General features: G+C 60.0%; 50 protein-coding genes, 2 tRNA genes and 1 pseudogene (1 of these 53 cut by a window edge). 30 read left to right on the top strand and 23 right to left on the bottom strand.

The window, feature by feature from the left end:
• A protein-coding gene (locus AB5Y67_RS15285) for a hypothetical protein (RefSeq protein ID WP_368207926.1) crosses the window boundary here: on the top strand, positions 1–879 show its 3' portion. The gene continues 1,221 nt to the left of window position 1, outside the view; the window shows 879 of its 2,100 coding nt (coding positions 1,222–2,100); the start codon falls outside the window, past its left edge; its stop codon occupies positions 877–879.
• 77 nt (positions 880–956) lie between these two features.
• Here the strand turns inward: AB5Y67_RS15285 and AB5Y67_RS15280 are convergent, their stop codons facing one another.
• From AB5Y67_RS15280 to AB5Y67_RS15250, 7 genes are all read right to left on the bottom strand, one after another.
• A complete protein-coding gene (locus AB5Y67_RS15280; RefSeq protein WP_139406085.1) occupies positions 957–2,165 on the bottom strand; it encodes a NupC/NupG family nucleoside CNT transporter in 1,209 nt (402 codons plus the stop codon).
• 358 nt (positions 2,166–2,523) lie between these two features.
• Positions 2,524–2,949, bottom strand: coding sequence for a glutaredoxin-dependent arsenate reductase (gene arsC, locus AB5Y67_RS15275; RefSeq protein WP_080741219.1), 426 nt, complete (start codon positions 2,947–2,949; stop codon positions 2,524–2,526).
• 61 nt (positions 2,950–3,010) lie between these two features.
• Complete coding sequence (gene arsB, locus AB5Y67_RS15270; RefSeq protein WP_064341225.1) at positions 3,011–4,075, bottom strand: ACR3 family arsenite efflux transporter; 1,065 nt, start codon at positions 4,073–4,075, stop codon at positions 3,011–3,013.
• Between the two features lie 109 nt (positions 4,076–4,184).
• Positions 4,185–5,948: an arsenical pump-driving ATPase gene (arsA, locus tag AB5Y67_RS15265; protein WP_368207924.1), complete on the bottom strand. Its 1,764-nt coding sequence runs from the start codon at positions 5,946–5,948 to the stop codon at positions 4,185–4,187.
• A gap of 27 nt (positions 5,949–5,975) precedes the next feature.
• On the bottom strand, positions 5,976–6,344 hold the full coding sequence (arsD, locus tag AB5Y67_RS15260) for an arsenite efflux transporter metallochaperone ArsD (protein ID WP_159163159.1): 369 nt from the start codon (positions 6,342–6,344) through the stop codon (positions 5,976–5,978).
• A gap of 4 nt (positions 6,345–6,348) precedes the next feature.
• Entirely contained in the window at positions 6,349–6,717 is a 369-nt protein-coding gene (locus AB5Y67_RS15255; RefSeq protein ID WP_005338181.1) for a helix-turn-helix transcriptional regulator, read from the bottom strand.
• A gap of 257 nt (positions 6,718–6,974) precedes the next feature.
• Positions 6,975–7,373, bottom strand: coding sequence for an META domain-containing protein (locus AB5Y67_RS15250; RefSeq protein WP_368207922.1), 399 nt, complete (start codon positions 7,371–7,373; stop codon positions 6,975–6,977).
• Positions 7,374–7,530: 157 nt separating this feature from the next.
• Between AB5Y67_RS15250 and AB5Y67_RS15245 the strand changes: the two genes are divergently transcribed.
• Complete coding sequence (locus AB5Y67_RS15245; RefSeq protein ID WP_064338427.1) at positions 7,531–8,010, top strand: hypothetical protein; 480 nt, start codon at positions 7,531–7,533, stop codon at positions 8,008–8,010.
• A 3-nt stretch (positions 8,011–8,013) separates the two neighbouring features.
• Here AB5Y67_RS15245 and AB5Y67_RS15240 read toward each other — a convergent pair whose 3' ends face one another.
• Positions 8,014–8,493 carry a putative 4-hydroxy-4-methyl-2-oxoglutarate aldolase gene (locus AB5Y67_RS15240; protein WP_368207920.1) on the bottom strand — a complete coding sequence of 160 codons (480 nt, stop codon included), beginning with the start codon at positions 8,491–8,493 and terminating at the stop codon, positions 8,014–8,016.
• Positions 8,494–8,535: 42 nt separating this feature from the next.
• Complete coding sequence (locus AB5Y67_RS15235; RefSeq protein ID WP_368207918.1) at positions 8,536–8,943, bottom strand: DUF3293 domain-containing protein; 408 nt, start codon at positions 8,941–8,943, stop codon at positions 8,536–8,538.
• Between the two features lie 396 nt (positions 8,944–9,339).
• On the opposite strand from AB5Y67_RS15235, the gene arcA reads away from it, so the two are divergent.
• Complete coding sequence (arcA, locus tag AB5Y67_RS15230) at positions 9,340–10,059, top strand: two-component system response regulator ArcA (RefSeq protein ID WP_005338193.1); 720 nt, start codon at positions 9,340–9,342, stop codon at positions 10,057–10,059.
• A 161-nt stretch (positions 10,060–10,220) separates the two neighbouring features.
• Here arcA and AB5Y67_RS15225 read toward each other — a convergent pair.
• Positions 10,221–10,295, bottom strand: a tRNA-Gly gene (locus tag AB5Y67_RS15225).
• A 15-nt stretch (positions 10,296–10,310) separates the two neighbouring features.
• A tRNA-Gly gene (locus AB5Y67_RS15220) sits at positions 10,311–10,384 on the bottom strand.
• Positions 10,385–10,585: 201 nt separating this feature from the next.
• On the opposite strand from AB5Y67_RS15220, the gene cydD reads away from it, so the two are divergent.
• The 4 genes from cydD to AB5Y67_RS15200 all read left to right on the top strand — a co-directional run bounded on the left by cydD (position 10,586) and on the right by AB5Y67_RS15200 (position 15,009).
• Positions 10,586–12,355: a cysteine/glutathione ABC transporter permease/ATP-binding protein CydD gene (cydD, locus tag AB5Y67_RS15215; protein ID WP_199416648.1), complete on the top strand. Its 1,770-nt coding sequence runs from the start codon at positions 10,586–10,588 to the stop codon at positions 12,353–12,355.
• The gene (gene cydC, locus AB5Y67_RS15210) at positions 12,348–14,078 is read left to right on the top strand and encodes a cysteine/glutathione ABC transporter ATP-binding protein/permease CydC (RefSeq protein WP_199416649.1); all 1,731 of its coding nucleotides are present in this window, start codon (positions 12,348–12,350) and stop codon (positions 14,076–14,078) included. Before cydD ends, cydC begins: the two co-directional genes overlap by 8 nt.
• 163 nt (positions 14,079–14,241) lie before the next feature.
• Positions 14,242–14,613, top strand: a complete 372-nt coding sequence (rcsF, locus tag AB5Y67_RS15205) for an Rcs stress response system protein RcsF (RefSeq protein WP_013723982.1) — start codon at positions 14,242–14,244, stop codon at positions 14,611–14,613.
• 9 nt (positions 14,614–14,622) lie between these two features.
• Positions 14,623–15,009, top strand: a complete 387-nt coding sequence (locus AB5Y67_RS15200) for a DUF488 domain-containing protein (protein ID WP_058057756.1) — start codon at positions 14,623–14,625, stop codon at positions 15,007–15,009.
• A gap of 159 nt (positions 15,010–15,168) precedes the next feature.
• On the opposite strand, the gene AB5Y67_RS15195 is transcribed toward AB5Y67_RS15200, so the two are convergent.
• Positions 15,169–16,167, bottom strand: coding sequence for an NAD-dependent epimerase/dehydratase family protein (locus tag AB5Y67_RS15195; RefSeq protein ID WP_199416650.1), 999 nt, complete (start codon positions 16,165–16,167; stop codon positions 15,169–15,171).
• Positions 16,168–16,379: 212 nt separating this feature from the next.
• Here AB5Y67_RS15195 and tsaA point away from each other — a divergent pair, with 212 nt between their 5' ends.
• Together tsaA and AB5Y67_RS15185 are read left to right on the top strand one after the other, a co-directional pair.
• Positions 16,380–17,084 carry a tRNA (N6-threonylcarbamoyladenosine(37)-N6)-methyltransferase TrmO gene (gene tsaA, locus AB5Y67_RS15190; protein ID WP_019445624.1) on the top strand — a complete coding sequence of 235 codons (705 nt, stop codon included), beginning with the start codon at positions 16,380–16,382 and terminating at the stop codon, positions 17,082–17,084.
• Positions 17,085–17,372: 288 nt separating this feature from the next.
• Positions 17,373–17,921, top strand: a complete 549-nt coding sequence (locus tag AB5Y67_RS15185) for a cytochrome b (RefSeq protein WP_019445623.1) — start codon at positions 17,373–17,375, stop codon at positions 17,919–17,921.
• Between the two features lie 76 nt (positions 17,922–17,997).
• Here AB5Y67_RS15185 and AB5Y67_RS15180 read toward each other — a convergent pair.
• Positions 17,998–18,679 (bottom strand): annotated as a pseudogene (locus tag AB5Y67_RS15180) (polymer-forming cytoskeletal protein).
• 200 nt (positions 18,680–18,879) lie between these two features.
• On the opposite strand from AB5Y67_RS15180, the gene AB5Y67_RS15175 reads away from it, so the two are divergent.
• The 6 genes from AB5Y67_RS15175 to AB5Y67_RS15150 all read left to right on the top strand — a co-directional run bounded on the left by AB5Y67_RS15175 (position 18,880) and on the right by AB5Y67_RS15150 (position 22,981).
• On the top strand, positions 18,880–19,554 hold the full coding sequence (locus AB5Y67_RS15175) for a response regulator transcription factor (protein WP_041201856.1): 675 nt from the start codon (positions 18,880–18,882) through the stop codon (positions 19,552–19,554).
• A complete protein-coding gene (locus AB5Y67_RS15170) occupies positions 19,554–20,939 on the top strand; it encodes an ATP-binding protein (protein ID WP_005338217.1) in 1,386 nt (461 codons plus the stop codon). The genes AB5Y67_RS15175 and AB5Y67_RS15170 overlap by 1 nt, the downstream gene beginning before the upstream one ends.
• A gap of 34 nt (positions 20,940–20,973) precedes the next feature.
• Positions 20,974–21,654, top strand: coding sequence for a hypothetical protein (locus AB5Y67_RS15165; protein WP_199416965.1), 681 nt, complete (start codon positions 20,974–20,976; stop codon positions 21,652–21,654).
• A 109-nt stretch (positions 21,655–21,763) separates the two neighbouring features.
• Positions 21,764–22,045 (top strand): putative quinol monooxygenase, encoded by a 282-nt coding sequence (locus AB5Y67_RS15160; RefSeq protein WP_199428240.1) that lies wholly within the window; start codon positions 21,764–21,766, stop codon positions 22,043–22,045.
• Positions 22,046–22,191: 146 nt separating this feature from the next.
• Complete coding sequence (locus AB5Y67_RS15155; protein WP_199428241.1) at positions 22,192–22,620, top strand: N-acetyltransferase; 429 nt, start codon at positions 22,192–22,194, stop codon at positions 22,618–22,620.
• Between the two features lie 112 nt (positions 22,621–22,732).
• Positions 22,733–22,981, top strand: coding sequence for a DUF3297 family protein (locus AB5Y67_RS15150; RefSeq protein ID WP_005338226.1), 249 nt, complete (start codon positions 22,733–22,735; stop codon positions 22,979–22,981).
• Between the two features lie 128 nt (positions 22,982–23,109).
• Here the strand turns inward: AB5Y67_RS15150 and AB5Y67_RS15145 are convergent, their stop codons facing one another.
• Complete coding sequence (locus AB5Y67_RS15145) at positions 23,110–24,387, bottom strand: FAD-binding oxidoreductase (protein WP_064336976.1); 1,278 nt, start codon at positions 24,385–24,387, stop codon at positions 23,110–23,112.
• 45 nt (positions 24,388–24,432) lie between these two features.
• On the bottom strand, positions 24,433–25,035 hold the full coding sequence (puuR, locus tag AB5Y67_RS15140) for an HTH-type transcriptional regulator PuuR (RefSeq protein ID WP_199416671.1): 603 nt from the start codon (positions 25,033–25,035) through the stop codon (positions 24,433–24,435).
• A gap of 416 nt (positions 25,036–25,451) precedes the next feature.
• Here puuR and AB5Y67_RS15135 point away from each other — a divergent pair, with 416 nt between their 5' ends.
• From AB5Y67_RS15135 to AB5Y67_RS15115, 5 genes are all read left to right on the top strand, one after another.
• Positions 25,452–26,915, top strand: coding sequence for an NAD-dependent succinate-semialdehyde dehydrogenase (locus AB5Y67_RS15135; protein WP_199416670.1), 1,464 nt, complete (start codon positions 25,452–25,454; stop codon positions 26,913–26,915).
• Positions 26,916–27,039: 124 nt separating this feature from the next.
• Positions 27,040–28,329 carry a 4-aminobutyrate--2-oxoglutarate transaminase gene (gene gabT / locus AB5Y67_RS15130; protein WP_199416669.1) on the top strand — a complete coding sequence of 430 codons (1,290 nt, stop codon included), beginning with the start codon at positions 27,040–27,042 and terminating at the stop codon, positions 28,327–28,329.
• A gap of 366 nt (positions 28,330–28,695) precedes the next feature.
• Positions 28,696–30,045 (top strand): APC family permease, encoded by a 1,350-nt coding sequence (locus AB5Y67_RS15125; protein ID WP_005359067.1) that lies wholly within the window; start codon positions 28,696–28,698, stop codon positions 30,043–30,045.
• 538 nt (positions 30,046–30,583) lie between these two features.
• On the top strand, positions 30,584–30,850 hold the full coding sequence (locus tag AB5Y67_RS15120; RefSeq protein ID WP_021230505.1) for a hypothetical protein: 267 nt from the start codon (positions 30,584–30,586) through the stop codon (positions 30,848–30,850).
• On the top strand, positions 30,850–32,196 hold the full coding sequence (locus tag AB5Y67_RS15115; RefSeq protein ID WP_021230506.1) for an APC family permease: 1,347 nt from the start codon (positions 30,850–30,852) through the stop codon (positions 32,194–32,196). The genes AB5Y67_RS15120 and AB5Y67_RS15115 overlap by 1 nt, the downstream gene beginning before the upstream one ends.
• Positions 32,197–32,290: 94 nt before the next feature.
• Here the strand turns inward: AB5Y67_RS15115 and AB5Y67_RS15110 are convergent, their stop codons facing one another.
• The gene (locus tag AB5Y67_RS15110; protein ID WP_234915187.1) at positions 32,291–32,665 is read right to left on the bottom strand and encodes a hypothetical protein; all 375 of its coding nucleotides are present in this window, start codon (positions 32,663–32,665) and stop codon (positions 32,291–32,293) included.
• Positions 32,666–32,914: 249 nt separating this feature from the next.
• Between AB5Y67_RS15110 and AB5Y67_RS15105 the strand changes: the two genes are divergently transcribed.
• Both AB5Y67_RS15105 and AB5Y67_RS15100 read left to right on the top strand, forming a co-directional pair.
• On the top strand, positions 32,915–34,063 hold the full coding sequence (locus AB5Y67_RS15105; RefSeq protein WP_005338243.1) for a sodium:phosphate symporter: 1,149 nt from the start codon (positions 32,915–32,917) through the stop codon (positions 34,061–34,063).
• 174 nt (positions 34,064–34,237) lie between these two features.
• A complete protein-coding gene (locus tag AB5Y67_RS15100) occupies positions 34,238–34,708 on the top strand; it encodes an FKBP-type peptidyl-prolyl cis-trans isomerase (RefSeq protein WP_005347462.1) in 471 nt (156 codons plus the stop codon).
• Positions 34,709–34,773: 65 nt separating this feature from the next.
• On the opposite strand, the gene ggt is transcribed toward AB5Y67_RS15100, so the two are convergent.
• On the bottom strand, positions 34,774–36,555 hold the full coding sequence (gene ggt / locus AB5Y67_RS15095; RefSeq protein WP_199416668.1) for a gamma-glutamyltransferase: 1,782 nt from the start codon (positions 36,553–36,555) through the stop codon (positions 34,774–34,776).
• Between the two features lie 191 nt (positions 36,556–36,746).
• Complete coding sequence (gene rdgC, locus AB5Y67_RS15090) at positions 36,747–37,658, bottom strand: recombination-associated protein RdgC (RefSeq protein WP_005347467.1); 912 nt, start codon at positions 37,656–37,658, stop codon at positions 36,747–36,749.
• Between the two features lie 177 nt (positions 37,659–37,835).
• Here rdgC and AB5Y67_RS15085 point away from each other — a divergent pair, with 177 nt between their 5' ends.
• The 3 genes from AB5Y67_RS15085 to AB5Y67_RS15075 all read left to right on the top strand — a co-directional run bounded on the left by AB5Y67_RS15085 (position 37,836) and on the right by AB5Y67_RS15075 (position 43,343).
• Complete coding sequence (locus AB5Y67_RS15085) at positions 37,836–38,264, top strand: GNAT family N-acetyltransferase (protein ID WP_005338252.1); 429 nt, start codon at positions 37,836–37,838, stop codon at positions 38,262–38,264.
• Between the two features lie 103 nt (positions 38,265–38,367).
• Entirely contained in the window at positions 38,368–39,594 is a 1,227-nt protein-coding gene (locus AB5Y67_RS15080; protein WP_199416667.1) for an exonuclease SbcCD subunit D C-terminal domain-containing protein, read from the top strand.
• The gene (locus tag AB5Y67_RS15075) at positions 39,591–43,343 is read left to right on the top strand and encodes an AAA family ATPase (RefSeq protein ID WP_199428243.1); all 3,753 of its coding nucleotides are present in this window, start codon (positions 39,591–39,593) and stop codon (positions 43,341–43,343) included. Before AB5Y67_RS15080 ends, AB5Y67_RS15075 begins: the two co-directional genes overlap by 4 nt.
• Before the next feature lie 89 nt (positions 43,344–43,432).
• Here AB5Y67_RS15075 and AB5Y67_RS15070 read toward each other — a convergent pair whose 3' ends face one another.
• Together AB5Y67_RS15070 and AB5Y67_RS15065 are read right to left on the bottom strand one after the other, a co-directional pair.
• A complete protein-coding gene (locus AB5Y67_RS15070) occupies positions 43,433–44,197 on the bottom strand; it encodes a class III extradiol ring-cleavage dioxygenase (RefSeq protein WP_040065863.1) in 765 nt (254 codons plus the stop codon).
• A 167-nt stretch (positions 44,198–44,364) separates the two neighbouring features.
• A complete protein-coding gene (locus AB5Y67_RS15065; RefSeq protein ID WP_199416665.1) occupies positions 44,365–44,607 on the bottom strand; it encodes a hypothetical protein in 243 nt (80 codons plus the stop codon).
• Positions 44,608–44,915: 308 nt separating this feature from the next.
• Between AB5Y67_RS15065 and pykF the strand changes: the two genes are divergently transcribed.
• From pykF to AB5Y67_RS15040, 5 genes are all read left to right on the top strand, one after another.
• Positions 44,916–46,328, top strand: a complete 1,413-nt coding sequence (gene pykF, locus AB5Y67_RS15060; RefSeq protein ID WP_031227651.1) for a pyruvate kinase PykF — start codon at positions 44,916–44,918, stop codon at positions 46,326–46,328.
• Positions 46,329–46,478: 150 nt separating this feature from the next.
• Positions 46,479–49,808: a mechanosensitive channel MscK gene (gene mscK, locus AB5Y67_RS15055; RefSeq protein ID WP_199416000.1), complete on the top strand. Its 3,330-nt coding sequence runs from the start codon at positions 46,479–46,481 to the stop codon at positions 49,806–49,808.
• A gap of 408 nt (positions 49,809–50,216) precedes the next feature.
• On the top strand, positions 50,217–50,621 hold the full coding sequence (locus AB5Y67_RS15050) for a hypothetical protein (RefSeq protein WP_150390449.1): 405 nt from the start codon (positions 50,217–50,219) through the stop codon (positions 50,619–50,621).
• Between the two features lie 54 nt (positions 50,622–50,675).
• Positions 50,676–52,706: a M13 family metallopeptidase gene (locus AB5Y67_RS15045; protein WP_323923967.1), complete on the top strand. Its 2,031-nt coding sequence runs from the start codon at positions 50,676–50,678 to the stop codon at positions 52,704–52,706.
• Positions 52,707–53,045: 339 nt separating this feature from the next.
• Positions 53,046–53,978 carry a GGDEF domain-containing protein gene (locus tag AB5Y67_RS15040; protein WP_179903427.1) on the top strand — a complete coding sequence of 311 codons (933 nt, stop codon included), beginning with the start codon at positions 53,046–53,048 and terminating at the stop codon, positions 53,976–53,978.
• A 99-nt stretch (positions 53,979–54,077) separates the two neighbouring features.
• Here AB5Y67_RS15040 and crr read toward each other — a convergent pair whose 3' ends face one another.
• Genes crr through AB5Y67_RS15025 form a run of 3 tightly spaced genes read right to left on the bottom strand, consistent with a single transcriptional unit; the run spans position 54,078 to position 56,661 of the window.
• Positions 54,078–54,587 carry a PTS glucose transporter subunit IIA gene (gene crr, locus AB5Y67_RS15035; protein ID WP_005338264.1) on the bottom strand — a complete coding sequence of 170 codons (510 nt, stop codon included), beginning with the start codon at positions 54,585–54,587 and terminating at the stop codon, positions 54,078–54,080.
• A 42-nt stretch (positions 54,588–54,629) separates the two neighbouring features.
• On the bottom strand, positions 54,630–56,357 hold the full coding sequence (gene ptsI, locus AB5Y67_RS15030; RefSeq protein ID WP_019446785.1) for a phosphoenolpyruvate-protein phosphotransferase PtsI: 1,728 nt from the start codon (positions 56,355–56,357) through the stop codon (positions 54,630–54,632).
• A 46-nt stretch (positions 56,358–56,403) separates the two neighbouring features.
• Complete coding sequence (locus AB5Y67_RS15025) at positions 56,404–56,661, bottom strand: HPr family phosphocarrier protein (RefSeq protein ID WP_005338266.1); 258 nt, start codon at positions 56,659–56,661, stop codon at positions 56,404–56,406.
• Positions 56,662–57,071 lie beyond the last annotated feature (410 nt).

The raw sequence follows: 57,071 nt of genomic DNA, 5'->3' as shown, positions 1-57,071 counted from the left end.
AGCGAGACCATTCGGCTCGATGCCAACGACCTTTTTATGAGTCTGGCGGGGCCGGTGGCGGTGGCGTATGCCGAGTCCATCTCGCCCCCCGGCGGCCTGTTTGACAAGGAGGACGGGCTCAATGTGGACGATCTCTTCACCCGTTCCATCGAGCTGCCCCACTTCAACAAGATGACCCAGGCCATCGAGGGGATCAGTCTGCTGCCCATCGAGGCAGGCAACTATCGGGAGTATCTGGACGACTATGTGAAAAGTGGCCATGACCCAGCCCACCTCAACGAGCTGCACTTCTTCAAGAACTGCTCATCGGTGGTGTCGATCATCTCCCTGCCCAAGGAGTACAAGCTCTCCTATATGGATCTCAACCGGCTCAAGTCTCACCTCAACGGGCTCTTCCCCAATACCACCCTCAAGCGCTATGCGCTGGTCATCGGGGCGTCGGCCAACATCTCCCTCACCACCCTGATCGTCAAGAGCCCCTGCCTGAGCGATGACTTCCTGACCCTGATCGTGGCCTTTATCAAGCGCTGCTTTGCCAAGGATCACTATCGCTTCGATGAGCATCTGGACAAGGCGGTGATCGAGATGATCTGCAATGAGGAGTGGAACGATGCGCTGCTCGACAGCATGCTCAACGAGTTCGAGAACCCGGCCAAGATCCTCGATACCAACTGGTACGCCATCAAGCCCATGTATGAGAAGAAATATCGGGAGCTTATCCGCGAGAAGGAGAAGTTCGTCTCCATCAACGATATTCGCCTCAGCCGCGAATCGGTGAAAAAGGCGCTGCTCTATCTGCGGGAGATCTATCGCCACCGGGTCAGCAAGACCCGGATCCTCTCCCTCAACCCAAGGTTGGGGGAAGCGAACTCTCGCTAGCACCCTGCCCATAAAGCAAAGCGCCCGCCCCAGATGGGGCGGGCGCTTTTTTACTGGCGCAGCCTGGCTTTATCTCATCAGAGGGAGACAAAGATCCCGGCCAGGGTGGCGCTCATCAGGTTGGCGAGGGTCGCCGCCAGCACCGCCTTGAAGCCCATATTGGCCACATCGTGACGACGCTCCGGCGCCATGGTGCCGATGGAGCCGAGCTGCACCGCAATGGAGCCCAGATTGGCAAAACCGCACAGAGCGAAGGTGATGATGATCTGGGTATGGGCACTCAGGTCAGCCTTGATATTGGCAAAGTCCAGATAGGCGACAAACTCGTTCATGATCACCTTCTGACCAATCAGGGATCCTGCCGCCATCATCTCGCTGGCGGGCACGCCAATCAGCCAGGCCACCGGGGCAAACAGATAGCCCAGCAGCTGCTGCAGGGAGAGATCGGCCCAGCCGAACCACTCGCCTATGGTTGTGAGACCGGCGTTGATCATGGTGATGACGCTGACAAAGGCGAGCAGGATAGTGCCGATGGCCACGGCGATCTTCATGCCGCCCATGGCGCCGCCCGCCAGCGCATCGATGGCGTTGCTGTAGTCGCTCTTGTCGAGGGTGATCTCGGTCTGATCGCTCACCTGCTGCTGCTCCGGCACCAGCAGTTTGGCCATCAGCAGGCCACCCGGCGCAGCCATAAAGGAGGCGGCAATCAGATATTTCAGATCCACACCCAGACCGGCGTAACCGCCCAGCACCGAGCCCGCTACCGAGGCCATGCCGCAGGTCATCACCGCGAAGAGTTCGGAGCGGGTCATACCGGCGAGGAAGGGGCGAATCAGCAGCGGCGACTCACCTTGCGACAGGAAGATATTGCCGGTGGCCACCAGCGACTCGGCGCGGCTGGTGCCGAGCAGGCGATGAATAGCGCCGCCCAGTACCCGGATCACCCACTGCATGATGCCGAAGTGGTAGAGCACGGCGATCAGCGCGCTGATAAAGATCACCAGCGGCAGCACCCGCACGGCGAAGATAAAGCCGTTGCTGGCCAGATCGCCAAACACGAAACGGATGCCGCTGTCGGCAAAGCCGAGCAGGGCGGAGACGCCATTGCTCATGGCACCGAGCATGATTTGTCCGGGGGGGAAATAGAGCACCAGCGCAGCAAAACCGGTTTGCAGGGCGAGTGCACCCAGCACGGTTCGCCAGCGGATGGCTCGGCGGTTTTCACTGGCCAGCCAGGCGATAAACATCAAGGCCAGCATACCGACCAGACTCAATAACAGTGTCATCTTGCACCTATGAAGAGAGGAGTTTCATATGGCAAGTCTGCAGACAGGCGTCGCGGGCGATCCGGCGAGAGAAATGCCGACCCACGCGACACGCAGACCACAAACCTACAGGTTAGTGGCGGGTCCCATCCTGGGGTCATTCACGTTCCGGGTGACAGCATGTATCGGGTGACGCCAGCGCCGTCGCAGGGGGAGATGCGGCCGGGTGGCAGGTCGGGCGGCGATGGTACAGTGATCATCGTCACAGAAAAAGCGGTAAAACGATTGGCCGGAGTAACTTTTTCAACTTGTTCACACAACGAAACAGGGCCAGCGTGAAGCTGGCCCTGTTTCAATCCGTACTTGAGTACTCAGATGATTACTTGAGGCGCTTGCCGCTCGCATCCACCACCTGCTCGCCATCTTCCTTGGCGAAGGCCCCTTTTTGCTGATCGGGCAATATATCGAGCACCACTTCCGACGGACGGCACAACTTGGTGCCAAGCGGCGTGACGACAATGGGACGGTTGATGAGGATGGGGTGAGCCAGCATGGCATCGATCAGTTCATCATCACTGAAACGATCTTCCGCCAGACCGAGCGCCTCGTAGGGTGGCACGTTCTTGCGCAGCAGATCGCGCACCGGCATGTCCATGGCGGCGATCAGCGCCACCAGCTGGTCACGGGAGGGGGGCGTCTCCAGATAGTGGATGACTGTGGGTTCCACGCCGCTGTTGCGGATCAGCTCCAGGGTGTTGCGGGAGGTACCACATTCCGGGTTGTGATAGATGGTGATTGCACTCATTTGCGTGTCTCTCATTAATCAAGTGAATAGAAAATGGATAGCATCAGTTCGCGGCCATCAGTTAACGGCCCAGCCCCGCTTCGTACCAGGGTTTGCTGGCGTTAACCACCCGCACCACCAGCAGCATGACCGGCACCTCGATTAGTACCCCGACCACGGTGGCGAGCGCCGCGCCGGAGTGAAAGCCAAACAGGCTGATGGCGGCGGCCACCGCCAGCTCGAAGAAGTTGGAGGCGCCGATCAGGGCGGAAGGACAGGCGACCGAGTGCTTCTCCCCCACCTTGCGGTTGAGCCAGTAAGCCAAGCCAGAGTTGAACAGCACCTGGATCAGGATCGGCACCGCCAACAGGGCGATAACCAGCGGCTGCTCGATGATGGCGTTGCCCTGAAAGGCGAACAGCAGCACCAGAGTGAGCAACAGGGCCGCCACCGACCAGGGCTGGATGCGGGTCATGACGCCGTCAAAATGGGCCTCACCCTTTTTCAGCAAAGCCTTGCGCAGCAGTTGGGCGATGATGACCGGAATGACGATATAGAGCACCACTGAAGTGAGCAGGGTATCCCACGGCACTATGATGCTGGAGACCCCGAGCAGCAACGCCACCAGCGGCGCGAAAGCAAACACCATGATGAGGTCGTTCACCGCCACCTGCGACAGGGTGAAGTAGGGATCGCCGTTGGTGAGACGACTCCAGACAAACACCATGGCGGTGCAGGGGGCCGCCGCCAGCAGGATCAGCCCCGCCACATAGCTGTCGAGCTGATCCGCCGGCAGCCAGTCGGCAAACAGCACGCGAATAAAGAGCCAGCCGAGGAAGGCCATGGAGAAGGGCTTGACCAGCCAGTTGATAAAGAGGGTGACGCCAATCCCCTTGAGGTGGCCCTTCACCTGATGCAAGGCGCCAAAGTCGATCTTGAGCAGCATGGGGATGATCATCACCCAGATCAGCAGCCCCACCGGCAGGTTGACCTTGGCCACCTCCATGGCGCCGATCGCCTTGAAAAGATCCGGCAAACCCTGCCCCAGACCAATCCCCACCAGAATGCAGAGGGCGACCCAGGCGGTCAGATAACGTTCAAAAAAGCCGATGGCAGGCACGGCCTTGGCATCACATGTTGCAGACATCACAGCTCCCGATGCGGCGCAATTTCGCATCTTCTATTGGTTCAAAACACGGGTTTATAACAAGTAACGGCATATTCAAGCCGCCCCGGCAGCAGGCCGGGGCGACGACTCAATGATGCTGGCAGAGGCGGCGCAGGGCATCGGGCCCCACCGGCTCCTCGGCGAGCAGCGGCACCACGGCGTAGCGGCTGGCGTGTTGCTGCTCGACCGCCTCGATATGGGGCAACTGGCGCTCGGCCCGCAGTTGCAGCAGCGGTGAGCTGACCGCAGCTTGCTGCAAGCTGTGGTTGATGAGCCAGCCCCAGGGCTCGATACCGGCCCGGCGCAGATCGGTCTGCAGATTCGCCGCCTCCTGCACTGGCGTCGGCTCGGGCAGCGTCACAATCAGCACCTTGGTCTGTTTGGGGTCCTGCAACTGCATCATGGGGGTGGTGAAGTGCAGCCCCTTGTTTCCCATCTGGCGAGCGATTTCCCTGTGGTAGGCGCCGGTGGCGTCAAGCAGCAGCAGGGTGTGGCCGGTGGGGGCGGTGTCCATCACCACGAAGCGCTTGCCCGCCTCGCGAATAATGCGCGAGAAGGCCTGAAACACGGCGATCTCCTCGGTACAGGGGGAGCGCAAGTCCTCCTCCAGCAACGCCCGCCCCTGCTCGTCCAGCGCCGCCCCCTTGGTGGCCAGCACCTGGGCACGGTAACGCTCGGTCTCGGCGTGGGGATCGATGCGGCTCACCTCCAGATGGGGCAAACTCCCTGCCAGCGTCTCGTTCAGGTGCGCGGCGGGATCCGAGGTGGTAAGGTGCACCGGCAAACCGCGGCTCGCCAGCTCCACCGCCACGGCGGCAGCCAGAGTGGTTTTGCCCACCCCGCCCTTGCCCATCAGCATGATGAGGCCGTGACCATCGGCGGCCAGCTCGTCCACCAACGAACTCAACTCGGGCTGGGCTGGCTTGACAGTGGACTGTACTGCCGGAGATTGGGCGGCGCTTCCCTCTGATTGCAGCAGCTGGCGCAAACTGTCGACCCCCACCAGATTGGTGGCCAGCAGCGGGATATGATCCTGCGCCAGCTCCTTTATTCCCTGCGGCATCTGGGCGAGAGCCCGTTGCTCGCGCAGCCAGAGCGCCATTGCCAGCGCATCTCCGGCAATGGCGCCTTCGGGGAAGAGGCCATTGATCACCAGTTGCTGATTCAGCAAGCCGATGGCGGCCAGCTCCTCGTGGGTGCGAGCCACTTCCCGCAGAGTGGATTGCTGGGCCCGCGCCACTAGCACCAGCCGAGTGCGAGTGGCATCAGCCAGGGCGGCGACCGCCTCGCCATACTGGCTGCGCTGCTTCTCCAGCCCCGCCAGCGGGCCAAGGCAGGAGGCATCCCCCTTGCCCTGCTCCAGAAATTCGCTCCAGGCGCCCGGCAGTTGCAGCAGCCGGATGGTGTGGCCGGTTGGGGCCGTATCAAAGACGATGTGGTCATACTCGGCCAGCAGCGTTTGGTCGGTCAGCAGCGCGGTGAACTCGTCAAAGGCGGCAATCTCGGTGGTGCAGGCGCCGGAGAGCTGCTCCTCGATGCTACGCACCACGCTCTCGGGCAACTTGCCGCGCACTGGCCCGACAATCCGTTCCCGATAAGCTTTGGCCGCCGCGGGGGGATCTATCTCCAGCGCCGACAAACCGGGCACAGCGGCGATGGTGGTGACGCGATTGCCGATCTCGGTGGCAAACACCTGCCCCACGTTGGAGGCAGGATCTGTGCTCACCAGCAGCACCCGCTTGCCAATATCACAGAGAGCCACCGCACTGGCGCAGGCCAGCGAGGTCTTGCCCACCCCGCCCTTGCCGGTGAAAAAGAGAAACGGTGGTGGATTGGTCAGAAAATGGTACATAGCCTCTCCCGAATGGTGCATCACGACTCAGCAGCAACCACTGCCGGAGCAGCAGCCGCCCTTGACGATCCCCTTGATGGCCGCTTGCGGCGCAGGCAGCCCGGCATAACGGGCCAGCTCACTGCGGCTCGGATAACGGCCGGTCAACACAACCTGCCCCTCCACCAGCACCAGCGGCAACCCCTCCTCCCCGGCGTGGGTCAGAAAAGCGCTGACGGCAGGTGTCTCGGCAAATTGCATCGGCTGCTGGGCCAGATTGAAACGCTCGATGGCTACTCCCTGCTCCTTGGCCCAGGCAAGGTCGGCTGCGAAGGTGACCAGTGCCTGATCAATCTCGGTACCGCAGACACCGCTGGAGCAGCAGAGGGCGGGATCAAAAATCTGAATGGAGGACATGGCATTACTCCTTGTTGCAGCAGGGCTGCGCAGGCAGAACATGGGGGGAACAGGCTGACTCGGCACGCATCACGCCGCACGCCTCGGGATGACCGGCACAGCACTCCTCGGTGAGGTAGGCGATCACATCCAGCATCAGGGGAATATTGGCGCGGTAGCGCAGAAAGCGCCCCTCCTGCTCCACCGACAGCAGACCGGTGTTGAGCATCGCCTTGAGGTGAAACGAGAGGGTATTGGGGGCAATATCGAGCTCGCTGGCCAGTTCACCGGCGACCCGCCCCTCCAGCCCGGCCTTCACCAGCAGCCGCCATACATCGAGCCGGATGCCGGATGCCAGCGATTCAAAGACCTTGGTGGCCATCTCTTTGTTCATCTTCACTCCCCTTGGTGTGACCTTTCATTTCAACTATACAAGAATAATTGAAATGATCAAGATGCGTACCGAAGCGAAGATACGAGATTCTGGCATCAAACCGGGCAGACTGGAGAATCGACGAGTGAACAACAGTAGCGGACGACCACACAGGGTTCATCGCAGATAAACAGACGCCCTCCAGAGGGAGGGCGTATCAGAGCGTTTGACCCGCAAGCGCAGTCAAAGCTGTCTGGGCAATCAGACGAACGCGTGCCTTATTTGGCAGCAGGCACAGCGTTAAAGGTGAGCAGGGCTGCCTTGTTGGCATCGCTCAGAGTCAGCTGGTTGCCGTTGATGGAGTAGGTTGCCACCTTCTCCAGCTTTTGCAGGAACTCGGTCTCTTTGTTCATGGCGTCGCCGATGCACATCATGCGAGTGGAGCCCATGGCGCCCAGCGTCAAGACATCGTCACCCTGCTTGGTGATACCGCCAAAATAGCGGTTGCAGCCGCCCTTGCCCGCCACCTTGCCGTCGACCACTTGCAGGGTGAAGGTATCGCCGGTGGCACCTTGCAGCTGCCAGCTGGATGCTTGCAGTTGAGCCATGCTGGAACCCGTTGCCATTGCGCAGCCTCCCAGTGCCAGCGCGGCCAGCAGAGTCAGTTTCTTGTTCATGGATTCACCTCTTAATGATTAGAGCCATCAATACGGCAGCCTGTTTATCATGGCTGGCGCCCATGCCAAAGGATTTTATTGTGATCTCCCTTCACTTTACTACCAGCTGGCATGTGCCATGCTTAGGCTCAGTTCCGGACCCAGGGAGGGGAAACGAATGGTCAAATCGCTCATCATCACACTGCTTGCAACCTGCGCCAGCATGGCCGCACAGGCCGCCGACTGGGCAGTGGTTCAGCCGCAATCCAACCCGTCTCTCTATGTCAAAAGTTACTCGGGTGTGCTGCTCAATGGCCATAGCCATCACAGCGACAGTTTTGATCTCTGGCTGGTCAATAGCGGTTATCAATATCCGGTGGTGGATGATGTGACCCTCTTTATGGAAGCGGGCCCGGCGGTGGCGGATCAGAATCGCACATCCGGTTTCAATATGAGTTCGGGGGTACGCTACCAGCTCTCTCCGGCATTCAATATCGGCAGCCAGATCAAGCATCTCGATCTCAACAAGGCCAGCACCCTGCTGGAGCTCAACTCCAGCCTGCTGCTGACCCCCAGACTCTCCCTCACCGCCAACTACGGCGTCAGCGCCATCACTGCCGATCAGGCACTGAGTCTGGGCGTTGGCTTCAACTTCTAATGATCACAACAGCGGCGTGGCGCTCACCACCACGCCGTTGCGATCCGCATAGACGTAATCCCCTTCGTGGATGGTCACACCGGCAAAGCTGACCACGGCCCCCAGCTCTCCCAATCCCCGCTTCTCGGTCTTGACCGGACAGGTCGCCAGCGCCTTGACCCCGAGCGCCAGTGTCGCCAGGGTGCCCACATCCCGCGCCGCGCCGTGGATCAGGATCCCCTCCCACCCCTGCTCCACCGCCTTGATCGCCAGTTGATCGCCAAGCAGCGCACGGCGCAGCGAGCCGCCGCCGTCGATCACCATCACCTTGCCGTGACCGGGGCGGCTCACCAGATCCCGCACCAGACTGTTGTCTTCATAACAGGAGAGCGTTACGGCGCGACCATAAAAGAGGGCCTTGCCGCCAAAATCCTGAAACACCGGGTCGGCCACTTGCAGCAAGTCGCCATGTTGATCGCAGAGGTCGGGCAGGAGATCCAGCATGATTTGATTCCTTTCAGATACATGAAGGTGTTCATTCTTTCATCAGGCAAGGTTTCTGGCAATCCAGAAGGATTCAATATTGCCCAGACAAACTGCTGGTTTATCCATCAATACCGGCACCAGCCAGAGCTGGCCATCCTCCACCCAGTAGATGGCGTTCTGGCCAAAACGCGCAGCCAGCTGACGGGCTTGTGGCAGGGATAGCGCCACCGCCAGCGATGACTCCTGCCAGCGTTCGTCCGGGTCAGCCCCCCAAAATGGCCCCACCACGGGCACCTGCAAATCCACGGTCAGATGGCGCCACAGCGCCCGTTCCCGCCGTATATTGCATCGTTCTGTGACCCACTGGCTGGCCGGATTCCAGGCTGTGATGATGGCAAAAGCAGACCAATCTGGTGGCTCAAATGGCGCGATAAAGCAGATTTTCTTGTAGTTTTCCCACAAATTCATGTCAATCACATGTTACATTCCATTACATTTTGTAGGGGCGAAAACCCGGTTCAGGCCAAGTATGATGCTGCTGTACCAGGGTTTGACCTATATCAAATCAGAGTTAAAAAGTTGCTATCTGACGGCAAAGAGTGTTGTTATGCTCCTGTTAACTGATAAAATGCGGCCACTTTCGTAATGGACGACCTTTCCAGGCTCTGCTCGACCAGACTTGTCGGGAACCTATAAGTGGCACAGGGATACTTGCCGGTACTGATGCCTAATTCGCGATATTCCGACCTGACTCTCATACCCAGGATGACGTAATAAATTTTCAGGATCAGTCAGGAAATCGGTTTGAAACGCCAAAGAGTGTTAAATTTAAGATAATTAACTGATAAGAATCTGGGAATACTCATGCAAACACCACACATTCTGATCGTCGAAGACGAGCTGGTCACACGCAATACCCTGAAAAGCATTTTTGAAGCCGAAGGCTACATCGTGCTCGAAGCCAACAACGGCGACGAGATGCATCAGGCCCTCACTTCCCACACCATCAATCTGGTGATCATGGACATCAACCTGCCGGGCAAGAATGGCCTGCTGCTGGCCCGTGAGCTGCGTGAGAACGACAACATCGCCCTGATGTTCCTGACCGGTCGTGACAACGAAGTGGACAAGATCCTGGGTCTGGAGATCGGCGCCGATGATTACATCACCAAGCCGTTCAACCCGCGCGAGCTGACCATCCGTGCCCGCAACCTGCTGAGCCGCACCATGAACGTGGCTGCCGGTGGCGAAGAGAAAAAGCTGGTTGAACGTTATCTGTTCAACGGCTGGGCGCTGGATATCAACAGCCGCGCACTGGTCAGCCCCACTGGCGACATGTTCAAGCTGCCGCGCTCCGAGTTCCGCGCCATGCTGCACTTCTGCGAAAACCCGGGCCAGATCCAGACCCGTGCCGAACTGCTGAAGAAGATGACCGGCCGTGAGCTCAAGCCCCACGACCGTACCGTTGACGTGACCATCCGTCGCATTCGCAAGCACTTCGAAAGCGTCAACGATACTCCGGAGATCATCGCCACCATCCACGGCGAAGGCTACCGTTTCTGTGGTGAGCTGGAGCAGGAATAAGCTCCCGCTACGCTGTTGATCTGAAAAGGCGCCTCGGGCGCCTTTTCTGTCTCTGCGGTTTGCCTTAAAGCTGAGAAACCGTGAGCGTGACGTCGAACGGCGCACAGGATAGATGAAAAACAAAAAGCCCACTCGCAGGAGTGGGCTTTTTGTTTTGAAGCTGGAGCGGGCAGCGGGAATCGAACCCGCATCATCAGCTTGGAAGGCTGAGGTAATAGCCATTATACGATGCCCGCCTGGCATCTGAAATTTGGAGCGGGTGATGGGAATCGAACCCACGTATGCAGCTTGGGAAGCTACCGTTCTACCATTGAACTACACCCGCGTCAGGGCTCTTACTATATGCATTTTGCCGCCGAGCGCAATGGCGCCTTTGCCACTTTTTTCAATAAATCAATCTGTTCGGACAAGGATTGAACAGACGGTTGCTTTTTCAATCAAACATTTTCAACACAGATAATTTACAAGGTTGCCAAGGCCAAACGGCAAGGATAGTCTTGCGCCACTCGACGCGAGGATGGTGGTAATGGATAAAAAAACGCAAAAACGTCTCTATGGCTGGTTGCGCAAGCAATCGAGTCACGGTCGCCGCTGGATCACGATATCCATCGCTTTTGGCCTTGGCCAGGGCATTCTGATGGTGGCGCAAGCCTGGCTGCTGGCGACCCTGTTGCACGGCTTTATCATCGAAGGCTCAACGCCTGAGCAATCCATCACGCTCTTTATTACCCTGCTGCTGGTGACGCTTGGCAAAGCGGCGCTGGCCTACGGCCGCGAAGTGGCCAGCTTTAAGGCGGGCAGTGCGGTGCGCCAGACCATCCGCCAGCTGGTACTCACGCGCTTGAGTCGTCTCGGCCCTGCTTATATTCAGCGCCGTCCGGCCGGTAGCTGGGCCAGCCTGTTGCTGGAACAGATTGAAAACATGCAGGATTTCTTCTCCCGCTATCTGCCGCAGATGGCCATCGCCGTCTTTATTCCGGTGGTCATTCTGGTGGCCGTGTTCCCGGTCAACTGGGCGGCAGGTCTGATCCTGCTGGGCACAGCGCCCCTCATTCCCATCTTTATGATCCTGGTGGGTGTGGGCGCCGCCGATGCCAACCGCCGCAACTTCCAGGCGCTGGCCCGTCTCTCCGGCCACTTCCTCGATCGCCTGAAAGGGCTGCGCACGCTGCAGCTGTTTATGCGCACCCAAGCGGAAGGTGACGCCATTCGCGATGCCTCGGAAGATTTTCGCGAGCGCACCATGGAAGTGCTGCGCCTGGCGTTTTTGAGCACCGCCGTGCTGGAGTTCTTCGCCGCCATCTCGGTAGCGCTGGTTGCCGTCTACTTCGGCTTCTCTTATATCGACCATCTGAACTTTGGTAGCTATGGGGTCAAGGTCACCCTCTTTACCGGCCTGTTCGTGCTGTTTCTCGCCCCCGAGTTCTACGCCCCGCTGCGAGAACTCGGCGCCCACTACCACGCCAAGGCGCAGGCTATCGGCGCTGCCGAGCAGCTGCTTGAATTCCTCGAAGCCGAGGTGAGCGAGCCGGCCGCAGGCAATGCACCGTTCCATGCCGACAGCCCGGTCAAGGTAGAAGCCAAAGGCCTTGAAGTGCTGAGCGCCGAGGGCAAGGTGCTGGTCGGCCCTATCGATTTCACCCTGGAAGCCGGTTCGCGCACCGCCCTCATCGGCGTCAGCGGCGCAGGCAAGAGCTCGCTGGTCAACGCCCTGCTCGGCTTTGCTCCCTATCGTGGCGAGCTCAAGGTCAACGGGCAGGAGCTTGCCACCCTCGACATGAGCCAGTGGCGCCTGCAGCTGGGCTGGCTCTCGCAAAACCCGCAGCTGTTCCACGCCTCCTTGCGCGACAACCTGCTGCTGGCCAAGCCAACGGCCAGCGATGCCGAGCTGGAAGATGCCCTGAAACGGGCGCAGGCGTGGGAATTTGCCATGGAGAAGGGGCTCGACTATCCGGTCGGCGATCAGGCCGGCGGCCTCTCGGTCGGCCAGGCTCAGCGTCTCGCCCTGGCGCGCACCCTGCTCAAATCGACCCAGCTGATGGTGCTCGACGAACCGACCGCCAGTCTGGATCGCCACTCCGAACGCGCCATCATGACCACCCTCGAGCAGGTGATGGCTGGCCAGACCCTGCTGATGATCACCCACCGCCTCGACCAGCTCACCAAGATGGACAATATCCTGGTGCTGGCCCGCGGCCAGCTGGTGGAGCAAGGCAACTTCCAGCAACTTAGTTCTGGGCAGGGGCCTTTTGCCCGCCTGCTCTCCCAACGTTCCGGAGGTTCTCTCGATGAGTGATCTGTTGCCGTTTCTGCGCCTCTATCGCCAACACTGGCTCAGCCTCACCATTGGTTTGCTGCTGGCACTGGTGACCCTGGCCGCCGGCATGGGACTACTCTCCCTCTCCGGCTGGTTCCTCTCCGCCGCCGCCGTGGCGGGGATGACAGTTGCGACGACCCATGCCTTTAACTACATGACCCCTGCAGGCGGGGTGCGCTTCTTCTCCATCGTCCGTACCGCCGGTCGCTGGGGTGAGCGGGTCGTGAGCCACGACGCCACCTTCCGGGTACTGACCCGACTGCGGGTCTGGTTCTGGCAGAAACTCTCGCCGCTATCCACCGGTACCCTGGCCGGTTTCCGTCAGGCGGATCTGCTCAACCGACTGGTGGCAGACATCGATGCGATGGATCACGTCTATCTGCGGCTGATCACCCCCATAGGCGCGGCCCTGCTCAGCACCGCCGGACTGGTCTTATTCCTGTCGTTTTTCGACAGCCGTCTCGCCCTCACCCTGGGTGCCATTCTGCTGTTTGGCATGATTGCCCTGCCGCTGGTGTTCTACTTCCTCGGCCGTCGCCCCGGTCAGGCGCTGATTGCCGAAAAATCGACCCTGCGCACTCGGATGGTGGACTATCTGGATGGTCAGGCCGAGCTGCAGATGTTTGCCGCCGCCCCCAAGGCGCTGGTTGAGCTGCAACAAGCCGAACAGGCACTGCTCGTCGCGCAGACCCGGATGGCCAAGGTGAGCGGGCTGGCCAACTTCTCGGTGCAACTGCTGAGCGGCTGGACCCTGACTCTGATGCTCTGGCTGGCCGGTCATGGGGTAGCGGGTGCTGCGCCCGACCCCATCACAGCACTGATGGTCTTTGCCACCCTGGCAAGCTTTGAGGCACTGATGCCGCTGGCGGGGGCTTTCCAGCACCTCTCCACCAGCCTTACCTCGGCACGCCGCCTGAACGAGATCCTGCAAGAGGCCAAAGCCCCCGTGTGGGGCGACGAGCAGACCCATGCCACCGCTGGCGCGCTGCAGATCAATGACCTCTATTTTGGCTACCCCGGCAACCTCCAGCCGGTGCTGCGTGGCTGCACCCTGCAACTGCACGCCGGTGAGAAGCTGGCGCTGCTGGGCCAGACCGGCTGCGGCAAATCGACCCTGATGGGACTGCTGACCCGTGAGTGGAGCCCGCAGGCAGGCAAGATCCTGCTGGGTGGCAAGCCGCTCACCGACTACAGCGAAGGGGCGCTGCGCGCCTCCATCTCGGTGGTGAGCCAGCGGGTGCATCTGTTTGCCGATACCTTGCGGGGCAACCTCAAACTGGCCGCCCCGACCGCCTCTGACGAGCAGCTGATTGCGGTGCTGACCCAGGTCGGACTGGCCAATCTGCTGGAAGATGAGGCGGGTCTGGATGCCTGGCTCGGTGACGGCGGCCGCCCCCTCTCCGGTGGCGAGCGTCGCCGTATCGGCATCGCCCGCGCCCTGCTGCACGATGCGCCGCTCTGGCTGCTGGACGAGCCGACCGAAGGGCTAGACAGCCAGACCGAGCGGGAGATCATGGATCTGCTGTTCAAGCTCGGGGCAGATCGCACCTTGCTGCTCATCTCCCACCGTCTGCTGGGGATGGAGCAGATGGACCGGATTGCCCTGATGGAAGAGGGACAGATCCGCCTCTGCGCCCCTCACGACGAGCTGCTGGCGGATGATTACTACCGCAGCCTCTATCAGCGACTGGCTCCGGTTTGATATCAGGCTGATGGGGGTCACACCCTGACAAACGGGCGCAAAACGGGGCTGGTCGCCGCAGGCGGCTGGCCCCTATAATGTCCCCCTCATTATTCAACAAGATGCCGACATGGAGCGCCTGCGCATTTCTACTGTCCTCATCACCGACACAAGATACGAGACGATGAAACGCCTGATCCTGATGATGCCCCTGATTGCCTCCGGCTGTGCCAACTACGCCTTCAACAGCAATCTGGATAAAGAGAACTTCGACGAATACTTCAAACCCGGTAGCGTGCGCATCTATGAACAGGATGAGCTGGCTGACCTCAACTACCTCTACCTCGGCACCATCGAGGGTGAATCCTGCCAGGCCGATGCCAACCAGCCGGTGCCCAACGCCGGTGAAGCACGCACCCTGGCCCGCCGCCGCGCCGCCGACATGGGCGGCAACGGCGTCACCATCGACAAGTGCGCCGAGTTCAGCGACACCCCGGGCTGCCTGAAACAGGTGATCTGCTACGGGCAGGCGCTGAAAGTGGCCGAAGAGAAGTAACTCGCTGTCATGGCCCTCGCTATCGTTCGCCTTGGCAGCCCGCGCCTGCCCGATGAGGGGCTGCGGATCGGCACGGTGCGCCGCCCGCCCCGCGGCGTCCCCAAGAGCGAATTTGCCAGCCAGCATTGGTACGATGTCTGGTTTCCCAACTTGGCCCCCAGCAGCGAGACCATGAAGCTGGGGCAGGCAGCCGAGACACCCGCCCAGTGGGCAGCGTTTGGCAAACAGTACAAGGCCGAGATGGCGCAACCTGCCGCCAGGCACGATCTGGCGCTGCTGGCCGCCCTCTCTCATACCACCAACCTCTCGGTCGGTTGCTACTGCGAGCAGGAGTCCCGCTGCCATCGCGCTATCTTGAAAGAGCTGCTGGTAGCCGCAGGCGCCGCCATCCGCTAACTCGGCGAGCGACAACGATGGGATGGGGAATCGCGCCAGCCGATCTTCAGTAGCCATCAGGTATGAATAGACAGAGAGGGCATCCCGCGGGATGCCCTCTCTCGTTGTATTCACACCTGCCGCGCCACGCTCGGCAGCAGCGGCTCGATGCCCCCTCTCCTATTGCAGACTGGGCTCCAGCAACTGCTGCCGCAGCGAAGTCTCCTCGGCCTGAGTCATGGCATTCGCCGCCACCCCGGCGGCAGGCTCGATGGCCAGCCAGTGGGCAAGGTCGGCGGCGGTCTCCTCCAGCGGCCGAAAGTTCAATCCCTTAACGATGGCCGCCTCGGCGCTTATAGAGCCGTAACCGGCAAATTCCGCCTGCGCGCAGGGTAGCAGGGTGGGATAGCTCTGCCAGGGCTCGATACCGGCCGCCATCAGGGTGGGCCAGGGCAGCCACTCGGGCTGGATGGGGCGAGTGGGCTGCAACCGGGCGCTCAGCCGCTCCAGCCAGTCACTCAAGGTAATACCGGGTTTGAGCAGGTTGAATGTGCCCCCCAACTGCTGCTCGGCCGCGCGCAACACAAACTCGGCGCAGTCGCGCACATCGAGATACTGCAAGCGATCCTCACCACTGCCCGGCAGCAACCAAGGCCCGCCCTGCTGCACCCGCTTAATCCACCAGCCCATGCGCCCGGTAGGATCATGGGGGCCGCACAACACGCCCGGGCGCAGGATGCAGAGCCGCCCGTCCCAGCGGGCGCGATACTCCTGCTCGCACAACACCTTGAGGGGGCCATAGTCAGTGGGCATTTCCCCTTCGGGGATAGCATGAAGCGGCGCCGACTCATTCATCCCGGGCATTGAGAAATCGCGATAGACGCTGATGGTGGAGATAAAGATCAGCCGCGCGCAGCGCCCGAGCAAAGCTGCCGAGAGGCTCGCCGCCTGCTCGGGGCGATAGCAGCAGGTATCGATGACGAGATCCCACAGCAACCCGGCCCCTTGCAGGGCGCTCAGGCTCTTGTCCCTGTCGCCGGTGAGCTGCACCAGATCGCGCCAGTCCGGATGCTGGTGCAGGCCGCGGTTGAACAGGGTCACTTCATGGCCCCAATCCAGCGCCAGCGCGGTGAGGTGGCGCCCCAAAAAGCCGGTGCCACCGATAATCAGCAGTTTCATCCCTCTCCCTCCCCTTCAGCGCGAGTGCGCATATTTCATCCTGACACGCCAGTTGCCTCCACCCTACGCAACTTGGTGCGCGGGCACAGCCCCCGACTGGCCGGGATGGGACAGGGATCACGGCAGCGCCGCAGAAAAGGGCGTATCGAGGCCAAGCCTGCGTTTTGGGGCTGTCTGTGCTAAATTGCCGAGGTTTTCAGTCAGGATCCGCCATGAAGTTCGAAATCGACACCCTCGGGATCATCCGCTCTCCCTACAAGGAGAAGTTCGCCATCCCCCGCCAGCCCGGACTGGTCAAATCGGCCCGCGCCCGCCTCGAGCTGCTCCCCCCTTACGATCAGCCGGATGTGCTGCGCGGCATCGAGCAGTTCTCCCATCTGTGGCTCAGCTTCGTCTTTCATCAGACCATGGCGCAGGGCTGGCACCCGACGGTGCGCCCGCCGCGCCTTGGCGGCAACGAGCGGGTCGGCGTCTTTGCCACTCGCTCCACCTTCCGCCCCAATCCGCTAGGGCTCTCGGTGGTCGAGCTGCACGGGATCGGCCGTGAGCGGGGCAAGCTGTGGCTGGAGCTGGGGGCGGTGGATCTGCTCGATGGCACCCCCATCGTCGATATCAAGCCTTATATTCCCTATGCCGACAGCCTGCCGGATGCCCGTGGTGGTTTTGCCCCCGACGCCCCCACCCCGCCGCTGGCGGTGAGCTTCAGTGCCGAGGCCGAGCAGCAGTTGCAACCCTGGCTCAAGGCCCATCCCGAGCTGCGCCAGCTGGTGAGCGAAGTGCTGGCACAAGATCCGCGCCCCGCCTACAAGAAGGGCAAGCCCGATGAGAAGGAGTACGGGGTGCGGCTGTTTGACTGCAACGTCCGTTTTCGCATCAGCGAGCCGGATTGCGTGGTGCTGGCCATCGAGCCCGCCTGAACCTTGGCGGGCTGACATCACTGATGCTATTTCACGCCTTCTTCACGTCACAAGGGGCTTAATGAGCCTGTAAATTGTGTGGCATTGATCAGACTATCCACCCGGTTGCCAGTGATACCATGCAGACAGCAGAGGGCATCTCCTCTCTGACTGATGCCAGCGGCAGGCTATCGATGTATGGCAAGCATGGTAGCTCTGCTGTTGCCACCAAAGGATCTGGCCTGGCCCCGACACGTTTGAGTGCGGGGATGCCACACGGATGTGACAGCACTTCGAAGGAACAAACCTATGCTGATGAACAGTGAACAACGTTATGGCACCCTGAATATCGGGCTGCACTGGCTGACCCTGTGGGCCATGATCGCCGTCTACGCCCTGATCGAATTTCGCGATATTTTCCCCAAAGGGGACCCGGGTCGGGATCTGATGAAGGAGTGGCACTTTATGCTGGGGCTGCTCATCTTCGCCCTGGTGTTTGTCAGACTGGCACTGCGCTGGATGAGCCCGACGCCCCGTATCGTGCCCGAGCTCTCCCCGCTCATGCACAAGCTGGCAAAACTGGCCCACCTCGCCCTCTACGGTTTTCTTATTCTGACCCCGCTGTTTGGCTGGCTGCTGCTGAGCGCCGCGGGCAAGCCCATCCCCTTCTTCGGGCTTGAGCTGCCTGCCCTGCTCTCCCCAAGTCCGGATCTCAAGGGACTGATCAAGGAGGTGCACGAGACCCTGGGCAATATCGGGTACGCCCTGATCGGCCTGCACACGGTGGCGGCCCTCTATCACCACCATATTCTCAAAGACAACACCCTCACCAATATGCTGCCGCCGCGCCGCAGCTAACGGGTAACGGGGAAATGCAGAGGGGGCCATCGTAGCCCCCTCTCTGTCTTCCTGAACAGCACGCTGGCAAAGAGCATCACGCCTGCTTGGCCAGCTCCTCGGTCGGCTTGCCTTTCGGCTCGTGCGGCAGCTTTTTCACATTGCTCTTGCTCTCCGGCTGCTTGCTCCCGGACGCACTGTTTTCAGACAAGGCTTGCAACACAGGATCGGCCTTGCCGGCCACGGAGGGCTGGGACTGGCCAACAAAGTTGCCGCCTTTGCAGATGGAGAGACTGCCCCCCCTTGAAGATCCCCTGCATCTTGCCGCTCTCCAGGATCTCCACCTCGGCGGAGGTACAGGTGCCTTCCAGCAGACCATTGATGATCACGTGGGGCGCACTTACCTCCCCCTCAACGCTCCCCCCCTGCATGATGCGCAGCACACCACCGATGAGCTGGATGGTGCCATTGACCTGACCGCGCACCTCCAGATCCCCCTCCACCTGCAACTCGCCCTTGAAGCGGGCACCGGCTGCAATCACAGTGGCCCCGGCCGACCCAGTAGCCGCACCACCTTTGTTTCTTCCAAACATCCGTACTCTCTCCACCAACCACACAAGCAGAACCAGCGGCATCGGCGCCACTGGCCACAGAAAACAGGGCGACCCCTGTACGTAGAGCAGCAAGGCTGCCCCCCAGCAGAGCCAGACAATATAGAGGAGGTCGCTGCGCTCACGCTGTTGCAGTCGCGCCAGCAGCCTCCCGGCCATCTCTCTCATCACATCAAACCTTTCGCAACATGGCTGCCGACCAGCATGCCATCGACAACCCGAGACCATGGTTAAACGACCAGTTGGCGCGAACTCTGAAGTCCCGCTGATTCAGTCCCGATACAGCAGGGATGCATTAGGATTCGAATTGACTCGAAGCGACATACACTTTCTAATTGACAGCCTGGATCCCTATGACCGCTCACATCATGAAAATTCTGTTGGTCGAAGACGACAAGCTGCTCAATCACCACCTCTCCTCTCTGCTGACCGAAGCCGACAATCAGGTCTACAGCACCGACCAGGCCGGGATTGCACTGCACTACGCCGCCGACTATCCCATTGATGTGGCCATCATCGACCTCGGTCTGCCCGATATGGACGGCCTGCAACTGATCCGGCAACTGCGCGAACGGCAGATCCCCTTCCCCATCATTGTGCTGACCGCCCGTGGCAACTGGCAGGACAAGGTCGAAGGACTGGAAGCAGGAGCTGATGACTATCTGGTCAAACCGTTCCAGAAAGATGAGCTACTGGCCCGACTCAATGCGCTGGTGCGCCGTAGCGCCGGTTTTATCTCGCCCAGGGTGAAGGCTGGTGATTACGAGCTGGATCTCTCCCGCAAGGAGCTGACCATCGCCGGAGAAGTGGCGGTGCTCACCAGCTTTGAATACCTCATTCTGGAGTACCTGATGCGCAATGCCCGTCAGGTGGTCTCCAAGCAGCAACTGCTCGACCAGCTCTACGGCGACGGCGAAGGGGACCCCAACACCATCGAGGTGATGGTGAGCCGCCTGCGCAAGAAGCTGGATCCGGAAGGGACGATTCAACCCATCTCCACCATCCGGCGTCAGGGTTATATCTTCAACCTCTCCTGTAACTGATGCAGTTTCATCTGCCGCGCCCCATCAAGATGATCCGCAGCTCACTGCACATCAAACTGCTGCTCAGCTCGCTGCTGGTCATCGCGCTGATCATGGGGTTTGCCGTCTACGCCCTCTATCTTGGCCACGTCGAGGAGCAGACCCAGAAGGCCAGCGCCCGGATGCAGGAGAACCTGGCCAAGCTGTTTTCCTCCACCGAGCCGGATGACAAGGGGTCAAACGTCGAGCTGGGGCGGATATCCCGTGGTGCGGGGGATCGCAACCTCGATACCCTGATCTGCCGCGCCGATGGCGATCTGGTCTGGTCGAGCCTCCATATGCCGGAGGTGATCAAGGCCAAACAGACCATCTGCGGCGATCTGATGAAATATCTGGGGGGGATGGATCTCGACTACTTCTTCAAGAAGCACACCATCAAGAACGGCGAGAGCTACTTCGTCTACAGCCTGCGGTTTATCCGCAATCCCGGCAGCGGCACCACCGCCTACTACGTGGTGATGATCGACTCGGCCAAACGCTACCACGAAGAGTCCCGCACCTACCTCTACCAGACCGCCAAACAGGCACTGCTCGCCTATATGCTGCTGGCCGGGCTGCTGCTGCTCACCACCTTCTGGAGCCTCAGCTCCCTGCGCACCATCGCCCGTCAGATCGACGATATTCGGGCCGGCAAGCGCGATGACCTCTCGAGCGATTTTGAGCGGGAGCTGGCCCCGCTGACCGACTCCATCAACCAGCTGCTGGAAAACGAACGCCAGCAGACCCAGCGCTACCAGCACGCCCTCAACGATCTCGCCCACAGCCTGAAAACCCGGCTGGCGCTGATCCAGATCACCACCCGCGAAGTGAAGCTGGGGCGGGAGATCCACGACAACATCAACGAGCAGATCCTCACCATGGATCAGATGATCCAGTATCAGCTCAGACGGGCCGTGACCGGCCGCCAGCGCCTTGCCAGCAAGGGCACCGAACCGGTACCGCTGATTGAAAAACTGCTGGCCAGCCTGACCAAGGTTTATCGCCACAAGAAGCTGCAAACCCACTTCAAGTTCGATGATGACGCCCTCTTCCACGGCGAACAGGGTGACCTGATGGAGCTGATGGGTAACCTGCTCGACAATGCCTGCAAGTTTGCCATCAGCGAAGTGAAGGTGACGGTGCGCCGCCATCTCGAGCGGCTGCGTATCGAAGTGGAAGATGATGGCCCGGGAATCGATCCGGCCAAATCGGAGCAGATCTTCCAGCGCGGCGTGCGGGCAGACAGTTCACCCGGTCAGGGCATAGGTCTGGCGGTGGTGACCGAAATCGTCCACAGCTACGGCGGCCAGATCCGGGTCGATGAATCCCCCCTCGGCGGTGCCCGCTTTACCCTGGATCTGCCTTGAACATTTTGATTGAAACTTAATATTGAGGTTATACATGAAGCATTTTTTGGCATTAGTTGCGATCTTCATTTTAAATGGATGTGCCACTCCAGATTACAATTATCGCGCCGAATTATCAGAAATAAGTGAACCTGCACTAAATAGTATAAACACAGCCTACGTCGGTGATACCCTACTTAAACAAGGTCGATATTCCGAGCATGATGCAATTTATTTATCGAACATGACTGAAGTATCTTGGTCCTATGACCTTCATCCAGGATATTATCTTAAACAGGGTGAAGACGATAACTCTGAAACATATTCACCTAGTAATAAACCTGATGGTGGTCATGTAGTAAAAGCGGCTCTAGCCGATGACTGGCTGGCTGTTATGGTATATAAAAACAAACCTACCATATGTGTAATTACTGTGTTTAATGCTTCAGTTTGCAATGACAATGCGAATTTTCAACGCACTAAAAAGCCAATCTTAACATCAAATTCATTTCAGCAAACCCTGATCTACAGTGGCAAAGTCGGCAATAAAATCAACATAGGATATAGAGAGCTATCTAATAATGTAGCAAGACCTGCATTTAACAATGATGTTGAATATGACTTAGATGCTTCCAACATCATCGGTTATAAAGGTTCAAAAATCGAAGTGATCGAAGCAAATAATGAAATGATAAAATATAAAGTTCTTAAAAACTTCAACGAAGCACAATTTTAATCGACTTAAAATTAGTTCAGCAAAAAAACTGGAAAGTTTTTTTGCTGAACTACCATAATAACGTCTATTCACATAAATAAATGATTAACGTTCATAGTTAGGATGACTAATGAATAAAGTAATATTAAAAGGATTTATTATCGTGCTCTACAACGATTTAACTGCGGTCAAAAATGAGCTTGATAACCATATCCAGTTAACCCGATCTGAAACCGGCTGTCTGATTTTTAAGGTGAACCAAGATCCTCTCAATCCCTGCCGATTCGATGTCTATGAAGAGTTTGTTGATGAGGCGGCTTTTCAAGCGCACCAAGCCAGAGTCAAATCCTCCCGCTGGGGTGAAATTACCGTCAATGTCGAGCGACACTATACGGTAACAGGGATTGCATAAATCACAGCCTTGCCATTTTGGCCAAGGTGGCGAACCGGGAGTGGCGCAGAAATCTCCCCCCTCTCGCTACCGCGAATACCCGATTACGCTGCGCTTATCGAGCCTACGTAATTGCGTTATTTCCACACTTTGTAATTGAGGCCACGATGATCCGCCCATTATCTGCCACCGATCTGGATGCCGCCGTCGAGCTCTGGTTTCAGGCATCGGTGCAGGCCCACGACTTTATTCCCACCGCCTTTTGGCATGAGCAACGGGCAGCGATGCGCGATATTGACTTGCCCGCCAGCAAGAGCTGGGGCTATGAGGAGGATGGACAGCTACTGGGCTTTATCTCCTGGTATCAGGGGTCTGTCGCCGCCCTGTTTATCTCCCCAGATCACCAAGCACACGGACTGGGTCGCCAACTGCTCGAACACCTCAAAGCCCAATATGACCGGCTCGAGCTGACGGTCTACGCCGAAAATGAGCAGGCGCGGCGCTTCTATTCACGCAACGGTTTCAAAGAGGGTGAGCAGCAGTTGTGCGAGCATAGCGGCCACCCCGAGCTGGTGATGCATTGGCAACGAGGATAAGCGGGTCGCCCATAGCGATGGTGAGCACGCTTTGCCTGTTTTGTGGCCGCCTTGAATGCCATAGCGGCATTCTCTACAATGACCCACTTTTTATTCATTTCGGGTTATATCGATGAGCGATACCAGCACCAAACCGGCTCTGCCGGATCACCTCTCCTGCAATCCCCGCAGCCCTCACTATGTGGCCGCCTGCTTCGAGCACCCGATCGGTATTCGCCTGAATGGCAAAGAGCGCACCGATGTCGAGGAGTACTGCATCAGCGAAGGTTGGGTGAAGATCCCCTCCCCCAAGGCGCTGGATCGCCGTGGTCAGCCCATCCTGATCAAGCTCAAGGGCACCGTTGAAGCCTTCTACAGCTAATCAGCTCGCTGCTGCTTGATAAACAATAAGGCCACCCTCGCGGTGGCCTTGTTGTTTCCGGTATTGGTGTTGACGTCAGCGCTATCTAAGCGGCACCCACCAACCCACATTTCTCTCTGGGCAGCCCTTTATACCCCCAAGCGGTCGCGCAGGGTGTACCAGGCGGCGCCCGCGGCGGTGAAGGGGATGCGGAACAGGCGGCCACCCGGGAAGGGGTAGTGCGGCAGTTTGGCAAAGGCATCGAAGCGCTCCGCCTGACCGCTCAGCACCTCCGAGAGCAGCTTGCCCGCCAGATGAGTGCAAGTAACACCGTGGCCGCTGTAGCCCTGCATGTAGTAGATGTTGGGCCCGATGCGACCAAACTGCGGCAGCCGCGACAGGGTGAGCAGGAAGTTGCCGGTCCAGGTGTACTCCACCTTGACGTCAGCCAGTTGCGGGAAGGTTTTGAGCATCTTGGGGATGATCAGCCGCTCGATATCCGCCGGATCCCGCGCCCCATAGACCACACCGCCGCCATAGAGCAGCCGGTGATCGCCGGAGGTACGGTAGTAGTCGAGCAGATAGTTGCAATCCTCCAGACAGTAGTTTTGCGGCAAGAGTGAACGGGCCCGCTCCTCGCCCAGCACTTCGGTGGCGATCACCTGGGTGCCACAGGGCATGCTCTTGCTGGCCAGTTCCGGCACCAGATTGCCGAGGTAGGCATTGCCCGCCACCACAACAAAGCGCGCCTTCACCGCCCCCTTGGCGGTCTTGACCAGTGCGGGCTGACCCGGGGTGATGCTGGTGACGGCGGATTGTTCGAAGATCTGCCCACCCTGGATGCGGATGGCTTCAGCCTCCCCCAACGCCAGGTTGAGGGGGTGGATATGACCGCCGCTCTTGTCGAGCAGGGCGCCGACATAGCGATCGCTCGCCACCACCTCGCGCACCCCCTTGGCATCGAGCAGCTCCAGCTGGTCGTTACCCCACTTCTGCCAGCGGGCGTATTGGGATTTAAGCTCGTGCAGCTGCTTCTCGGTCTCGGCGGCAAAGACCCCCCCCTCCTGCAGATCGCACTGGATGTTGTAGCGCTTGATCCGCTCGCGGATGATCTGCCCCCCCTCAAACAACATGGAACCGAGCAGCCTGGCCTGATCCGGCGGGCAGTTCGCTTCTATGGTGTCGATGTCGCGGCTGTAGGAGTTGACGATCTGGCCGCCGTTGCGGCCGCTGGCGCCAAAGCCGACCCGGGCGGCTTCCAGCACCACCACCTTGTAGCCCTTCTCTACCAGATGCAGCGCGCTGGAGAGGCCGGTATAACCCGCACCGATGACGCAGACATCGCACTCCAGCTGCTCGGTCAATGTCGGATAGGGCGCGTGTTTATTGGCGCTGGCTGCGTAGTAACTGTTTACATGTTCGGTCATGATCCCTGTTTCCTTACCGGTTCGGTTGCCAAACTACTGTCAGGATTAAAAGCTCGCCGGGGTGTGGGCGCTGACGATGCGACAGATCTGCCCCGACGGATTGCTGAAGCTGTGGGGCTCGCCGGTGTCGATCACATAGCTGTCGCCCGCCTCCAGCTGATAACTCTGGCCCGCCACCGTCAGGATCACCGACCCCTCCAGCACGGTGCCGACCTCCTCCCCCTGATGGGTCACCTGACCGCCGGTGTCGGTGCCGGGGGGATAGGTCTCCAGCATAAAGCCGAGCTGGCGGCGGTTGTTGCCGTTGTGCACCAGCTTGAGGGAGACCCCCTGACTGCCCAGCTCGATCAGTTGATCCGCCTTGATCACCACCTCCGGAGTGCGGCTCTCCTCCTCGGCGAAGAAGCGCGACAGCGGCAGGCCGTAGATGGTGAGCAGCTTTTGCAGGGAGGCGACCGAGGGGCTCACTTTGTCCTGCTCGATCATGCAGATGGCGCCATGAGTCAGGCCGCTCAACTCGGCCGCCCGCCGCTGGGAGAGCCCCAGCTGATGGCGCACCGCCGCCAGCCGTTCCCCCATGGTGCGCGCCCCAGCGTCAGCCGCACCCAACGGTCGAGCCACGCTCTCCCGGCTCTGCGGCCCGCTCACCGCAAGCCTCCTCTTGCTGCGCTATCTCTGCATCCTTGCATCATCAGCCTCTCCTGCTTGCGCGTGATCGCATCGGATCAGGCGCAGCCTGTTTACCCTGCTGGTTAAAATAGTCGACCAGCTTTCCCTTGCCGTTCACTATGTTACACAGCGAAACCGTTCATTATTTTGCACACCTGATTTACCATCTCCCGGTCGTCTGCCCACTTGTAGCCTGCAAGCGAACCGGAGAAAGCGTGCTACACAGCCCATTTTCTAGCATGGCGCCCCCCAGCAATTCAAATATATTTAACACTTGAAAAACATTTCAGCTCAAATTATGGTCTTCCTGTGCTTATTATTTTATACGGCAGCGGCGCAGGAAGGGTCGGCTCACTCCGGCAACCAGCTGCTCTGACCCACACTCGAGGCTTCTCATGTCAGGAACAACATCCCACTCCAGCTTGATCACATCCCGCGCCTATATAGATGGACAGTGGTGCGAGGCCGCCAGCGGCCGCACCTTCGAGGTCACCAACCCCGCCAGCGGTGCCGTCATTACCCAGGTGCCCGACATGGATGCCGAGGATACCCGCCGCGCCATCGCGGCCGCCCACGCGGCGCAACCCGCCTGGGCTGCGCTGACCGCCAAGGAGCGCAGCAACAAGCTCTACGCCTGGTTTGCCGCCATCACAGCCCACAGCGACGAGCTTGCTCGCATCATGACCTGCGAGCAGGGCAAGCCGCTGGCGGAAGCAAAGGGCGAGGTGGCTTACGGCGCCAGCTTTATCCAGTGGTTCGCGGAAGAGGGCAAGCGCGCCTATGGCCGCACCATCCCGGGCTTTAGCAGCGATCGCCGGTTGGCCACCATCAAGCAGCCGGTGGGCGTGGTCGCCGCCATCACTCCGTGGAATTTCCCGATAGCCATGATCACCCGCAAAGCGGGCCCGGCACTGGCCGCTGGTTGCACCATCGTCATCAAGCCTGCTGCCGAAACCCCGCTCTGCGCGTTGGCACTGGCCGCCCTGGCCGAGCAGGCAGGCATCCCCGCCGGTGTCATCAATATCGTCACCAGCCATCAGGCGAGCGCGGTGGGCAACGAGCTGTGCAGCAATCCGGTGGTGCGCAAACTCTCCTTCACCGGCTCCACCCGCATCGGCAAGCTGCTGATGCGCCAGTGCGCCGATACCATGAAGAAGCTGTCGCTGGAGCTGGGTGGCAACGCCCCCTTTATCGTCTTTGATGACGCCGACCTCGATGCCGCTGTGGCCGGGGCGCTCGCCTCTAAATACCGCAACGCCGGGCAGACCTGTGTCTGCGCCAACCGCATTCTGGTGCAGGCCAGTGTCTATGACGCCTTCGCCGAGAAGCTGACCGCCGCCGTTGCCGCCTTCAAGGTGGGAGATGGCATGGCGGAGGGCACCCAGATCGGCCCGCTCATCAACCCCGCCGCCGCCAGCAAGGTGGCCGAGCTGGTGCAGCAATCGGTCTCCGCCGGTGCCGAAGTGCTGCTGGGGGGCGAAGCTCACCCCGCCGGCCCCCTCTTCTACCAACCCACCATTTTGGGCAAGGTGGATAAAACCAACCCCATCCTGCAGGAGGAGATCTTCGGCCCGGTCGCCCCGCTGGTGTGCTTCGAGACAGAAGCCGAGGCCATCGCCATTGCCAACGACACCCCTTATGGCCTGGCCGCCTACTTCTATGGCCGTGACATCGCCCGGGTGTGGCGGGTGGCCGAGCAGCTGGAGTACGGCATGGTCGGCATCAACGAGGGGATCATCTCAACCGAGCTGGCCCCCTTCGGCGGCATCAAGGAGTCGGGGTTGGGCCGGGAAGGGGCTGCCGAGGGGCTGGAGGAGTATCTGGAGACCAAATACCTCTGCTTTGGCGCCATTCGCTAGGGCAGCAACAGAGAGACAAGGCGCCGCCGATCTGGCCCGATGGGCTGATCGGCGGTGATGGGCGCCAAAACGCCTGCCACATTTTCAGGGAATATCGGGGGCTGCGGCCCCTCAGGGAGGAAAGATGAGTCAGTCAGAATCAAACAAGGCGTGGCAAGCGCGCCGCGAAGCATCAGTGGTCAATGGCGTTGGCACCCTGCTGCCGGTCTTTATCGACCGGGCGCAAAACGCCGAGCTGTGGGATGTGGAGGGCAACCGCTACATCGACTTTGCCTCCGGCATCGCCGTGCTCAATACCGGCCACAACCACCCCAAAGTGGTGGCGGCGGTGCGCGAGCAGCTGGAAAAGTTCAGCCACACCTGCTTTCAGGTCACCCCCTACCCCGGCTATATCGAGCTTGCCGAGAAGCTCAATGCCCTGGTGCCCGGCCCGACGCCGAAGCGCACCCTGTTTCTCTCTACCGGTGCCGAGGCGGTCGAGAACGCCATCAAGATTGCCCGCGCCCACACCGGTCGCAGTGGCACCATCGCCTTCAAAGGGGGCTTTCACGGCCGCACCATGATGGGCATGGCGCTCACCGGCAAGGTGGTTCCCTACAAGACCGGCTTTGGCCCCTTCCCGGGCGAGGTCTACCACATCCCCTTCCCCGCCGATTATCTCGGGGTGAGTGAAGAGGATGCCCTGCACGCCCTCGAGCTCTGCTTCAGCGCCGATATCGAGCCGAATCGCGTCGCCGCCATCATCATCGAGCCGGTACAGGGCGAAGGGGGCTTCTATCCCGCCTCCCCGAGCTTTATGCAGAAGCTGCGCAGCGTCTGCGACCAGCACGGCATTCTGCTGATCTGCGACGAGATCCAGAGCGGTTTCTGCCGCACCGGCAAGACCTTCGCCACCGAGTATGCCGGCATCGAGCCGGACATCATGACCCTGGCCAAGAGTCTGGCGGGTGGCTTCCCCCTATCAGCCGTGGTGGGCAAGGCGGAGATCATGAACTCAGCCAAACCGGGGGGCCTGGGTGGCACCTATGCCGGTTCCCCCATCGCCTGCGCCGCCGCGCTGGCGGTCTTGCAGGTGATCGACGAGGAGAAACTCAACCAGAAAGCGCTGGATCAGGGGGAGCAGATCAAGGCGGGGCTGGAACGCATAGCTGAGCGTTTTGACTGCATAGGTCAAATTCGCGGCCCCGGTGCCATGGTGGCCATGGAGCTGGTGAAACGCCGTGATGCCAGTCAGCCCGATCCCGACCTTACCAAGCGACTGGTGGCCGAGGCGGGCAAACGAGGTCTGGTCCTGCTCTCATGCGGGGTGCGCGCAAATGTCATCCGTTTTCTCGCCCCCCTGACAGCCCCTGCGGCAGTGATTGACGAGGGGCTGCAACTCCTTGAAAAATCACTGGAGGCCGTGCTGGCCTGACCAGCAGGAAAGTGACCACTTACCTGTGCAAATAAATGCAATTTTGCCCCCTTTTTTTCTTGTCAAGGGGGCCCTGCAAATGCACAATGCGCCGCCACTGAAAGAACCGATGTAAAACAATGGCATCGGTTCTTTTTTAGACAGTGAACAAACCCATAAACGAGGCCGGATCACCCCCGGAAAAGATAGCGAGATTGGCAGCAGTCTCCCGACACCAAGTCTAGTGAGGAACAACATGGGGCATCTCAATGCTTTCCAACCGGCCATGGCCGGTGTGCGCCGCCCTGGCGCCCTTGATTCCCGGGCCTCTCTCCCGGTTTCGTTGATGGACCGTGCCACTCTGGCACTGCATGAGGAACATGCATAATGGCGGCCCAGCAGGTTGGTCTGAAAAAGACCCTCAAACTGTGGCAGGTCGTGGTTATGGGACTGGCGTACCTCACCCCCATGGCGGTGTTCGACACCTTCGGCATCGTTACCGAGATCACCGAAGGCCATGTGCCGACCGCCTACCTGTTTGCCCTCATCGGCATGCTGTTCACTGCCCTGAGCTACGGCCATCTGGTGCGCAAGTTCCCGTCAGCCGGCTCTGCCTATACCTATGCCCAGAAGGTGTTTCACCCCTATGTCGGCTTTATGGTGGGCTGGACCTCCCTGCTCGACTACATGTTCATGCCGATGATCAACATGCTGCTGGCCAAGATCTATCTGGAAGCCCTCTTCCCGAACGTAGAGCCCTGGACCTATATCTTCGGTCTGGCGGCGGTGATGACCGCCCTCAACCTGCGCGGCATCAAGCTGGTGGCCAACTTCAACAGCCTGATCGTGGTGATGCAGTTCAGCATCATCGCCATCTTCATCGGCCTGATCGCCTGGGGCGTTCACAATGGTGAAGGGCTGGGAACCGTGGCCAGCAGCCGTCCCTTCTTCTCCGAGCAGATCCAGGTGTCACCGCTGCTGATGGGGGCCTCCATCCTCTGTCTGTCGTTCCTCGGTTTTGACGCCATCAGTACCCTGTCGGAAGAGACCCCGGACGCGGATCGGGTGATCCCCCGCGCCATCGTGCTGACGGCGCTGATCGGCGGTGTGCTGTTCGTCACTACCTCCTACTTCCTGCAACTCTACTTCCCGGACATCTCCCGCTTCCAGCATCCGGATGCGGTATTGCCGGAGATCGCCCTCTATGTCGGCGGCAAGCTGTTCCAGGCGGTGGTACTGGTCTGCACCACAGTAGCGGTGCTGGCCTCGGGGCTCGCCTCCCACGCCGGTGTATCGCGCCTGCTCTACGTGATGGGTCGTGATCGCGCTCTGCCTGCCCGCTTCTTCGGCTACATCCATCCGAAGTGGCAAACCCCGGCGTTCAACGTGCTGCTGGTCGGCCTGCTGGCCCTCTCTGCGGTGTCGCTGGATCTGGAGATGGCGCTGGCGCTGATCAACTTCGGCGCCCTGGTGGCCTTCACCTTCGTCAATCTGGCGGTGATTGCCCACTTCTATGTGAAGCTGGGCCGCAACAAGTGTCTCAAGGATCACCTGATGTACCTGCTGCTGCCGCTCTGTGGCGCCGCCTGCATCGGGGTACTGTGGCTCAACCTCGAGCCCTCCTCCTTCGAGCTGGGTCTGATCTGGGCGGCGCTGGGGGCCATCTACCTGTTCCTGCGCCTCACCGTGTTCCGCATCCCGCTGCATACCGCCGACAAGGTGGAGATCGCCCAGTAACTACTGGCGCCCCTCCCCCCGATTGCGAACAAGGAGCTTGCGGGCTCCTTGTTGTTTTTGCGGTGCTCTGGTGGCCAGCAGCACGGGTGGTCAGAAATGCGGTTTCTGCAGGAAGTGTGACTGATTTCAAATAACTACCCAGCCGGGCTGCTCGCCGTGCCATGGCCCGAGCCGCGTTGCCTTCTATCCTCAGTCATTAATGTGAATGGATATGCAATAGATCTTTTTCCACTTCACCCCCTCCCATCCCCCGCCAGTCGGTAAGCTCGCAGGACTCGAGCCCGGGGGAACACCGCCAAATATGATCAGGATCAATGTTGAGGCGCTATGCACCCTGCAGCCCCGATTTGCCGATTTTTCATACGCCATGACAGGGTTCTCTTCCCCCCCGAAAAAGGGGGAGCGGCTCGGGGACAGCTGCAGGGGGCGAGTGACCACTTACCTGCCCCGTGCGTATGCAAAAAAATGCGTTAATCCGCCCTTTTTTGCTTGTCAAGGGGGCTGACCGAATGCACAATACGCCGCCAATAAAGGACCGATGTTCACTGCGACATCGGTTTTTGTATTTTTGAAGTGCAGTACAAACCCACCACAAGAGGCCGGAACGTTTCCGGAAGTGATATTCGAGATTGCCAAACAATCTCCCGACGTTGAGAGGATAACAATGGGGCGTTTTAATGCTTTCCTGCCGGTACAGCCCGGTATGCGCCTCCCCGGCGCCCTTGATGTACAGGCTTGCGAATCCATCGTATCCCTGCGCTCGTTGCAAGCACGTGCTGCGGCACTGATTGAGGAGAAAGCGTAATGGCATCGCAAAACGCCAAGCTGCTCAAGACCCTTACCCTGACACAAGTGATTGTGATGGGTCTGGCCTATCTGACCCCCATGGCTGTCTTCGACACCTTCGCCATCGTCGGTGACATCACCGATGGCCGGGTCGCCACCGCCTATCTGCTGGCTCTGGGTGGCATCCTGCTCACCGCTTTCAGCTACGGACATCTGGTACGCAAGTTCCCCTCTGCGGGCTCTGCCTATACCTATGCCCAGAAGGTGTTCAACCCCTACGTCGGTTTCATGGTCGGCTGGTCATCCCTGCTCGACTACATGTTCATGCCGATGATCAACATTCTGCTGGCCAAGATCTACCTGACCGCCATGTTCCCGGGCGTCGAGCCCTGGGTGTTCATCTTCGGTCTGGTGACCGTGATGACCTTCCTGAACCTGCGCGGCATCAATCTGGTGGCCAACTTCAATGGTCTGATCGTGGTGATCCAGCTGGCCATCATCACCCTCTTTATCGGCCTGATGGCATGGGGCATCTACCACGGCGAAGGGGCTGGCACCCTGATGAGCAGCCGTCCGTTCCACTTCGAGTCAGCACAGCTGGTACCGCTCTTTACCGGTGCGACCATTCTCTGCTTCTCGTTCCTGGGCTTTGACGGTCTGAGCTCCCTCTCCGAAGAGACTCCGAACGCTGGCAAGGTGATCCCCAAGGCGATCGTGCTGACGGCCCTTATCGGCGGCATCATCTTCGTGGTGGTCTCCTACTGCCTGCAGCTCTACTTCCCGAGCCTTGCCCGCTTCCAGCATCCGGATGCGGTACTGCCGGAGATCGCCCTCTATGTTGGCGGCACCTTCTTCCAGTCCGTGGTGCTGGTCTGCACCACGGTCGCGGTACTGGCCTCCGGCATGGCGGCTCACGCCGGTGTGTCGCGCATCCTCTACGTGATGGGGCGTGACCGCATGATCCCGGAGCGGGTGTTTGGCTACATCCACCCGAAATACCGTACTCCGGCCATTAACGTGCTGATGGTGGGCGGTCTGGCCCTCTCCGCCGTGTCGTTTGATCTGGATACCGCACTGGCGCTGGTCAACTTCGGCGCTCTGGTGGCGTTCAGCTTCGTCAACCTGTCGGTGATCGGTCAGTTCTGGGTGCGCGAGAAGCGCAACAAGACCCTCAAGGATCACGTCATCTACCTGTTGATGCCGTTGCTCGGTGCCGCCACCATCGGTGCGCTGTGGATCAACCTGGAGCAGAGCTCGCTGGAGCTGGGCCTGATCTGGGCGGGCCTCGGCGCAACCTATCTGTTCCTGCGTCTGGCGGTGTTCCGCATCCCGTTCCGTCAGTACGAAGAGGCGGCTGACGCCTGATCCTTTGCGGATAACGGATAGACAGAAGGGGAGCCATGGCTCCCCTTTTTGCTGCCGGTCTGTGGCCGGTCACACGGGCTTGGGCCCGGTCTGCTTACTGCTTATCCAGTACGGCGGTCGCCGCAGCCTTGAGCGGATCGCGAGCGATGGTCTTGGCATCCTGCTCCGCCTTGTGCAGCTGCTGGTTTGCCTTGTCCATCTTCTGCTGCATACCGTTGCCGCTCTCCTTGAGGTCGGCACGCTTCTCGCCCAGCAGGTCGTTGCGGCCTTTTTGCACCTCAGCTTTCACCTTCTCTTTCTCCTGCTTCACCAGCTTGTTGGTATCACAGTTGCCCTTGACTCCCAGAGTGGCATTCACCGCTTCGTTTTTGAGGGCCTTGTCGAGATTGCAGTCGGTTTTCAACAGGCTGGCCTGTGCCCCTGCCGAGAGCAGCCCCAGCGACAGAGAGAGGATCCATGCACGCATCATCTTGTTTACTCCTGCTTGCCAATAAAGGGGCGCAGTGTAGCGATCACATTCCGGCTTACAAGGCGGCAGTGCTTTCGTCCCCCCTTTTGCCACCACGGAGCCAACCAGATCTGTCAGCGCCTGTCGCCGCTGTTCATCGTCATAAAAACATCATCGAAATGTCACGTTGTCATATTTCTGTCATTAACCATTGATTAAATGCGCGGGTCATCAACAACCCAAGACGGAATGACCGTCTCAAGAGGCTTTATGCAACACCATCACTCCTTGTCACAGCCGCCCGCGACCCGCGCCCTGTTCAACTGGATGAGTGTCATCGTACTGGTCTACCTGATCCTGGTTGCCGTGGGCGCCATCTCCCACGGCTTCAAAGATTTCTCCGGCGGCGCCGAGGGCGCAGCCCAGATCTTCGCCTTTGCCAACAACCCCTTTGTCGCCCTGCTGCTGGGTATTCTCGCTACCGCGCTGGTGCAATCCTCCAGCACCGTCACCTCGGTGATCGTCGGTCTGGTGGCTGGCGGCCTGCCCATCAGCATGGCCATCCCCATGGTGATGGGTGCCAACCTCGGTACCACCATCACCAACACCATCGTCTCCATGGGCCATGTGCGGGATCGCGCCGAGTTCCGCCGCGCCTTCGCAGCCGCCACCGTGCACGACTTTTTCAACCTGCTGGCGGTGTTCATCTTCCTGCCGCTGGAGCTGATGTTCGGCCTGCTGCAACACAGCGCCGAGTGGCTGGCCAACCTGCTGGTAGGCTCCGCCAATATGTCGATGAAGGGCATGGATTTCATGAAACCGCTGACCGCACCGGCCCAGCAGCTGATTGACAGCGCCGTTGCCTTCCTGCCGGGCAAGGGTGCCGCCATCGCGACCATCATCATCGGTATCCTGCTGATCCTCGCTTGCGTCACTTATCTCGGCAAAGTGCTGCAACAGGTACTGGTTGGCCGTGCCAAAGAGGTGCTGCACAAGGCGCTGGGCCGTGGCCCGCTGACCGGCATCACCTCCGGTGCGCTGGTGACCATCATGGTGCAGTCCTCCTCCACCACCACCAGCCTGATGATCCCGCTGGCTGGCGGCGGCGTGTTCAGCACCCGTCAGCTCTACCCCTTCACTCTGGGGGCCAATATCGGGACCACCATTACCGCCCTGCTGGCTGCCACCGCCATCAGCGGAGCCGGTGCCCAGCTGGCCCTGACCATCGCGCTGGTCCACGTGCTGTTCAACCTCTTTGCCGTGGTCATCATCTATGGCATCCCCTTCCTGCGCGACCTGCCGGTACGCGCCGCCGAGGGGCTGGCCCGGGTAGGCAGCGAGAACAAGCTGCTGGCTCTGGGTTATGTGACGGGTCTCTTCTTCGCCCTGCCCGCCCTGATGATGGTGGCCGCCAAGTAAGCGCCGCCGCCATGACAAGGGGCGAGTCACCGACTCGCCCCTTTTTGCGTCCAGCTCGCCGGGCTTTGCCTGCCCGCTCACATCCTCCCGCCCTGTGGCTCGCCATCAGGGGCGGTGCGCGATAAGATGGCGTCCTCATTGCACTTTTTACATTTCATGGAACAGGAAAAACCGATGAAATTCATACTGATCGCACTGCTCATCGCCGGTGTGGCCTACTACTTCTACTCCAGCAGCAATAACAAGAAGCTGGCGGCCGACAACGTGCGGATTGGCGCCGAGTTCCTCGCCAGCAACAAGGAGAAGCCGCTGGTGACCACCACCGCCTCCGGCCTGCAGTACGAAGTGCTGACCCCGGGCACCGGCACCGTTCACCCCACCGCCACCAGCAAGGTGAAGGTGCACTACGAGGGCAAACTGCTGGACGGCACCGTCTTTGATAGCTCGGTCGCCCGTGGCGAGCCCATCGAGTTTGGCCTCAATCAGGTGATTGCAGGCTGGACCGAAGGGGTGCAGCTGATGGTGGAAGGGGAGAAGACCCGTTTCTACATCCCCGCCAACCTCGCCTACGGCGACCGTGCCGCAGGCAAAATCCCGCCGGGATCAGTCCTGATCTTTGATGTGGAACTGTTGGGTATCCAGTAACTCGCTCTGCCATGCACCATCAGCAACAAGGCCAGCATTATGCTGGCCTTGTTGCTATGGGAACCTCACTCCCCCTTGGCGATCCCTTCCCGGCGCGGATCCGCAGCGCCAAACCAGCCGCCAGCGTTGCGCTCAACCCCCTGCAGGCCGGAGGTCTGCTCGTTCAGCACCACCTCATGTCCCCTCGCCTTCAATCCCTCGACCACCGACATGGGGGTGCGTCCCGCTTCCAGCTCGGTGGGGCCGTTGCGGCTGCCAAAGTTGGGCAGGTTGATGGCCTGTTGCAGGTTCAGGCCCCAATCCTGAGTACCGAGCAGGGTCTTGCCCACGTAGTTGATGATGGCGGAGCCCCCCGGCGAGCCCAGCGTCATGGTCAGCTCGCCGCTTGGCTTGTCAAACACCAGCAAGGGTGACATGGAGGAGCGGGGCCGCTTGCCCGGCTCCACCCGGTTTGCCACCGGCAGACCGGCGGCATCCACCGAGGTGAAGGAGAAATCGGTGAGCTGGTTGTTGAGCAGGTAGCCGTTGACCATCTGACGAGATCCAAAACCATCCTCGATGGAGCTGGTCATGGAGATGGCCATCCCCGCCTTGTCGACGATCGAGACATGGCTGGTAGAGGGGAGTTCCGGAGTCGCATCCTTGCCGCGTGCCAGCGCCAGTGGCGGCGTGCCGGGCTTGGCAATCCCCATGGAGTGCTGACCGACAAGCTTGCCCCGCTCGGCCAGATAGCCCTTGTCCAGCAGCCCCTTCACCGGCACCCTGACAAAATCGCTGTCGGCGACGTACTGGTTGCGATCGGCGAAGGCGAGACGCGCCGCTTCACTGTAGAGGTGGATGGCCTCGCTGGAGGCAGCCAGTCCCCCCTCCTTCGTGGTGATCGGCTTGAGGGCAGCCATATCGCGGCTCTCCAGCATGCCGAAGATCTGGCCGAGCGCCAGGGTGCCGGACGAGGGAGTGGGAAAGCCGCAGATCTTGCTCTGGCGATAGTCAAAGCAGAGGCCATCCCGCACTTTGGCCTGATAGCTGGCCAGATCGGTGGCCGCCAGTACCCCGGGGTTGGTGGGATGTTGGCGTACCTTGGCCACCATGGCATCCGCCAGCGGCCCCCGATAGAAGGCATCCGCCCCCTCTGTGGCCAGAGTGCGCAGCACCTTGGCCAGCGCCGGATTGGTCAGCCGGGTACCCGCCGTTTTGGGGCTGCCATCCGCCTGATAGAAGTAGGCTCGCGCCTGCGGATCCCGTGCCAGATAGGGATCCTTGGCCAGCAATGTGGCTAGCCGTGGACTTATCACAAATCCTTGTTCTGCCAGCGTGATGGCGGGCTCGAACAGCACAGCCCAGGGCAGCTTGCCATAACGCTGATGGGCCAGTGCCAGAGCGCGCAGGGTACCGGGAACGCCGACCGAGCGGCCCCCGACCACCCCGTCATAAAAAGCCAGCGGCTTGCCATCTTGCATAAACAGCTGGTCGGTGGCGGCAGCCGGCGCCGTCTCGCGGCCATCCACTGCACTCACCTTGCGGCCATCCCACACCAGCAGCAGCGTTCCGCCACCGATCCCGGAGGATTGCGGCTCCACCAGCGTCAACACCAGCTGCACCGCAATGGCGGCATCGACGGCACTGCCACCGGCCTTGATGATCTGGTAGCCCGCATCCACCGCCAGCGGGTTGGCGGCCGCCACCATGAAGTCATGGCCCTGCCAGCCCTGTTTGTCGGTCCAGCCACTGGCGGCTTCGGGTGCGATCAGGGTCTGGACTGGCGGGGTGTAGTGAAAGCCGTTGTCACTGGCACAACCGGCCAGCAGGGCAAGGGCGACAGCCAGCCCCAGAGGTTTGCGCAACATGACACTCTCCTTGTCTGTTTTATGACCATGAAGAGGGACTATGTCACGATTGGCGCTGGTAGCTCAAGTTATTGAACAAGATCAATATCTTACTCATCTATCAATAATGGCTATCCGTAACAGACATAAAAAAACCGCCCGAAGGCGGCTTTTACGATGGGATGGCAGAGGCCAAACAGGCGCAAGTCCGGTTAGATGGACTGCTCTTCGCCACCCAGGGCGGCAAACAGCGCCGGGATAAACTGGGACAGCTCGGCGGTGACCAGCGCGAAGTCGGCATCCAGACGGGCGGCCGGATCTTCGCTGGTGACGTCGTCATTCTGCTCGCGCAGCTCTTCGCTGAATTTCAGACGCTTGATGGAAAGATCATCTCCCAGCACAAAGCTGACGGTCTCGCCCCAGTTAAGGGCCAGCTTGGTCACCAGCTTGTCGTTGGCCAGATGGTTCTTGATTTCATCCGTCATCAGATCCTGCTGCTTGCAGCGGATGATGCCGCCGTGCTCCATGGCACTGCGCAGCTCGGCTTCATCTTCCAGAGTGAAGGAGGCAGGCAGGTTGCCCTCGTTCAACCACTCGGTCATGGTGATCTCCGGCGGGTTCTTGAGGGCCACCGGCACCACCGGCAGGGAGCCGATGGATTTGCGCAACAGTGCCAGCAGATCATCCGCCTTCTTGGCAGAACCTGCGTCCACCACCATCAAATTGTCGGCCGGATTGATCCAGGCGAAGGTCTGGCTGGTACGACTGAAGGCACGGGGCAGCAGGGTGTGGAGAATCTCCTCTTTCAGCGCCTCCTTCTCTTTCTTCTTGAGGGCACGTCCCTGTTCGAACTCGATCGCTTCTACCTTCTCGGCCAGCATCTCCTTGACCACGGTACCGGGCAGCATCTTCTCCTCTTTGCGGGCGCAGATGAGGATGTGGCCGGAAGCAGAGTGGGTCAGGGTTGAGCCGAATTTGCCAAGGGGCTTGACCCACCCGAAACGGGAGATGTCCTGACTGCCGCAAGGGGTGAAGGCACAGGCTTCCAGCTGGGTTTCCAGCTGATCCACGGTCAGGTCAAAGGGGCGGGTAAAGCGATAAATCTGCAGGTTTTTAAACCACATGGCGTCCTCGGTCTCTAGATTGTCCGGCGGGCATTGTACTAGAGAGGCGCTTTGTGATCAGCCAATCATTCTCGCTAAATAAAGGGCGATCGACCTCACAGGGTCTCATTTATGTCACCAGTTTGTTCATCAAGTTCTCCTAGACTGCGAAAGTAAATTGTTAATAAGGATGAAGGTATGTTGCGGCCCAGTCGCCCGGAAGACATGGAAGAGATCGTCGAAATCTGGTTGCTGGCCTCCCTGCAGGCCCACGATTTCGTCGATGCCTCCTGCTGGTGGCAGGCCCAGGAGGATCTGCGTACCCGCTATCTCGATCGCGCCGCCATCTGGGTGTTCGAGGAACGCGGCGATCTGCTCGGTTTCATGGCACTGGTGGACAACTATCTCGCCGCACTCTTCGTGCGCCCCGACCGTCAGGGCCGCGGCGTCGGCCACGCCCTGCTGCAGGAGGCCAAGCGTCAGGGGGCGTCGCTCCACGCCCGGGTCTTCGTCGAGAATGATCAGGCGGTGCGTTTCTATCGCCGCCACGGCTTCGTTATTGAGGCCGAGGAGTCCGATCCCCTTACCGGCCACCCCCAATACCGGATGTGCTGCGAACCTGCCTGAATCGATGCCAGCCCCCTGTTTTACTTGAAAAAAGCAAGGGGCATCCTCATCTTGTCTTCATCGGGTGCCCCAGGCACCGTCCCTGCAACCGGGCTGCTTTCCAATGAAAATCCTCCATACCGCCGACTGGCACCTTGGCCATCAACTTCATGGCCATGACCGCCGTTTTGAACACGATGCCTTTCTCAACTGGCTGAGCGACACCCTCAAGGCGCGCGAGATCGACGCCCTGCTGGTGGCGGGCGATCTGTTTGATACCGCCAATCCCCCCGCCAGCGCCTGGCAGCAACTCTACCGTTTTCTGGCGCGGCTGCGCGCCGAAATGCCCCACCTCAACATGGTGCTGATCGGCGGCAACCACGACTCCCCCTCCAAGCTCGATGCCCCCCACGAGCTGCTGCGCGCCTTTGATCTGCATCTGGTGGGCAGCATCAGCCGCGACAGTGAGGGCAAGCTCGAGACCGACCGCCTGCTGGTACCGCTGCAAGACAAAGAAGGCAAGATTGCTGCCTGGTGCGCTGCCGTGCCGTTCCTGCGCAGCAGCGATCTGCGGGTGGAACAGCTGGCTGAGGGGCAGGACAGGCTGATCGAAGGGGTACGGCAGGTCTATGCCGAGGTACTGGCCGAAGGGCGCGCTCGCTGCGGGGAGGCGCTGCCGCTCATCGCCATGGGTCATGCCTATCTGGCGGCGGGCCAGCTCTCCGAGCTGTCGGAACGGCGGGTGCTCGGCGGCAACCAGCACGCCCTGCCCGCTGAACTCTTTGACGGTGCAGACTACACGGCGCTCGGCCACCTCCATCTGGCCCAGAGCCCGGCCGAGGGGGTGCACTACAGCGGCTCGCCGCTGCCGCTTTCGCTTGCCGAAGCGAACTACAACCATCAGGTGCTGGAAGTGACCTTTGCGGAGGGTAAACTGGCAGGGCTGGAGCGGATCCCGGTGCCCCGCGCGGTGGAGATGATCCGCCTGCCCCAGAGCACCCTCGACGACGCACTCAAAGCAATCGCTTCGCTCGAGCTGCCTGCCTGTCCACAAGAAGCACAACCCTTCCTCGAAGTGCGGCTGCTGCTGCCCAAGCCAGAGGCGCGCATTCGCGAACGGATTCTGGCGGCCATCGCAGACAAACCGGTGCGTCTGGCCCGCATCAGCACCCAGTATCAGGGCTCGGGAGAAGGACTGGCCGATGGTCGCGAGCGGCGCAGGCTCGATGAGCTCTCTCCCACCGAGGTGTTTCGCCTCTGCTATCAGCGCCAGTTTGAAGGGGAGCCCGAGGCCGGGCTGGTTGCCTCGTTTGAAGAGATCCTGGAGCAGGTGAAGGAGTCAAACCAATGAAAATCTTGTCTCTGTCAGGTGAGAATCTGGCCAGTCTGACCGGCCCCTTCACCATCGACTTTACCAGGGGGGCGCTCGGCGCCGCGGGTCTGTTTGCCATCACCGGCAACACTGGCGCGGGCAAGAGCACATTGCTCGACGCCATTTGTCTGGCCTTATACGACGAGATGCCGCGCTTTATCGCCAATCGCAAGAATGTGGCCGAAGTGGGCCGCATGGATGATGAGGAGAAACTCAAGGCCAACGACGTGCGCGGCATCCTCAGTCGCGGCCACGCCAGCGGTTTTGCCGAGGTGCAGTTTCGTGGCTGCGATGGTCGTATCTGGCTGGCCCGCTGGGCGGTGCGCCGGGCGCGAAACCGCTCGGAGGGGCGTTTTCAGGCGCAGGAGCGAACCCTGACCGATGTGGAGTCCGGGCAAGTTTTCTCCGGCAGCAAACGGGAGCTGCAGGATCGCATCGACGAGCTGGTGGGTCTCTCCTGGGAGCAGTTCCGCCGCGCGGTGATCCTGCCGCAGGGGGAGTTTGCCGCCTTCCTCAAATCGGATGCCAACGAGCGCTCCGCCCTGCTCGAACGGATGACCGGCACCGAACTCTACTCTGCCATCTCCATCCAGACCTATGAACGGGCGCGGGAAGAACAGCAGAAGCTGGCCACCATCGCCCAGCGCCTCGGCGACGTGGCGCTGATGGATGAAGCGACCCGCGAACAGTGGGTAAGCCAGCAGGTGAGCCTCTCCACCACCCTCAAGCACGAGCAGCAACAGCAGCTGCTGATGCAGGACTTGCGCGACCTCAACAGTCGCATTGCCGCCCAGCTGCAGGGCTGCGCCGAGGGACAGGCGGCGCTCGATGCCGCCCTGCAGGCCCACAGCGCCGCGGCCCCCGAGCGCGAGGAGTTTGCCCGTGCCGAACAAGCCCAGGTGGCCCGCGCCGATCACGACGAGCTGGCCCGCCTCACTCTGGAAGTGCAGCAGCAGGAGAAGCTGATCGCCGAGCTGGGGCCGGAGCTGGCCAAACTCGAGGAGCAGACCCAGCAGAGCGCCCTCACCGAACAGCAGCTGCTGGCAGAGAAGATCGCCGCCGAGCGGGAATGGGGCGCCCTGCAACCCGAACTCAAGCGGGCACAGGAGCTCGATACCCGCATCCGGGAGAAAGTGCAGCAGTTGCAGAAGATCCAGCAGGAGGGGGCACAGGAGCGAGAAGTGCAACTCACGCTGGAGCAGGGCTGGCGCGAGCAGAGCCGACAGGTGGAGCTGCTCAAGCAGCAGCACCAGCAGTGGGGCCTTTGGCTCGAAGAGCACAAGGAGCTGGCACCGGTTGCCCGCCAGTGGCAGCCCCTGCTCAGCGCCATGCAGGATTGGGCCGAGGATGCCGACAAGCTGCAGCAACTGCTCACCCTGCGGGATCACAAGCTGCGCGCCCTGCAACAGTTGCAACGCCAGCTGGAAAAGGGCCAGCAGGAGCGCGACTACTGGCAACATGAACAAGCTCGGCTGCAACAGCAACAGAACGAGCTGCAGGAGCAGCAGTGGGAGAGCCGCCTCGCCAAGGCGCAGGAGCAGTGGCAGCAACAGACCGAACAGCTGGGCCAGCTGCGCCAGCTGCTGGAGCTGGCCGACTATGGCCGCAACCACGGCGAACAGCATGGCCGCTTGCAGCAGGAGATTGCCCAGCTGGAGCAGGCGCTGGGCAAGCTCGCCACCCTAAGCGAAGAGCTGGCCCCCGCCCGCGAGCGGCTCGCCCTGCAGCGGGATGAGGCGCGCCACGCGCTGGAGCAGTCCCGTGCCATCGCCAGCTTCGAGCAGTATCGCCATATCCTGAGCGATGGCGAACCTTGCCCGCTGTGCGGTTCCGGGGAGCACCCCTACAGCCAGAGCCAACCCCAGGTAGCGGGGATCCTGGGTCAGCTGGCGGAGCGGGTCAGAAGCCTCGAACTCGAATGGGATCGGCTCAATCATCAATACATCCAGTGCGAGAGCGAGCGTCAGGAGCTGGCCCGCCAGCTGGCGGTGCGTCAGCAACATCTGCCGGAGCTGGAAACCCGCGCCGAGCAGCTGACCCAGCGCTGGCAACAGCTGGGGGGCGATACCCTGCTCGGCCATCCGCTGCCGCTGCGCCAAAGCCCCATTGAGTGGAACGAGCTGATGAGCACCCTGCTTGGCCGTGGCCAGGCGCTAGAGCAGGGGTTGGCCCAGAGCCAACAGCAGCTGCGTCAAGCCCAGCTTGGTCAGCAACAGCTGCAGGGAGTGCGTCAGCAACTTAGCCAGTTGGCTGCCCAGCACCAGCAGTTTGACCAGCAGTGGCAGGAGGCCGATCGCCAGCGCATCGCGCTGGAAGGGGAAGTGAAGGGGATGGGCGAGCAGGAGGCGACCCTGCGCCAGCGCCTTGAGCAAGGCGCCCACCGCCTCGACGAGCAGATGGGCGGCCAACCGTGGCGCCAGTGGCTCGGCAGCCAGCAGTGGCACGAGTGGCAGCGGACCTGCGAAGCCTGGCTGCACGGCCAGAGCGAGTGGGAGCGGCTAGCCAGCGAGATCGCCAGCCTCACCCCCGCCCTGAGCGCGCAGGAGGCACGCCTGCAGACCCAGCGCGAGCTGCTGCACAAACTAGAGCGGGACTACAAGGAGCACGAACAGCAGCGTCAGGGGCTGCTCACCAGCCGCGCCGCCTGTCTGAATGGCGAGGAGATCGCACTGGTCGAGAACCGCTGGCAGCAACGACTGCAGCAGCTCGCCAGCGAACTGGAGCTGATGCAAAGCGGCGGCCGTGCTCTGCGGGAGCGGCAGACCGAGCTCAAGACCCGCCTCACCCATGTGGAGCAGGAGAAGCAGGTGAGCAGCCGTCGCAAACGGGAGGTGCTGGGTCGCTGGGCTGCCCACGCCAGTACCCTCGGTATCGCCGAATACGACCTTCGCCGCCTGCTGGCCATCAGCCCCGATGAGCTCAAGGCGCGCCGCGCCGCCCTGCAAGGGCAGGAGGATGCGGTTGGCGAGGCGCGCACCCGCCTTGCCGAGCGGCAGCGGGCGCTGGCACTGGAGGAGAGCAAGCGGGATCGCTATCGGGAGCACCACCCGGAGCTGGCCGCCCTGCCGGATGCAGAGCTGAGCGATCAACTGGCGGCGCTCGATGCCCGTTGTCGAGCCCTTGAAGAGCAGCTGTTCGAGTGCAAGAGCAAGCTGGCACAGGCCGAAGCAGCAGCGCTCAAGGCGGGCAGCCTGCAACAGGAGCTGGCCGCCCAGCAGGCGGTGGCCGATCACTGGCAGCAGCTGTGCGACCTGATCGGGCAAGCCAACGGCGCCAAGTTCCGCACCTTTGCCCAGAGCCTCACCCTCGAGCGCCTGTTGCTGGAGGCCAACGCCCAGCTCGCCGAGCTGTCGCCCCGCTACCGGCTGGAGCGGGTGCCCGGCACCGATCTGGCGCTGCAGGTGGTGGATCTCGATATGGGGGACGAGGTGCGCTCAGTGGACTCCCTCTCCGGCGGCGAGAGCTTTCTGGTGTCGCTGGCACTGGCGCTGGCCCTCTCCAGCCTCTCGTCACGGCAGACCCAGGTCGAGTCGCTGTTTATTGACGAAGGGTTTGGCACCCTGGATCCGGACAGTCTGGACCTGGCGCTCGCCAGCCTCGACTCCCTGCAGGCCGCCGGTCGCCAGATCGGGGTCATCTCCCACGTCCAGACGCTGGTGGAGCGGATCGGCGTGCAGATCAGGGTCGAAGCCCTCGGCGGCGGCGAGAGCCGGGTAGTGGTTCCCTGAGAGCCTTCGGCTCAATCTCCACTACCATCGGTCCACCACGCTGTAAATAACAAGACCCCGCCAATTGGCGGGGTCTTGTTGAGAGGCTATCAACCGAAGCGGTAGGCGCCCATATAGAGGCTGCCGCCATCCCAGCTCTCGTGCAGCCGGGTCGGCGCCACACCATCGGCCGCCCCCAACGCCACAAAGAGCGGGCGCAGGTGGTCATCGTGGGGATGGGACTCCACCGCGCCTGGAGCCTGCTGGCGATAGTCGAGCAGCGCCAGCCGATCCTCGTCGGCCATCTTCTGCTCCAGCCAGTCGACAAACTGGCTGGCCCACTCCGGCACTGGCGAGCCTTCCGGTGCCAGCGCCCGCAGGTTGTGGGTAATGGCGCCAGAGGCGAGGATGCCAATCCCCTGACTGCGCAGCGCCCCCAATACCTCTCCCAACTGCCACAATTGGGCCGGGGTGAAGCTCGCGGGAATGGAGATCTGCACCAGCGGGATCTCGCTGTTTGGGTCGATCAGAGATAGGGGCGACCAGACTCCGTGATCCAGCTCGCGCCGCACCGGGGTGGCGGTCAGTCCGGCCAGTGCCAGCTGGTCGCTCACCCCTTGTTGCAGCCACTCGGGGCTGCTGGCAGGCCAGCGCATCCGGTAGAGGGGTTCGGGAAAGCCGTAAAAGTCGTACATCAGCGCCGGTTTGGGCTCGACGTTGATCTGCAACTCGCGGCTGAACCAGTGGGCAGAGATGACCACCAGCCCCTTGAGCTCACCCAGACGCAGGGTTCGCAGAAAGCGGGTGGCGGGTTGCTCACGCAACACCAGATCCGGTGCGCCGTGAGAGATAAACCAGACGGGGGCGAGGGACATAAAGCGGACTCCAACAAAGTATCAGGGGGCGATACCGGAGGGGATATCGCTGTTGGAATCGATTATCCCCCTGCCATTAAAGGTGAACAATCCAGCAGGATAGATAAGCACTATCAACCAATGGTTGATAATTACACGCCTTCACGACAGGGAATCGGCAATAGATATCAAGGCTGCGGCGCATCCGGCTGCGGTCGGGCTGTACGAAGCGCCATCCGGGTCGCTGCACTGTGATCCTGCCACTCTCGCCACGCCAATCCCTCGGCGGCCGCCTCCCCTTTCACTGGATGGGAGAAGATCGCCAGCAGACCGGCATTGTCAGGCCAGTAGCGGGCTGGCAGTGTCTGAACCAGCAGCAGGGCGGCGCCCAGCAAGAGCAGAGCCCATCCGGTTTCATTGCTGTTTTTCATCCCTGCCTCCTTCACCCTTGCGCCTATGAACTAACATTTTTGCGCAAGCCGGTGACAAGACGGTGACAGCGGACGGGTGGTCATTTTACAACATCTGAACCTCAACCCGGCCAAACAACCACAGATGGCAACATTTGTATCCCTTCAGCCCGAACCTGTGGCCGTATGCTCTAAAATGTGACTCACAGGAAAACGTTATCCCTGAAAAGAAAACGTTATCTGGTCAAAACGTTGTTTCTGGATCATAAAAAGATTCCAAAAACTGGTGTATATTGCTCGGCGGAAATTCCTTAACCATGAAGATTGACATGAAAAAGACCAAAATTGTCTGCACCATCGGTCCGAAGACCGAATCCAAAGAAATGCTGGCCAAAATGCTGGACGCCGGCATGAACGTCATGCGCCTGAACTTCTCCCACGGTGACTACGCCGAGCACGGCAGCCGCATCAGCAACCTGCGCGCTGTGATGGCCGAGACCGGCAAGCACGCAGCTATCCTGCTGGACACCAAGGGGCCGGAAATCCGTACCATGAAGCTGGAAGGCGGCAACGACGTCGCGCTGGTCGCTGGCCAGACTTTCACCTTCACCACCGACCAGACCGTGGTTGGCAACAAAGACAAAGTGGCTGTGACCTATGCAGGTTTCGCCAACGATCTGCGCGTCGGCAACCGCATTCTGGTTGATGACGGCCTGATCGGTCTGGACGTTATCGAAATCACCGAGCGCGAAGTTATCTGTAAAGTGCTGAACAACGGTGACCTGGGCGAGAACAAAGGCGTTAACCTGCCGGGCGTCTCCATCAAGCTGCCGGCCCTGGCCGAGAAAGACAAGCGCGACCTGATCTTCGGTTGCGAGCAAGGCGTTGATTTCGTTGCTGCTTCTTTCATCCGCAAGAAAGAAGACGTTCTGGAAATCCGTGAGCACCTGAAAGCCCACGGTGGCGAGAACATCCAGATCATCTCCAAGATCGAAAACCAGGAAGGTCTGGACAACTTCGACGAGATCCTGGCTGTTTCCGACGGCATCATGGTTGCTCGTGGCGACATGGGTGTAGAGATCCCGGTTGAAGAAGTTATCTTCGCCCAGAAGATGATCATCGCCAAGTGCAACAAAGCCCGCAAAGTGGTTATCACTGCCACCCAGATGCTGGACTCCATGATCAAGAACCCGCGTCCGACCCGCGCCGAAGCTGGTGACGTGGCCAACGCCATCCTGGACGGTACCGACGCAGTGATGCTGTCCGGTGAATCCGCCAAGGGTAAGTACCCGCTGGAAGCCGTGACCATCATGGCCACCATCTGCGAGCGTACCGATGCCGTGATGCCGTCCAACCTGTCTGCTGCCAACGACAGCAACAAGCTGCGCATCACCGAAGCCGTATGTAAAGGCGCCGTAGAGACCTCCGAGAAGCTGGACGCCCCGCTGATCGTGGTCGCTACCGAAGGCGGCAAGTCTGCCAAGGCCATCCGCAAGTACTTCCCGAAAGCCTGGATCCTGGCTATCACCACCAACAAGAAAACTGCTGCCCAGCTGGTTCTGACCAAGGGTGTGGTTGCTCACGTGGTTGACAGCATCGCCTCTACCGACGATTTCTATCGCATCGGTAAAGAAGCCGCGCTGGAAATCGGCATGGGTCTGAAAGGTGACGTTGTTGTGATGGTCTCCGGTGCTCTGGTACCGAGCGGCACCACCAACACCGCTTCTGTTCACGTTCTTTAATCAGAGCTGAACGAGTTGAAAACGGCGCCTGCGGGCGCCGTTTTTTTTGTCCCTCCCCCCTGCTTACCTGACAAGCCCGGTGTTAGAATCCACGCGAATTTAATCTATGCGGGAAATCTCCCGAATATCGCGTAATAACCCGGAAGTTATATGCCCTCAATACGTTTTAAAAGAGTCTCGGCCACCCTGTTGCCGCTGCTCTGTCTCCTCGCCAGCCTCTGCATGCCGCAAGCCATGGCGCAAGATGTCCCCTCTCGCAACGCAGTTCAGCGAGCGCTGGATGGTCTGGGTAAATCAGAGACCCTGACCGTCAGTCAGCAAGCGGATCAGAAGTTGCTGACCGAAACCCTCGGACTGCTCGACAGCATCGACAAGGAAGAGGCGAAGGCCAAGACCCAGGCCCTGCGGATCCGCAACCTGCCCACCGAACTCAGAGAGATCAGTGCCAAGCTCGATGCCCTGACCAAGGGCAAGAGTGCCGAGCAGATCAAGAGCGAATACGCCAGCATGAGTCTGGCAGAGCTCGACAGCCGTCAGCCGGAAGTGCTGGCCAACATGCAGGCGGCACAGGAGGCCCTCGGCGCCATCGGCAGCCAGCTCACCAGCTTGCAGACCCTGCCGGAGCGGGCACAGGCCAGCATGAGCCGCGCCTACCAGCGCAGTCAGGAGATCCGTACCCGCCTCAACGCAGGTGAAAGCGTCTCCAGCGCCGAGAAGATGAAACTCGGTGCCGAGCTGGCTCTGCTCGACCTGCAACTGGCCCACCTGCAAAAGGAGCTGGATAACCGTACCAGCATGCAGGATCTGGCGATCAAGCAGCGCGACTACCAGAGTGCCCGTCTCGCCAGCGAAGAGCAGAAACTGCAGCTGTTGCAGGATCAGAGCAGCGCCAAGCGCCTCGGCGACACCGAAAAAACCGCCGAGCAGACCGGTGAACTGGTGGCGACCGAAGACAGCCCGCTGGTGCAAAAAGAGCAGGAACTCAACCACCAGCTCAGCCAGCAGCTGATCGGTGCCACTACCAGCCTCAACTCGCTGGTACAGAAAAACCTGCAAGCCAAGAGCTGGCTGGAGCGCGGCATCCAGACCGAGCGCAACCTCAATGAACAGGTGCAGATGCTCAAGGGCAATCTGCTGCTATCACGCATCCTCTATCAGCTCTACCAGCAGCTGGAGGCAGCGCCCACCATCGCCGTCAAAAACCTGGAAGAGCAGATCGCCGATCTGCATCTGGCCCAGTTTGAACTGAGCCAGCAGCGTGACCAACTATTCCAGAAGAACCTCTATCTGGACAATCTGATCGCCGGCAGCAAGGATCCGGTCAGCGAAGAGGACAAGGAGAGCCTTGCCAAGCTACTCGATACCCGTATCAATCTGCTCGATCAGCTCAACCGCCAACTCGACAGCCAGCTCACCAACGCCATCAGCCTGCAGCTGACCCAGCAGCAGCTGGCGCGGGTCTATGCCTCTATCGAATTTACCCTGCAGCAACACATCTTCTGGGTAAGCAGCAACAAGCCCATCGACAGCAAGTGGTTTATCAGCTGGCCCGCCCAGGCCTACAAACAGGCCTCCGACTGGGTATTGAAACCGGACTGGAAACGCTGGCGCGAAGAGCTCTTGGGGATCTCCCTGCTCGCCTTCCCGCTGCTGCTGATCGGCGGCCTGCTGGTCTGGAAACGTCCGGCGCTGGTTGAGCGCGAGAAGAAGATCACCAAGGACCTTGGCCGTTTCCGTCAGGACAGCCAGTGGCACACCCCGCGCGCCCTGCTCTATACCGTGCTGCAACGCCTGCCGGGCAGCATGTTCATTCTGGCTGGCGGTCTGCTGCTCACCTACTGCGGTCTGCTCAGTCCCAAGCTGATGTTCCAGATCACCCTGAACCTCGCCCTCGGTTATCTGGTGTTCAGCGTCTATCTGGCCGTGATGCGCCCGGGCGGCATCGCCGAGACCCACTTCCGGATCCCGAAAGCGGAGCTGCAGGCCAAGCGCAACAGCATGCGCTACATCTGGTTGCCACTGCTGCCGCTCATCATGCTCGCGACCAAGGCGGTGGTTGAACCCTCCACCCTGGGCAACGACGTGATCGGCCAGGCCATGACCCTGACCCTGCTGGGGCTGGCCGCCTATCTGGTGTTCCCCATCTCCCGCGCCCGCATCAAGGGCGAGGCGAGCATGCAGAAGTCGCTGATCGCCATCGCTCTGGCGCTGGCGCCGGTGGCGCTGATCGTGCTGGCGGTGCTCGGTTACTACTACACCGCGCTGAAGCTGACCGGTCGCCTGATCGAATCCTTCTACCTCATCATCATCTGGAGCCTGGTCTACCGCACCGCCCTGCGCGGTCTGGAGCTGGCTGCCCGTCGTCTGGCCTACCGCCGTGCGGTGGCCAAGCGTGAGCACAAATCTTCGGAAGATGCGGAAGGGGGCGAGTCCATCGAAGAGCAGCCCATGGATCTGGAGGATGTCAGCCAGCAGTCCCTGCGTCTGACCCGTACCGTGCTGATGCTGATCTTCGGCGTCGCCTTCTACTGGCTCTGGTCCGATCTGGTCGCGGTCTTCTCCTATCTCGACAGCATGGTGCTGTGGCACCGCAGTGAAGGCACCGGCGCCAACGCCGTGCTCTTCCCAATCAGCCTGAGTGACGTGCTGATCGGCTTCCTGCTGCTCGGCGGTGCCTGGTCACTGGCGCGCAACCTGCCGGGCTTGCTGGAGGTGCTGGTGCTCTCCAAGCTCAACCTGGCTCAGGGAACCGCCTACGCCATCACCACCATGCTCAACTACGTGCTGATCGGCTTTGGCTCCCTGACCGCTCTCTCCATGATGGGCGTGCAGTGGGACAAGCTGCAGTGGGTAGCGGGTGGTCTGTCAGTCGGTATCGGTTTCGGCATGAAGGAGATCCTCTCCAACTTCGTCTCCGGCATCATCATCCTGTTCGAGCGTCCGGTGCGGATCGGTGACACTGTCACCATCGGCTCCTTCTCCGGTACCGTCTCGCGGATCCGCATTCGCGCCACCACCCTGACCGACTTCGACCGCAAAGAGGTGATCATCCCCAACCAGCAGCTGATGACAGAACGGCTCATCAACTGGTCGCTGAGTGACACCGTCACCCGGGTGATCGTGCGGGTGGGCGTGGCGTATGGCTCGGATCTGGAACTGACCCGTACCCTGCTCAAACAGGCGGCCGACGAAAACAGCCGCGTGCTGAAAGATCCGGCCCCCATCGTCTACTTCCTCACCTTTGGCGCCAGCACGCTGGATCACGAGCTGCGCTTCTTCGTGAGCGAACTGGGTGATCGCAACCCGGCGGTGGACGAGTTGAACCGCAAGATCGACCAGCTGTTCCGCGAGAACGGCATCGAGATCGCCTTCAACCAGATGGATGTCTACATCAAGAACATGCAGGGCGAAGAGCAGAAGGTGGAGTCCAACTCCGCCGCCCTGCCGCCGCCCGCAGAAGATGGCAAACAGCCAGCCTGATAGCGAACTGCATGAATCTGATGGCAACAGCCGCTCACCCTGGTGAGCGGCTTTTTTATGCCCTGTTTATGAAGATAGAGACTGTTATCCATTGCCAACATGGCTGGCCGCCGCACAACAGGCAGCCATCACCCTTGATAAAATATAAAGAGAAATAAAAGTCTAAAAACAAACACTTGCCCCACACCACTACTTACCGCACAGATGAAACCTGCGCCCTTCTCCCCTCACCGCGCCCCCCATACCGCGCTCGCTCCGGCTCCCGGATTTTTATAACTTTTTTTAATTTTATTTGAGTGTCCTCTTCATCCTGACCATTGCAAAGTGGCGCCATTACAGCGCCGGGCCCTGTGACCACCGTCCGGCTGACATCGACTTGCTCATTTGATAATTGAAAGGATCCGAGAGATGAAACACTCCTTGATGGTAATGGGATTGGCCGCCTGTCTGGCATTGAGCGGTTGCCAGAATATGGATACCAAGAAAGTCCTGATAGGTGCAGCGGCGCTGGGTGCCATCGGCGCCGCTGGCTATTACGCCGGGAAAAAGCACAGCGATAACAAACACGAGCATGATGGCCAGCATGACGATAACGATGACCAGCATATGACCACCAGCAAGATGCCCCGTTACTGCTCGGGGGAAGCGGCCAGCAAATTCCATGTCTCCCCCCGCGATATCACCACCGAGTCGGCAGAAGAGAGTGGCCACAGATACAAGGTCTATGGCCAGTACGAGACCGACGATGATGCGGTCGACTTTACCTGCACCTTCAATCACGACGGTCGCTTCCTCTCGGTCGTTCGCAGCTGATTGGCCAGCGGGTATAGCCGATTCACTACTGGCACCCCATACAGGACACACAAGATGAAACAGCAACGCAGCATGATCGCCAGCCTCATTGCGCTGGCCCTGCTTGGCCTCGCGCCATGCGCCGGTGCCACCAGCGGCCACTCCGGGGTGGATCTGGCCAGCATGGATAACAGCGTGCGCGCGGCGGACGATCTGTTTCGCCACGTCAACGGCAACTGGCTGGCCCAGACCCAAATACCGGATGACATGCCGGGGCAGACCATCGGCAATCTGTTGGCGGACAAGTCGCTGGAGGATCGCAAGGTGTTGCTGGAGGAGCTGCTCAAGCGCCCGCAACAAGCCGGAACCCCTCGCCAGCAGATAGCCGACCTCTACGCCAGCTATCTGGATCAGGCCGGACGGGATGCCAAAGGGCTGACCCCCATTCAGCCACTACGTGACGAGATCATGGCCATCCATGATGGCGCCTCGCTAGCCACCTACTTTGCCCGTGTCAGCAAGCTGGGCGGCGGCGCTCCCTTTGGTATCGGGTTCATGGCCGACAAGAAACAGCCTGACCGCTACGGGATCTACTTGCAGCAATCCGGCCTCGGTCTGCCGGATCGGGACTACTACCTGAAAACAGATGCCGCCAGCAAGGCACTGCGGGCCAGCTACGAGCAGTTCATTCGCGCCCTGCTCAACCATGCCGGCGTTGAGGGGGCAAGCGAACAGGCTCATCACATTCTGGCGCTGGAGACCCGCCTCGCCAGCCTGCAGTGGGACAGAGTCAAGTGGCGGGATGACAACCTCACCTACAACAAACTGCCCCTCGCCCGCCTCAGTCAGTTGCTGCCCCCCCTGGATTGGCAACGCTACCTGACAGAGGCCGGTATCGCCGGGGAAACGGAGATCATCGTCAGTGAGCCGGACTATCTGGAGAAGCTGGCCGCCGTGATGCAGGAGACCAGCATCGCGCAGTGGCAATCCTACTGCCTGTTCCATCTGCTACGTACTTATGCGCCCTATCTCGACAGCCAGAGCAATGCCCTGCACTTCGCTTTCTACGGTACGACCCTGAGCGGCATCCCCCGGCAGCGGGAGCCCTGGAAGCAGGCCATGGAGGTGCTGGACGACTATCTGGGTCAGGCGGTGGGCAAACTCTACGTGGAGCGCTACTTTCCGGCCGAGGCCAAGGCACAGATGGCGACCATGGTGCGCAATCTGATCGCCGCCTATCGCCAGGAGATCGGCGAGCTCGACTGGATGTCTGCTCCGACCAAACAGCAGGCGCTGGCGAAACTGGAGAAGGTACGGGTCAAGATCGGCTATCCGGACCAGTGGCAGGATTACAGCGCAATCGAGATCCGTCCCGATGATCTGGTCGGCAATGCCCAGCGCGCGGCCACGGTGCGTTACAACGAGCACCTTGCCCGCCTCCATCAACCGGTGGATCGGGAGGAGTGGTTCGACAATCCGCAGACGGTGAATGCCTACTACAACCCGAACAACAACGAGATCGTCTTCCCGGCAGCCATACTTCAACCACCCTACTTCGATCTGAAGGCGGATGATGCGGTCAACTATGGCGCCATCGGCGCGGTCATTGGTCACGAGCTGAGCCATGGTTTCGATGATCAGGGGGCCAAATTCGATGGCAACGGTGCCTTGCACAACTGGTGGGCTCCGGCCGATCTCAAGGAGTTCACCGCCCGAGCACAAAAACTGGCGAAACAGTACGACCGTTTCGAGCCCATCAAGGGGGAGCATGTCAACGGCCAGCTGACCCTTGGCGAAAACATCGGCGATCTCGGCGGCTTGACCATCGCCCACAAGGCGTACCAGCTCGCCCTGGGCAACCGCCTGCCAGCGGTGCTCGATGGCTTCACTGCCGAGCAGCGTTTCTTTATCGGCTGGGCGCAGGTGTGGAAAGGAAAGTACCGGCCCGAGCTCGCTGCCGTTCTGCTCAAGACAGATCCCCACTCACCGCTGGAGTACCGGGTCAACGGCGTCGTCGCGAATATGCCGGCCTTCTATCGCGCCTTTGCCATCAAGCCGGGAGACAAGCTCTATCTGCCACCTTCCGAGCGTGTGAAGATTTGGTGACCACCAGCAGGGGCCCTGGCCCGAAAAGCTCCAGCAGATGGACCACCTCCACCTGAGCTGAAGATGACCGACACAGGGAGTGTCTGTTTTACCCTGTCTGGTTTTTCCCGACCCACATGTGCCTGACCATGTGGGTTTTTTTGAACCTTTTGTCCCTCCCCTTCTCCTCAGCCAGCCCTGCTTTCACCCGATACGGTCACGGCACACAACTCTGCCATTTTCTCGCCTTTTCCTTTGGCTGAAAAACCGGCGGCGGAACCGCTATAAATCGGTTTACCACCAAACAGGTCTGACCTATGGTAAAGCATGTAAAAGATGCATCGTGGAGCCGCTTTTCCTATGAATGACCGAGAACTGCAACAGATCCTGTTTCGCTCCTTCGATGTGATCCCGCTGCCTATTCTGGTGTCCGAATCCATTGCCCGTCACGATGGCTGCTCACCCGACATGATCCCGCAGCGGCGCCACCGCTTCCTGAATAAAGCCTTTATTGAGCAGCTGGGCTACAACCTTGACGATCTGCCGGACATGGCCTCCTGGTTTCAGGTCGCCTACCCGGATGAAGGGTATCGCCGCACCATCATCGACTCCTGGCACTCCCAGGTGGAACAGAGCTTGTCGCAAGGGCTGGAGGTCGCCGAAATGCCTGCGCTGATCCGCTGCAAGAGCGGTCAGTCGCGCTGGTTTATCGTCACTGCCCAGCTGGGTGCCGATGCCATCCCGGATGGCCATATCGTCACCTTTCGCGATATCCACGACCTGCAGTGCATGGTGGAAGAGGTGAGCCGCCTCTCCTGCACCGATCCGCTCACCGAACTGACCAACCGACGTGGCGCCCAGCAACAGCTGCAGGCCCTTTGGTTGCAGGGTGAGCCCCTCTCGGTGGTACTGGGAGATATCGACCATTTCAAGCAGGTTAATGACCGCTACGGCCACCCTGCAGGTGATGCCGCGCTCTGCGCCGTCGCCCACGCCATGGCGAGCCAGCTGTTGCCGGGGGAGAGTCTGGCCCGTTGGGGCGGAGAGGAGTTCCTGCTGATCCTGCCTGGTTGCGATATTGAACAGGCGGCACGGCGCGCCGAACAGCTGCGCCAGCATGTCAGTACCACCCGCTTGCCATGGCAGGGGACGCAGCTATCCCTCACCATCAGTCTGGGGTGTGCCAGCATGAAGGGGCAGGAGAGCATCGACTATCTGCTGATGATGGCAGACCGGGCCCTTTATCAGGCCAAGGATCAGGGCCGTAACCGGGTTGTCATCTCAACGGAATAGAGTGATCACCAGAAAGGGAAGCCGACTCGCGGCCATAAAAAAAACCGAAGCACAAGGCTTCGGTTTTTTACTGCGCAACTGGCGTGAGCCGGCCGGGCATTACTTCTTGATACGGATAACCGGGGTCTCGCCCACAGTCACGGCACCAGTCATTTTGATCAGCTCTTTGATCTCGTCCATGTTGGAGATGACAACCGGAGTCAGGGTAGACTTGGCTTTCGCCTCCAGAACGGCCAGATCGAACTCGATGATGGTGTCGCCGCGCTTGACCTGTTGACCTTCCTGAGCGATACGCTTGAAGCCTTCGCCTTTCAGTTCAACGGTGTCGATACCGAAGTGAACGAACAGCTCGATACCGGAGTCGGATTCCAGAGAGAACGCGTGGTTGGTCTCGAAAATCTTGCCGATGGTGCCATCGCACGGAGCAACCATCTTGTTGCCAGCCGGCTTGATGGCGATACCGTCACCAACGATCTTCTCGGCGAAGACAACATCAGGCACATCTTCGATCGGCACGATTTCGCCAGACAGCGGAGCAAAGATTTCGATGCCGCCGGTGTCAGAGCTATCGTCGGAAACCAGTTTCTTCAGTTTATCAAACAGACCCATATAAAGCTCCTAGAGATGATTTGTCGCTGTTTGCAGCCGATCTTAGCAGACTGCTTTCTGCTTAATAAAGTTATCTACGCATGCTTCGATTTCAGCGGCGGTGGCAAAGCTCAGTGCTTGATCAGCCATTGCCTTCACATCTTCGAAGTTGGTATTGCGGATAAGCTTCTTGATACGCGGTACAGAGATGGCGCTCATGGAGAACTCATCCAGACCCATACCCAGCAGCAGCAGGGTAGCGCGCTCGTCACCAGCCAGTTCACCACACATACCGGTCCACTTGCCTTCGGCGTGGGACGCATCGATAACCATCTTGATCAGGGTCAGGACGGAGGGTGACAGCGGGTTGTACATGGCGGAGATCATCTCGTTACCACGATCGACAGCCAGGGTGTACTGGGTCAGGTCGTTGGTACCGATACTGAAGAAATCCACTTCCTTGGCCAGATGATGAGCCATCACGGCAGCGGCCGGGGTCTCGATCATGATACCCACTTCGATGGATTCATCAAAGGCTTTGCCTTCGGCACGCAGTTCGGCTTTCAGCGTCTCTACGGTAGCTTTCAGGCTACGGAACTCTTCGACAGAGATGATCATCGGGAACATGATGCGCAGTTTGCCGAAGGCAGAGGCGCGCAGAATGGCCCGCAGCTGAGCATGCATGATGTCTTCGCGGTCGAAGAAAATACGCACGGCACGCCAGCCCAGGAAGGGGTTCATCTCTTTCGGGAAATTCATGTACGGCAGCTCTTTGTCGCCGCCAATGTCCATGGTACGCACGATGATCGGCTGATCCGGCATCGCTTCGGCCACTTCTTTGTAGGCTTTGAACTGCTCTTCTTCGGTCGGCAGCGCGTCACGGTCCATAAACAGGAACTCGGTACGGTACAGACCCACGCCTTCGGCGCCATTGCGGATGGCACCTTCGGTATCCTTGACGGTACCGATGTTGGCGCACACTTCGACCTGGTGGCCATCCAGCGTGATGGCAGGCAGATCTTTCAGCTTGGCCAGCTCATCTTTCTCGGCCTGGAACTGAGCCTGGAACTTCTTGGCTTCGGTCAGTTGTTCAGCGGTCGGATTGATGATGATCTGGTTGTTGATCGCATCCAGCACCAGCATGTCACCGTTCTTGACGCGCTCGGTGATGTCGTTGGTGCCTACCACGGCCGGCAGCTCCAGGGAGCGGGCCATGATGGAGGTGTGAGAGGTACGGCCACCGATGTCGGTGACGAAACCCAGCACATATTTCAGGTTAATCTGAGCGGTTTCAGACGGGGTCAGGTCTTTGGCGACCAGGATCACCTCTTCGTCGATGGTGCTCAGGTTGACAACGGCGATGCCCAGTACGTTCTTGACCAGACGGGTACCGATGTCACGGAAGTCGGTAGCGCGTTCGCGCAGATAAGGGTCATCCAGCTCGGCCATCATCTTGGCGTACTGTTCGATCACCTCATAGATGGCTTTGTCAGCGGAAGCCTTGTTCTCTTTGATGAAGGATTTGATATCCCCTTCCAGCTCCTCATCTTCGAGCAGCATGATGTGGCCTTCGAAGATGGCCTCTTTTTCCTCACCGAAGGTGCGACCGGCCATCTCTTTGATGGCTTCCAGCTGGGTAGCTGACTTGGTACGAGCTTCGAGGAAACGGTTGATCTCGGCATCAATCTGGTCAGCAGAGATTTTGCCCTGATTGATAACGATTTCATCTTCTTTCAGAAGAAGCGCCTTACCGAATGCGATACCGGGGGACGCAAGAATGCCAGATATCATAATCCTTCCTATTAAAACGACTGTGGGGGAGGAATCTAAAGCTGGATTACTCCAGCTCGTCCATCAGGGCAACCAGCTTCTCAACAGCTTGCTGAGCATCCGGGCCGTCAGCCTGGATAGTTACGTTGGTACCCTTGGTCAGGCCCAGGGTCTGCAGCTTGAACAGGCTCTTGGCGCTGGCGGACTTGCCACCGGAGACCACAGTGATCTCGCTTTGGAATTCTTTGGCTTCTTTCACGAACTGAGCTGCCGGACGGGTGTGCAGGCCGTTTTCAGCAGTAATAACAACAGACTTCTCGTACATGGTTTCACCCCATATTATTGATATTTTTTGGTGGATTGGTCGTTTTTGAAGCAACCTGACCCACCGTGTCAGTATGGATATGTTGTAAAGTAACGAAAGCAGACCCGCAATGGTTTAATCCAGGTCAAGTTTCTGTGCAGTAATCGGCGCGCTGGTTGGCAATTTTCAGTTATTGGGCTACAAGCCGCATCAGGACTGGCCTGAAATTATTTTATAACGAAAAATAACACTTTGTTACTTTGTGATACCCAGCCAGCAAACACCGCGTGACGCCGCACAGGATATGAGATTTAGAGCGGAATGTCTGCTTTTTTTCTCACTCCGGAACTTGTTATTTTACCCCAAAAAATAAGGATCAAGTGACACTAACAGGGGTTGAGTCTAGCCCATAAAGAAGCGGCGCTCCTGGG

Source organism: Aeromonas sp. s12, assembly GCF_040907925.1.
Classification (GTDB): Bacteria; Pseudomonadota; Gammaproteobacteria; order Enterobacterales; family Aeromonadaceae; genus Aeromonas; species Aeromonas veronii.
This window is presented reverse-complemented; position numbering and strand designations above follow the sequence as displayed.

Coding starts and splice junctions, on each gene's coding strand:
- AB5Y67_RS15280 (WP_139406085.1), bottom strand. CDS start 2,165: ATGACACTGTTATTGAGTCTGGTCGGTATGCTGGCCTTGATGTTTATC.
- arsC (WP_080741219.1), bottom strand. CDS start 2,949: ATGAGTGCAATCACCATCTATCACAACCCGGAATGTGGTACCTCCCGC.
- arsB (WP_064341225.1), bottom strand. CDS start 4,075: ATGTCTGCAACATGTGATGCCAAGGCCGTGCCTGCCATCGGCTTTTTT.
- arsA (WP_368207924.1), bottom strand. CDS start 5,948: ATGTACCATTTTCTGACCAATCCACCACCGTTTCTCTTTTTCACCGGC.
- arsD (WP_159163159.1), bottom strand. CDS start 6,344: ATGTCCTCCATTCAGATTTTTGATCCCGCCCTCTGCTGCTCCAGCGGT.
- AB5Y67_RS15255 (WP_005338181.1), bottom strand. CDS start 6,717: ATGAACAAAGAGATGGCCACCAAGGTCTTTGAATCGCTGGCATCCGGC.
- AB5Y67_RS15250 (WP_368207922.1), bottom strand. CDS start 7,373: ATGAACAAGAAACTGACTCTGCTGGCCGCGCTGGCACTGGGAGGCTGC.
- AB5Y67_RS15245 (WP_064338427.1), top strand. CDS start 7,531: ATGGTCAAATCGCTCATCATCACACTGCTTGCAACCTGCGCCAGCATG.
- AB5Y67_RS15240 (WP_368207920.1), bottom strand. CDS start 8,493: ATGCTGGATCTCCTGCCCGACCTCTGCGATCAACATGGCGACTTGCTG.
- AB5Y67_RS15235 (WP_368207918.1), bottom strand. CDS start 8,943: ATGAATTTGTGGGAAAACTACAAGAAAATCTGCTTTATCGCGCCATTT.
- arcA (WP_005338193.1), top strand. CDS start 9,340: ATGCAAACACCACACATTCTGATCGTCGAAGACGAGCTGGTCACACGC.
- cydD (WP_199416648.1), top strand. CDS start 10,586: ATGGATAAAAAAACGCAAAAACGTCTCTATGGCTGGTTGCGCAAGCAA.
- cydC (WP_199416649.1), top strand. CDS start 12,348: ATGAGTGATCTGTTGCCGTTTCTGCGCCTCTATCGCCAACACTGGCTC.
- rcsF (WP_013723982.1), top strand. CDS start 14,242: ATGAAACGCCTGATCCTGATGATGCCCCTGATTGCCTCCGGCTGTGCC.
- AB5Y67_RS15200 (WP_058057756.1), top strand. CDS start 14,623: ATGGCCCTCGCTATCGTTCGCCTTGGCAGCCCGCGCCTGCCCGATGAG.
- AB5Y67_RS15195 (WP_199416650.1), bottom strand. CDS start 16,167: ATGAAACTGCTGATTATCGGTGGCACCGGCTTTTTGGGGCGCCACCTC.
- tsaA (WP_019445624.1), top strand. CDS start 16,380: ATGAAGTTCGAAATCGACACCCTCGGGATCATCCGCTCTCCCTACAAG.
- AB5Y67_RS15185 (WP_019445623.1), top strand. CDS start 17,373: ATGCTGATGAACAGTGAACAACGTTATGGCACCCTGAATATCGGGCTG.
- AB5Y67_RS15175 (WP_041201856.1), top strand. CDS start 18,880: ATGAAAATTCTGTTGGTCGAAGACGACAAGCTGCTCAATCACCACCTC.
- AB5Y67_RS15170 (WP_005338217.1), top strand. CDS start 19,554: ATGCAGTTTCATCTGCCGCGCCCCATCAAGATGATCCGCAGCTCACTG.
- AB5Y67_RS15165 (WP_199416965.1), top strand. CDS start 20,974: ATGAAGCATTTTTTGGCATTAGTTGCGATCTTCATTTTAAATGGATGT.
- AB5Y67_RS15160 (WP_199428240.1), top strand. CDS start 21,764: ATGAATAAAGTAATATTAAAAGGATTTATTATCGTGCTCTACAACGAT.
- AB5Y67_RS15155 (WP_199428241.1), top strand. CDS start 22,192: ATGATCCGCCCATTATCTGCCACCGATCTGGATGCCGCCGTCGAGCTC.
- AB5Y67_RS15150 (WP_005338226.1), top strand. CDS start 22,733: ATGAGCGATACCAGCACCAAACCGGCTCTGCCGGATCACCTCTCCTGC.
- AB5Y67_RS15145 (WP_064336976.1), bottom strand. CDS start 24,387: ATGACCGAACATGTAAACAGTTACTACGCAGCCAGCGCCAATAAACAC.
- AB5Y67_RS15135 (WP_199416670.1), top strand. CDS start 25,452: ATGTCAGGAACAACATCCCACTCCAGCTTGATCACATCCCGCGCCTAT.
- gabT (WP_199416669.1), top strand. CDS start 27,040: ATGAGTCAGTCAGAATCAAACAAGGCGTGGCAAGCGCGCCGCGAAGCA.
- AB5Y67_RS15125 (WP_005359067.1), top strand. CDS start 28,696: ATGGCGGCCCAGCAGGTTGGTCTGAAAAAGACCCTCAAACTGTGGCAG.
- AB5Y67_RS15120 (WP_021230505.1), top strand. CDS start 30,584: ATGTTCACTGCGACATCGGTTTTTGTATTTTTGAAGTGCAGTACAAAC.
- AB5Y67_RS15115 (WP_021230506.1), top strand. CDS start 30,850: ATGGCATCGCAAAACGCCAAGCTGCTCAAGACCCTTACCCTGACACAA.
- AB5Y67_RS15110 (WP_234915187.1), bottom strand. CDS start 32,665: ATGATGCGTGCATGGATCCTCTCTCTGTCGCTGGGGCTGCTCTCGGCA.
- AB5Y67_RS15105 (WP_005338243.1), top strand. CDS start 32,915: ATGCAACACCATCACTCCTTGTCACAGCCGCCCGCGACCCGCGCCCTG.
- AB5Y67_RS15100 (WP_005347462.1), top strand. CDS start 34,238: ATGAAATTCATACTGATCGCACTGCTCATCGCCGGTGTGGCCTACTAC.
- ggt (WP_199416668.1), bottom strand. CDS start 36,555: ATGTTGCGCAAACCTCTGGGGCTGGCTGTCGCCCTTGCCCTGCTGGCC.
- rdgC (WP_005347467.1), bottom strand. CDS start 37,658: ATGTGGTTTAAAAACCTGCAGATTTATCGCTTTACCCGCCCCTTTGAC.
- AB5Y67_RS15085 (WP_005338252.1), top strand. CDS start 37,836: ATGTTGCGGCCCAGTCGCCCGGAAGACATGGAAGAGATCGTCGAAATC.
- AB5Y67_RS15080 (WP_199416667.1), top strand. CDS start 38,368: ATGAAAATCCTCCATACCGCCGACTGGCACCTTGGCCATCAACTTCAT.
- AB5Y67_RS15075 (WP_199428243.1), top strand. CDS start 39,591: ATGAAAATCTTGTCTCTGTCAGGTGAGAATCTGGCCAGTCTGACCGGC.
- AB5Y67_RS15070 (WP_040065863.1), bottom strand. CDS start 44,197: ATGTCCCTCGCCCCCGTCTGGTTTATCTCTCACGGCGCACCGGATCTG.
- AB5Y67_RS15065 (WP_199416665.1), bottom strand. CDS start 44,607: ATGAAAAACAGCAATGAAACCGGATGGGCTCTGCTCTTGCTGGGCGCC.
- pykF (WP_031227651.1), top strand. CDS start 44,916: ATGAAAAAGACCAAAATTGTCTGCACCATCGGTCCGAAGACCGAATCC.
- mscK (WP_199416000.1), top strand. CDS start 46,479: ATGCCCTCAATACGTTTTAAAAGAGTCTCGGCCACCCTGTTGCCGCTG.
- AB5Y67_RS15050 (WP_150390449.1), top strand. CDS start 50,217: ATGAAACACTCCTTGATGGTAATGGGATTGGCCGCCTGTCTGGCATTG.
- AB5Y67_RS15045 (WP_323923967.1), top strand. CDS start 50,676: ATGAAACAGCAACGCAGCATGATCGCCAGCCTCATTGCGCTGGCCCTG.
- AB5Y67_RS15040 (WP_179903427.1), top strand. CDS start 53,046: ATGAATGACCGAGAACTGCAACAGATCCTGTTTCGCTCCTTCGATGTG.
- crr (WP_005338264.1), bottom strand. CDS start 54,587: ATGGGTCTGTTTGATAAACTGAAGAAACTGGTTTCCGACGATAGCTCT.
- ptsI (WP_019446785.1), bottom strand. CDS start 56,357: ATGATATCTGGCATTCTTGCGTCCCCCGGTATCGCATTCGGTAAGGCG.
- AB5Y67_RS15025 (WP_005338266.1), bottom strand. CDS start 56,661: ATGTACGAGAAGTCTGTTGTTATTACTGCTGAAAACGGCCTGCACACC.